This is a genomic window from Streptomyces sp. ST2-7A, from assembly GCF_021390475.1.
GTDB lineage: Bacteria > Actinomycetota > Actinomycetes > Streptomycetales > Streptomycetaceae > Streptomyces.
The window spans coordinates 1-41758 of record NZ_JAJUWS010000055.1 but is presented as its reverse complement, the minus strand read 5'-3'; the positions used below and the strand labels follow the sequence as shown (position 1 = coordinate 41758).

Sequence of the window (41758 nt, the reverse complement as noted above, 5' to 3'; positions counted from 1 at the left end):
TGGATCCGGGTGATGGCAGTGGTGTGATGGATTGTCCCTTCGTCGTTCGTGAGTCCGATGTCTGTTCGCATGTCTACGATCGGGCGTCGGTGAACGGTACGGCGAGGAACGGGGACGGGCTCGCCGCCCATCCGGCGCGGGCGCGGTTGGTGTACGCCGTCCGTTTCGAGAACAACGGTGCCCCGCTCACCCTGCCCGGTCTGCCGGAGGCGTTGGAGAGTGAGTGGCAGGAGACCCCGGTGCGGGTGACCGAGGTCCAGGCCGTCGTCCGCTGACATATACCCCCGGCGCGCGGGTCCCGGACCGCCGGTGATGTCCTGTTGGACGCCTTCACCGACACCAAGTGGATCTCCGTGCAGCACGGCCGCACGGTCTTCCCCCTCTGACGCCCCCGCCACCGTCGAGGGTTGTCGGGCCAACCGGGAATGTTGGTTCGTCACCGTTCGATGACGGTGTGTCACCCGGCGTGTCGCACAGTCGCTGCTTCTCCTAGGCTGTGGGCCGTGATGAAGAACTCTGCTCCGCGTTTCCGGCTCCTGGCGTTGATCGCTTCCATCGCGCTCCTGTCCGCCTGCTCCGGCGGTGGTGACGAGAGCGAAGAGTTGGTGCTCCCCGTTCCGACGGTGGATGAGACCGCCGAACCGGAGGAGCCCACCGCGGAGGCGGAGCTGGAAAGGGTTTTTCGCTCTTACTGGGCCGCGATAGTAGAAATGGAGGGAGAGTCGGAAATTCCTGCTCCGAGCATGCTTGACGGAATTGCCACCGATGACGTGAAGGAGTTGGAGTTCAATCGCATCGGTAACCTCAAGGAGTCCGGCCATGTGAGGGAGGGGGGAGTGGATGTCGGCGAGGTCACCGTCACCCTCGAAGGAGAAAACGAGGCGTTGGTGCAGGCGTGCGTCGACAGTACGAACTGGGATCTCTTCAGGGAGGGGGAAAAGGTGGAGTTGGGCAATCAGGGGATCGGGCCGTCTGTTGTACGTGCAGAGAACGCGAGTGAAGGCTGGTTGATCGCGCAAGTTCGCTTGTTCGACGAGGTGACCATCTCATGTTGATTGGCCACGGTGCTTCTCGCGTAGCGTCGATTGTGCTGGCTGCTGCTTTGGGAACCTCTCTTCTGGCGTTCCCGTCCGAGGCGGTTGCGCAGCCGAACTGCCCAGATTTCTATTACGTCGAGCATGAAGATGGTGGAATCGACTACATTTGTCGTGGAACAAGTCCGGGGCAAGAGAACGAAAGCGAACCCTCTGACGGTAGCGGTGTAAATTCCCTCTCGTGTGATCTGTCCTTGGTGGAGGGCAGGGGGGATGCGCAGTGGTGTGAGGGGGTGAACGCGTGTTGGGCGGCCATTCCGTCGTATCTGTATCCGACTCCGGATATGTGGCCGGAGGAGCCCCCCACGGAAGACTCCGTCTACACCTTCAAGAAGTGTTACGCCCTTGATGGGGGCGAGCTTCCCGGGGTGTGGGAGTTCATCACGCCGGGGGATTCCGGTCTTTCGTTGGAGGAGTTGGCGTGGGAGGCGTTCGGGGAGTTGGTCGTTCCTGATTTCACGCTCGCGCACAGTCCGCCGGTGCATGCGGTGATCTTCGTGGATACGTGGTGGTGGGTGGAGGGTCCGTCGGATGGTGAGGTGCGGGGGAGTTCGGCCGGTGGGGTGGTGGCGATCGCGGAGCCGGCGCGGTTGGAGGTGGATCCGGGTGATGGCAGTGGTGTGATGGATTGTCCCTTCGTCGTTCGTGAGTCCGATGTCTGTTCGCATGTCTACGATCGGGCGTCGGTGAACGGTACGGCGAGGAACGGGGACGGGCTCGCCGCGCATCCGGCGCGGGCGCGGTTGGTGTACGACGTCCGTTTCGAGAACAACGGTGCCCCGCTCACCCTGCCCGGTCTGCCGGAGGCGTTGGAGAGTGAGTGGCAGGAGACCCCGGTGCGGGTGACCGAGGTCCAAGCCGTCGTCCGCTGAAGCGACTTCCGTCCGACCCGGGGGCGCGGCTCCCCGGCTGCCGGTGGTTGCGCTTGCACCTCACGTGGCGTGAGGCGCCACCGTGGGGTGTCGGAACACGAAGGAGGCGGCCATGGGCTGGTCGGTGGGTGAGGTGGCCCGATTCGCCGGGGTCAGTGTGCGGACCCTGCACCACTACGACGCGATCGGACTGTTGGAGCCGAGCGGGCGCACGTACGCCGGGCACCGCCGGTACGAGGAGAAGGACCTCGATCGGTTGCAGCGGATCCTCTTCCACCGGGAGTTGGGTTTCCCGTTGGAGGAGATCGCGGTCCTGGTGGACGACCCGGACCTCGACCCGACCGACCGGCTCCGTCGGCAGCATCACCTGCTCACCGAGCGGATCGAGAAGCTGCGACGGATGGCCGCCGCCGTGGAGCGAGCCATGGAGGCGAGACGCATGGGAATCAACCTCACCCCCGAGGAGCGGTTCGAGGTTTTCGGCCGCGACCACGACTGGGAGGCGTACGACCGGGAGGCCGAGGAGCGCTGGGGTGACACGGACGCATGGGCCGAGTCCCGGCGTCGTTCGGCCCGGTACACCAAGGAGGACTGGCGGCGGATCAAGGCCGAGGGCGATGACCTCAACGCGCGCGTCGCGGCCCTGGTGGCGGCCGGCACCGCCCCCGACTCCCCCGAGGGAACGGACCTGGCGGAGGAGCACCGCCGGCAGATCTGCCGCTGGTTCTACCCCTGCGACCACGCCCTGCACGTCAACCTGGGCGACATGTACGTGGCGGACGAGCGGTTCACCGCCACGTACGAGCGGGTGCGGGAGGGGATGGCCGGTTGGCTGCGGGACGCCATCCGGGCCAACGCCGCCCGTCGGGGCACCACGGGCGACTGACGGCCTCCGTCGCCCGTGGCGCGGGCGGCCGGCCCGGGGCAACGGTTCCGTCCCCATGAGGGCCCGTCCCGACCCCGGTGACCCGCCGCGCCCCCGCGATGGGCGGGGCTCCGGAGCCGACCCCGTTCGGTGCCCGCTGCCGGTCGCGTGTCGGGAGAGCCGACCGCCCCGGCCACCGCCACCGTCACCACCGGCCCCGGCCACCGCCACCGTCACCGCCACCGTCACCGTCACCACCGGCCCCGGGATCGGGGAGGGGCGTGACCTGACGCGACCGGTTTCCGAGCCGAGACGGCCCGGCGGGCCGAAAGACGAACGCCCCGCCGGACGGGTCCGGCGGGGCGTTCGTCGTCCGGGGGCCGGGCACGTGTCCCGGTCCCCGGACGGGGCGGTTCAGTTCCGGGCGTGCCGGCGCCGGCCGCGCCCCTCGGCGGCGGCGGTGCGCCGGTGTCCGGCGACCAGCACCGCCGTCACCAGGGCGAAACCGATCAGGAAGAGCAGCACCGTCAGCCCCACCCCCTCGTCGGGGGCGTACAGACTGCGGTCGTGCTCGTCGCCCTGCCAGGGCCACAGCGCCCGCAGCGACCCGGCCATCAACCCGGTCAGCACCACCAGCGTGACCCGGTGGTGCCGCTCCAGCAGCATGCGCAGCAGCTTCACGATGCACACCAGGCCGATCACGGCGCCGGTGGCGAAGATCCCGACGTACCCGAGGTCCCGCTCGTTGACGGCCTCGATGGTCGGCTCGTACATGCCCAGGGCCAGCAGCAGGAAGGAGCCCGACAGCCCCGGCAGCACCAGGGCGCACACCGCGATGGCGCCCGACCCGATCACCGCGAGCGGGTTGTCGGCGGCTCCGCCCAGGGAGAGCGAGGTCAGCCAGAACGCCAGGCCGGCCGCCACCACGGCGGTCAGCCATTCGCGTGCCTTCCACCGGCCGCCGGAGCCGGAGAAGGGAATCCACAGCGAGGCGAGCACCAGACCGAAGAAGACGGCGTAGGCGTACTGGCCGTGGTCGGTGACCAGCGGGGCGAGCAGTTTGGCGCTGAGCAGCAGCCCGACGACCATGCCGATGGCCAGCGGAATGAGCAGCCCCCAGTCGGCCCGGCGGTTCTCCTCCAGGGCCCGGCCCGGGCCCCGTCCCGCGGGGAGGTCGGTGACGGCGAACCGCAGGGCCGCCCCCAGGTGCCCGGCCGCGCCGATCAGACGTTCGTAGACGCCGACGATCAGTGCGATGGTGCCGCCGCTGATGCCGGGCAGCGCCTCGGCGACGCCGATCAGCGATCCGCGCAGGCCGTTGGCGACGCGGTTCTCGCGGCGCGCCGGCGGCCGGGTGGGGGAGTGCGGCCCGCCGGCGGCGACGAGCGGGACGGCCGCGAGCGGCGTCGTCGCCTCCGGGTCGACGGAGGCCCCCGGCGCGAGGGGTCCGGCCCCGGTGGGACGGGGGCGCCCGGTGGCCCCGGGAACGTCGGAGTGCATTGCCATGGTCTCCACTCACACGGATCGGGAAGGGCGGGCACGCCCGGTGGTGCTCCGCGTGTCGGATCGCCGCCGGTGACAGGGCTCACGGCCCACCCGGGGGCGCCTGGTCCGGCACACGGCCCCACTCATCCTATGCTTCGCCGGAGAGCCTTTCGGATGGGTCACCCACTTCGTCGGGCGGGGGATGACCGGGACACGCGTGTGATGTGAAGGAGTGCTGCCGACGTGGCCGAGGACGAGCACCACACCTCGGAATTCGCGGTTCCGGAGGGGCTGAGGCTGTCGCCGCCGGAGGAGGAGAACCCCACCTCGGAGTTCGCGGTTCCCGAGGGGCTCCGCCCCCGAACCGCCGTCGAATCCCACAGCGACTTCCGGCCCGTGCGCCCCGACCCGGCGTTCACGCCGGCGGCCGGCATCCCGATGCTGACCCGCACCAACCAGCCGCTGGCGTGGCAGGACCGGATGCGCCACATGGTGCGGTTGCCGTTGGCGGAGCGCCCGGCCCCGGAGCCACCGGCCTCGGCCGAGCGGGAGGAGGGCGGCGGGCCGCCGGTGCCGCGCATCCTGGACCTGACCCTGCGCATCGGTGAGTTGCTGTTGGCCACCGGCGAGGGCGCGGAGGACGTGGAGACGGCGATGTTCGCCATCGCCCACGCCTACGGCCTGGACCGTTGCGAGGCGACGGTCACCTTCACCCTGATCTCGATCACCCACCAGCCCTCGCTGGTGGACGCCCCGGTGTCGTTGAACCGCATCGTGCGGCGGCGCGGTACCGACTACACCCGCCTGGCGTCGGTCTTCCGCCTCGTGGACGACATCACCGCCGGGTCGGTGACCCTGGAGGAGTCCTACGGTCGGCTGGCCGACATACGCCGCAACCGCCACCCCTTCACCAAGTGGCAGATCACGGCCGCCGCCGGCCTGCTGGCGGGCTCGGCGAGCGTGTTGGTGGGCGGGGGGTGGCTGGTGTTCTTCCTGGCGGCGCTCGGCGCCATGATCGGCGATCGCCTGGCCTGGTTGCTGGCCGCCCGGGGGTTGCCGGAGTTCTACCAGTTCGTGGCGGCGGCGACGGGGCCGGCCGCGGTGGGCGTGGCCATCGCGGCCATGCAACCCGGACTGGTGCGGGCCGCCGCGGTGATCACCGGCGGGCTCTTCGCGCTCTTCCCCGGACGGGCCATGGTGGCCAGCGTTCAGGACGGGCTCACCGGCTACTACATCACCGCCGCCGCCCGCATGTTGGAGGTGCTCTACCTGATCGCGGGCATCGTCATCGGGGTGCTGGCGATGCTCTACATCGGGGAGACCACGGGTGTCGTCCTCAACCCGGAGGGTCTGTACACGCAGAACCGCCCCGTGATGCAACTGCTGGCGGCGATGGCGCTGGCCCTGGCGTTCTGCGTGATGCTGCAACAGGACCGGGCGACCCTGCCGGCGGCCGTTCTCAACGGGGGCGTGGCCTGGCTGATGTTCGGTGCCCTGCACGACGTGGGGGGCATCTCCCCGTTCGCGGCGACGTTGGTGGGCGCCGGGATGGTCGGGCTCTTCGGGCAACTGCTGGCCCGCCACCGGCTCACCTCGGCCCTGCCGTACGTGACGGCGGCGATCGGCCCACTGCTGCCGGGAAGCGCCCTGTACTTCGGGCTGCTGGGATTGGCACAGGGCAGCATCGTCACCGGTGGCCAGCACCTGCTGCGCGCGGCGACGCTGTCGCTGGCGATCGCCATCGGAGTGAACCTGGGGAGTGAGATCGCGCGGTTGTTCATCGGTACGCCCGGCCGGCTCAGTCCGATCGCGGGGCGGCGCGGCGCCAAGCGCACCCGCGGGTTCTGAGGTCCGGCCCCCCCACCGGCCGCGACGGGGTCGGCGACCTCAGTGCTTGTCGCCACCGCGATCGGTCAGCCGCTTGTACGAGCGCTCGATCTCGGCCTCGGCGTCGGCACGCCCCACCCAGTCGGCGCCCTCGACGGACTTGCCGGGCTCCAGGTCCTTGTAGACCTCGAAGAAGTGCTGGATCTCCAGGCGGTCGAACTCGCTGACGTCGCCGATGTCGGTCAGGTGCTCCATGCGCGGGTCACCGGCGGGCACGCACAGCAGCTTGTCGTCGCCGCCGGCCTCGTCGGTCATCCGGAACATGCCGATGACGCGGCAGCGGATCAGGCAGCCCGGGAAGGTGGGTTCGTCGAGGATGACCAGGGCGTCCAGCGGATCGCCGTCCTCGCCGAGGGTGTTCTCCACGAAGCCGTAGTCGGCCGGGTACACCGTCGAGGTGAACAGGTGGCGGTCGAGCCGGAGGCGTCCGGTCTCGTGATCCACCTCGTACTTGTTCCGCGAACCCTTCGGAATCTCGATGGTGACGTCGAACTCCACGGGGAGGCTCCTTATGCGTCGTGACCGGCTACGAATGGTTTAGTTTCCCCCGGGCGGTGCCGTGGTCGCGAAAGGGGCTGGTGACAGGTGCGGGATGTGGTGCGGGAGACGGTCCGGCGACACCGGGGGGCCCACCGTCCGGCGGCGTTGGCCGCGGCGGTGGGCGTGGCGGCGGCGATGGGGGCGATCGTCCTGTCGGGGCCGTGGGACGCCGGACAGCGCGAGGCGGAGCGCACCCGCGCAGCCGTCGCGGCCGGGGCGCCCACCGGGGCGTGGGACACCGGAACGGCCGGCGACCGTTCGGGTGGTTCCGAACCGGAGGCCGGGCCCCCGGCCGCCGCGCCGCCGGCGGGGCCGGTGCTGGAAGCGCTCGGACCCCGGGTGATCGACTTCTTCCCCGGCGCCGAGCCGGCCCCCGCCGACCGCGACCGGGGGGTCGTCGGGAACCCGGCACCGCTCGACCCCGCCTCGGTCCTGGATCCGCTGCTCGACGATCCGGCGCTGGGCACCGCGCCGGCCGCCACCGTCATCGACCTGGCCGACGGCCGCCCGCTGTACTCCCGGAACGGGGACCGGTCGATGGCGCCCGCCTCGACGGTGAAGCCCGCCACCGCCGCCGCCGCGCTGCACACCCTGGGCCCCGACCACCGGCTGATCACCCGGGTGGTCCTGGATCCGGACCGCGAGCGGGTGATCCTGGTCGGTGGCGGCGACACCAACCTCGCCCCACGGGACCTGGGCCGACTCGCCGCGCGCACCGCCGAGGTGCTGCGGGAGCGAGGCGTCGACGCGGTCGGTGTCGGCTGGGACGCCGGCTCCGACGGCACGCCGTCGCACCACCCCATCGGCGTCAACCACAACATCGCGCCGTTCACCGCGCTGATGGTCAACGCCGGCCGACTGGACGACAGCACTACCGGCCCCGCCCCGCGTTCGGCGGACCCGGCGGCGGACGCGGCGGGCGCGTTCGTGCGCCTGCTGGAGGCGGAGGGCATCGAGGTGCGCGGCTCCTCCGCCGCCCCCCGCGCGGTGCCGAGGAAGGCGGAGGAGCTGGCCGTCCACCGCTCCGCGCCGCTCTCGGTACTGACCGAGGAGATGCTCACCGACAGCGACAACGACATGGCCGAGTCACTGGCCCGGGCGGTGGGGGAGGCGCGCGGCCACGGCTCCGGCCTGACCGGCGCGGCCCGGGGCGTCACCGAGTCACTCGCCGAACTCGGGCTGCCCATGGAGGGCCTCCGGGTGACCGACGGCAGTGGACTGGACCGCTCGGGACGGATGACCACCGACGCGCTGGTCGGACTGCTCGCCCTGGCCGCCGACCCCGCCCGGCCGGAACTGCGGTCGGTGCTCACCGGCCTGCCGGTGGCGGGTTTCACCGGAACCCTGGACTCCCGTTACCCGGACGTGGGGGCGGGCGTGGTGCGGGCCAAGACCGGCACCCTCACCGGCGTGAACGCCCTGGCGGGCACGGTGGTGGACACCGACGGCAGGGTTCTGGCGTTCGCCTTCCTCACCGAGGGCACCACCTCGCCCGACGCGGCGCAGGACGCCCTGGACCGGGCCGCGGCGGCGCTGAGCCGCTGCGGCTGCGGCTGACCCGCCCCGGGGGCCGCCCTCCCGCCCCCGGTTCCGCACCACCCCGACAGCGCCTCCCGCGAGCCCTCCCGCGAGCCCTTCCGCCCCGCCCGGGGACCGGCGCCCGCCGGGTCGGTCCCGCCGGTCCTGTTCGTTCCGTCCGTTCGCCCCGTACCGTGGATGCCATGACACGTCTCGGTGGAACGGATCCGGTGGACTGGAACCTGGCGGTGGCCACCGCCAATCGCATCGTCCGTCCCGGCCCGGAGGTCGGCCGGGACGAGGCCCGCGCGATCGTCGCGGAGCTCCGGCGGCACGCCGGGACCTCGCAACACCACGTCCGTGAGTTCACGGGCCTGGACACCCGGGGGCCGGACACCCCTGTGCTGATCGTGGATCGCCCCGGCTGGGTGCGGGCCAACGTGGCGGGTTTCCGCGAGCTGCTGCGCCCGATGATCGACCGGATGCGGGAACGCCGCGCGGCGGTACCCGGCGGCTCGGCGCTGACCATGGTCGGCGGCAAGGTCACCGGCGTCGAGGTCGGTATGTTGATGGCCTTCCTCTCCTCGCGGGTGCTGGGTCAGTACGAGACCTTCGCGCCGACCACCACACAGCTGCCCGGCGGTGAGCGGGGCGGCGGCCGGCTGTTGCTGGTAGCCCCCAACATCGTCCATGTGGAACGTGAACTGGGCGTGGACCCGCACGATTTCCGACTGTGGGTGTGCCTGCACGAGGAGACCCACCGGACCCAGTTCGGCGCGGTGCCGTGGCTGCGAGACCACCTCGAGGGCGAGATCCAGTCGTTCCTCTCCGAGGCGGACATGGACCCCTCGACGCTGCTCGAGCGCATCCGCGGTGCCGCGCAGTCGTTCTCCGGACGGGGTCCGGAGGGCGGGACGGAGACGACCGGCACCGGCGACCCGGCCGGCGACCCGGCCGCCGCGAAGTCCTCGCCGGCCCCCGGCTCGCCGGCTCCCGGCTCACTGGTGGAGTTGGTGCAGACGCCGCGTCAGCGGGAGATCCTGGACCGGTTGACCGCGGTGATGTCCCTGCTGGAGGGCCACGCCGACTACGTGATGGACGGGGTCGGTCCGCGGGTGGTGCCCTCGGTGGTGGAGATCCGTGAGAAGTTCGCCCAGCGGCGTCGTACCGGCGCCGGCCGTCTGGACCGGGTGCTGCGACGGGCGCTGGGCATGGACGCCAAGCTGCGGCAGTACCGCGACGGCGAGCGTTTCGTCCGGGCGGTGGTGGACGAGGTGGGCATGGCCGGCTTCAACCGGGTGTGGACCTCGCCGAACACGCTGCCCACCCGGTCGGAGATCGCCCGGCCCGAGGAGTGGGTGGCCCGGGTGCGACCCGCGGCCGGCACCGGCGGCTGACGGGACGTCCGGCGAGCGGAATCCGACGGGCGGGCCCCGGGGCGTTCGACCCCCCGGGGCCCGCCCGTCGCACGCCCCGGGTGGCCGTTCGGGTGAGGCGTTCGGTTCCCCCGGGCCAACCACTTCACCCGTACGAGGGAGTCCGGGGCCGGGCGCGGCGTGCGATGCTCGGGACGGTGGCCTTTTCTGTCACCATGTACGCACTGAGAGTGATCGGTTCTGTGACCGTCCGTAGCCCGAGAAAGTGAGTCGGACATGGGTCCCCATCCCGCGGTCGCCGCGATACGCCTGGCGGTTCGCCGCACCCTCCGGGACATCCTCCGCGAGGTGGGGCCCGTGCCCGCCCCGCCCGTTCCCACCCCCGCCGGGACCTCCGTCACGGCCTCGCGGGCGGGATCCCCCGGGCTCCGGGAAGCCCCCGAGCCCTCCGCGCGCGCTTCCCGCCCCGCGTGCCCCGCGCCCCCGGCCGGGTCCCCGCCCCCGGACGCGCCCCTGGTACTCGCCGCCTGCTCCGGCGGCGCCGACTCCATGGCCCTCGCCGCCGCCCTCGCCTTCGAGGCCCCCCGCATGGGACTGCGCGCCGGCGGCATCACCGTCGACCACGGTCTCCAGGCCGGCTCCGCCGAGCGCGCCCGCGAGGTCGTGAACCGCCTGACGGAGCTGGGCCTGACCCCCGTCGAGGCCGTCACCGTCGGCGTCGGACGCGACGGCGGCCCCGAGGCGGCGGCCCGCACCGCCCGCTACCGGGCCCTGGACGCCGCCGCCGAACGCCACGGCGCCATCGCCGTCCTCCTCGGCCACACCCGCGACGACCAGGCCGAGACGGTCCTGCTGGGCCTCGCCCGGGGATCCGGCACCCGGTCGCTGGCCGGGATGCCCGCCGTCTGCGGCAGTCCGCTGCACCGTCGGTCCACCGGGGCCCCCGCGCCCGTTCCCGCCCCCACCGGTGCCCGTGCCGGTACCCGGCCCGGCCGACCGGACGACCCCGGGGAGCACCGCCGCTACCGGCGCCCCTTCCTGGAGACCGACCGCCGCACCACCCGGCTGGCCTGCGAGCGCCAACGCCTGCCGGTCTGGGACGACCCGCACAACGCCGACCCCGCCTTCACCCGCTCCCGGGTCCGCCACGAGGCGCTGCCCGCCCTGGAGAAGGCGCTGGGTCGGGGCGTCACCGAGGCGCTCTCCCGCACCGCCCGGCTCTTCCGGGACGACGCGGACGCCCTCGACGCCTGGGCCGAGCGGGCCGCTCGCACCGCCACCGCCCCCGACGGCACCCTCGATGTCGCCGTCCTCGGCGAGCTGCCGCCCGCCGTGCGGCGTCGGGTGCTGCGCCGGGCCGCCATCGCCGCCGGAGCCCCCGCCGGTTCGCTGTTCGCCCGTCACATCGAGGAGACCGACCGTCTGATCACCGCCTGGCGGGGCCAACGCCCCCTCAACCTGCCGGGCCGGGTCGAGGCGCGCAGGCAGGGTGGCAGACTGGTCCTGCAGCAGGCGATCCGATAGAGAGTGGCGACGGTGCGAGAGAAAGACCTGGGCGCGGACCTTCGGGCGGTGCTCATCACCAAGGACGAGATCGATTCCAGGCTCGCCGAGCTGGCAGCGGAGATCGACGCCCGGTACGACGGCAGGGACGTCCTCATCGTGGGGGTCCTCAAGGGCGCGGTGATGGTCATGGCCGACCTGGCCCGGGCCCTGGCCACCCCGGTGACCATGGACTGGATGGCGATCTCCTCCTACGGGGCCGGTACCCAGTCCTCCGGCGTGGTCCGGATCCTCAAGGACCTGGACACCGACATCAAGGACAAGCACGTTCTGATCGTCGAGGACATCATCGACTCCGGGCTGACGCTCTCCTGGCTGCTGGCCAACCTCGGCTCCCGCGAGCCGGCCTCCCTGGAGATCGTCACCCTCCTGCGCAAGCCCGACGCGGCGAAGGTCGACATCGACGTCCGCTGGGTCGGTTTCGACATCCCCAACGAGTTCGTCGTCGGCTACGGCCTGGACTACGGGGAGAAGTACCGCAACCTGCCGTTCGTGGGCACCCTCGCCCCGCACGTCTACGGGGGCTGACCGGCGGAGGCCGACCGGCGCGACCGGGCCGGTCGGGCGCCCCCGGCGCGCGACCGGCCCGGGGGTGACCCGGCCGGGCCCGGGGCGATCGAACCGGTGTGAGCGGGAATACTCCGCTCCGTCCGGCTCCGTCCGGCGGGGCCGGAACCCCGGGTCGGTCCGCCGCGTTGAACCGGTGGACTCCCCGCCGTCCGGCCCCGGACCCCGGGGCCCCGGCCGCTCCGCGCGGCCGGCCGGAAGGGTTCCACCGCGGTCCGCCGTGACGAACCGTTCCCGGTGCCCCGGCAGCGCCGAACGGTTCCCCCGGGGTACCGTCGCGAGGAGTCAGCTTGTTCTGTGCCGGGAGCGCGCCGGCCGAATCAGGACACCGCACGCACAGCGGATCCCGTCCGGGGGCTGTGCCTCGATGTGGCAGGAGGGACGGGGCTGCGCGGCCCCGTGTGGAGAGACGTGAAGCGCTACTTCCGTGGGCCGGTCATGTGGATCATGCTGGCCGTCCTCGCCGTGATCCTGTTGATGAACGTGTTCCGCACCTCCGAGGGTTACACGACGGTCGACACCGCCGAGGTCGTGCAGGCGATCAACCAGAACAAGGTCCGATCCGCCGAGCTGACCACCGGTGACGAACAGCGGATCAAGATCGAGCTGAAGGACGGCGAGGAGATCCAGGGGGTCACCACCGTCCAGGCCAGCTACATCGGTGAGCAGGGCAGCGAACTGGCCAAGCTCCTCCAGGCCAAGTACCAGGACGAGGAGGGGCTGCTCCCCGACGGCTACACCGTCAGCCCGCAGTCGCAGAACGCCTTCGTCGGCATCCTGTTCTCCTTCCTGCCCATCCTGCTGATCCTGCTGGTCTTCCTGTTCCTGATGAGCCAGATGCAGGGCGGTGGCTCGCGGGTGATGAACTTCGGCAAGTCCAAGGCCAAGCTCATCACCAAGGACACCCCCAAGACCACCTTCTCCGACGTCGCCGGTTCCGACGAGGCCGTCGAGGAGCTCCACGAGATCAAGGAGTTCCTCCAGGAGCCCGGCAAGTTCCAGGCCGTCGGCGCCAAGATCCCCAAGGGCGTGCTGCTGTACGGCCCGCCCGGCACCGGCAAGACCCTGCTCGCCCGGGCGGTCGCCGGTGAGGCCGGGGTGCCGTTCTACTCCATCTCCGGTTCCGACTTCGTCGAGATGTTCGTCGGTGTCGGCGCCTCCCGGGTCCGCGACCTGTTCGAGCAGGCCAAGGCGAACGCCCCGGCGATCGTCTTCGTCGACGAGATCGACGCCGTCGGCCGGCACCGCGGCGCCGGCATGGGCGGCGGTCACGACGAGCGAGAGCAGACCCTCAACCAGCTGCTGGTCGAGATGGACGGCTTCGACGTCAAGGGCGGCGTCATCCTCATCGCCGCCACCAACCGTCCCGACATCCTGGACCCCGCGCTGCTGCGGCCGGGTCGCTTCGACCGGCAGATCGCCGTCGACCGCCCCGACATGCAGGGCCGGCTGGAGATCCTCAAGGTCCACAAGAAGGGAAAGCCGGTCGCCCCGGACGTGGACCTGGGCGCCGTCGCCCGTCGCACCCCCGGCTTCACCGGCGCCGACCTCAACAACGTGCTCAACGAGGCCGCGCTGCTCGCCGCCCGCGCCGACGCCAAGCTGATCGACAACAAGTTCCTGGAAGAAGCGATCGACCGGGTGGTGGCCGGCCCGCAGAAGCGGACCCGGATCATGAGCGACAAGGAAAAGCTCATCACCGCCTACCACGAGGGCGGTCACGCCCTGGTGGCCGCGGCCGGCTCCAACAGCGACCCCGTGCACAAGGTCACGATCCTCTCGCGCGGCCGGGCCCTGGGCTACACCATGGTGCTGCCGGAGGAGGACAAGTACTCCACCACCCGCAACGAGATGCTGGACCAGTTGGCCTACATGCTCGGCGGGCGGGCCGCCGAGGAGCTGGTCTTCCACGACCCGACCACCGGCGCCGGCAACGACATCGAGAAGGCCACCGCCACCGCCCGGGCCATGGTCACCCAGTACGGCATGAGCGAGCGGCTGGGCGCGATCAAGTTCGGCGCCGACTCCTCCGAGCCCTTCCTGGGCAAGGACATGGGTCACCAGCGCGACTACTCCGAGGAGATCGCCGGGGTGGTGGACGAGGAGGTCAAGCGCCTCATCGAAACCGCCCACAACGAGGCCTGGGAGATCCTGGTCGAGAACCGGGACGTCCTGGACAACCTGGTCCTGGAACTGCTGGAGAAGGAGACGCTGAACAAGGAGCAGTTGGCGGAGATCTTCCGATCGATCGTCAAGCGTCCGGCGCGGCCGGCGTGGACCGGCTCCACGCAGCGCACCCCCTCCACCCGCCCGCCGGTGGCGGTGCCGGCCAAGCCGGTCAAGCCGGTCGAGTTGGCCAAGGCCAACGGCAGCGCCGGCTCGGAGGCCGTGAGCGGGGCCTCGCTCGAGAAGCGGGAGATCACCGGGTCCACCGGATCCACCGGGCTCGGTACCGGACCGACGTCCGACTGAGCCCGGGCCCGGCGGGCCCGGCGGGAATGTCACACGCGCCCCCCGCGTTGCCGTGGGGGGCGCGTTGTCATCTCATCGCGCCCCGGGGCCGCCCCGGCGCGCGGCCCGGCCGGCGGACGCGCCGGATCGGAAAGACGGAAGAGGACATGATGACCGACCCGGTGACCCGGGCCACCGACGGTGCGCCCATCGGCGAGTTCGACGAGAAGCGCGCCGAGAACGCCGTCCGCGAACTGCTCATCGCCGTCGGCGAGGACCCCGACCGCGAGGGCCTGCGCGACACCCCCGCCCGGGTGGCCCGTTCCTACCGGGAGATCTTCGCCGGACTGTGGCAGACCCCGGAGGACGTCCTCACCACCACCTTCGACCTCGGCCACGACGAGATGGTGCTGGTCAAGGACATCGAGGTGTTCTCCAGCTGTGAGCACCACCTGGTGCCCTTCACCGGCGTCGCGCACATCGGGTACATCCCCTCGTCCAGCGGCAAGATCACCGGCCTGTCGAAACTGGCCCGCCTGGTCGACGTCTTCGCCCGCCGTCCGCAGGTGCAGGAGCGGCTGACCACGCAGGTCGCCGACTCGCTGATGCGGATCCTGGAGCCGCGCGGGGTGATCGTGGTCATCGAGTGCGAGCACATGTGCATGACGATGCGGGGGGTGCGCAAGCCCGGGGCCAAGACCACCACCTCGGCGGTGCGCGGACAGTTGCGCGACTCCACCACCCGCGCCGAGGCGATGGCTCTCATCCTCTCCCGCTGACCGGGGCGACCCGGCCCGTCTCCCGGATCGCCGCGTGGGTGACCCGCCCGGGGATCCGGGAATTCCTCGCGTCGCCCCTTGACAGGGACATGATTTTATTGGCTTCATGGGGGCGTCGAATTCACTTCGACACCTCCGGGGATGTCGGGGACGGTCGGTGTCGCGTCCTTGTATGGGAGCGCTCCCACAGGCTTCCGACGCGACCCCTCCCGGCCCCGTACCCCACCGCTCCCGGAGGCGGCGCCGAAACCGCCGCGGAGGCCTCCGGACCCCTCCGCGGCGGGTCACCCCCCACCGCATCGACTCCGGGCCCCGCCGGCGTCCGACGACAGGAGGGGAGGGGTCCGGCGGACCGTGCCGCCGCGTGCCCGGCCACGGCCCGCCGGGCCACCGTCGGCGGGGCGGGGACCGGGCCTCCGGGAGGGGTCGGTCGGCGGCCGACCATTCCCGCCGCCGAAGCCGTTCGGCATCCCCGGGCACGCCCCGGTGGCCGCCCCCGGGGATCCGCGCGGCGCCGAGGTCACCGACGCCCGTACCCGGGATCTCCTTCGCCGGCCAACCCCCGGTCCGCCGGGAGGAGGGCTCGGTGTCCTTCGAGCCGGCCTTCGCCGACCGGCCCCGACTGCGTTGGCACGAGACCGGGTTCCGGTCCGGGCGACGCTCTCCGTCCGCCGGCGCTCCGAGCCACACGTCGCCCGAGCAGCCCCAGTGAGCGGTAGAAGCGGTCGGGCAGGAAGACCGCGTCGGCGACGATCATCGCGGCGGAGAACAGCGGGAGGCCCATGAGCACCGCGATGCCCACGTGCATCCCGAGCATCATGACCAGGACCGGGTACTTGAGCCTGCCGAACAGGACGAAGGGGAAGGCGACCTGCAACAGCACCGTCAGGTAGCAGACGGCGGTGATCAGGACCTCGTGGGAGTCGACCATCCGGGAGAGCGCGGGCCAGGGTTGGAACAGGTGGAGGTTCAGGGCGTAGTGGAGGGCGGTCCCGTTGCCCCAGGTGACGCCCTGCACCTTGTACAACCCCGCCGATCCGTAGAGGAAGCAGACCTGGGCGGCGATGACGAACATCCCGCAGTTGTGCAGGACGGTGACCACGCTCACGCGGGCATCGCGCAGCCGGCTCCGGAGCTCGTCCCCGGCTGTCGACGACGGCCGTGTCCCCGGCCCCGGCCCCGTGGCCGAGCGAGAGCGGGCCCTACGGGCGTCCAGGGACCAGCGTCGGCCGCAGGCGGTGAAGGCGAGGTAGACGCTCATGAGGAGGATGAGGTTGTCCCCGCCGTCCGTCATGAAGATCGCCCTGGAGTGGAATGACGCCACCACCACGGCGAACAGCACGGACATCGCTCTGGTCCGCCAGCCCAGCATGAACAACGCGGAGGTGACGACGGCCAGCACGTAACAGAGCTCGAAGTACGCGCGGCTGTCGGAGAGGGTGAGGAAACTCGCCCATCCCGTCTGGTCGAACAGCTGCCTCGCCAGCGCGGGCGTCCACGGCGAACCGGGCCCCCAGATCGCGTCACGGTGCGGAAACTCGCGCAGCAGGAAGACCAGATAGAGCAGGCCGTAGCCGATGCGCAGCACCGCCGCCGCGTACAGGGAGATCGGTCGCTCGATCAACAGGGCGAAGAACGCGGCGAGGCGGTCGAGCGTTCGGTGCGTCACCGTGTGTGCACCCACTCGTCCGATGTCGGCCTTCGACGGGGTGGGGGTCGGCTCAATCGGTGCCACGCGGAGTCACCTCCCACCAGGGGAGGTGACGGGTCTCCACGGGAGTGGCCGGACGATTGCTCCCGCCGGGGGCGCCGACGGGCACGGCGACGACTCGCAGTTGGATGAAGTCGAAGGAGTCGCCGCGGTACTCGGTCACGCGATCCACCGCGATGTTGCGGAGGTATTGCCGGATCATCGCGGCTCGCTCCGAACGCGGTTCGTCGTCGGTACCGAGTGTTTCGAAGTACGCGTTCCAGGCCCGGCGCAGCATGTTCTGCGTCGTATGGCTCGGGAAGGGATTGTGCTCGGTCGCGGAGTTGTCCACATCGCTCAGGTCGAACCAGTCGCTCACCTGCTCGCTACCGTCCGGATCGATCCGCATGGTCCTCGCCGAGATCTGCCGATTGACCGACTCGGGGTCCGGGGCGAAAAGTCGCCAATTCTGCTCGAACACGGGATAGACCCACGCGTCGATCTGTTTGTTGTACTGCTGCGAGATCGCATTCGCCGGCGCCACATGGAGAAAGACCAGGGTCACGTGGATGAGCGTGACCGCCAGGCACAGGACGACGGCGGCTCCTGTGAAAATGTGCGGTGGGCGACGCGGTGGCCCCGCCCCCCGATGGGACCGGCGGCCTCCGGCGGTCGAACCGCCGTCGGAGTGCCCCGATTCCTTCGATTCCGCCTGCTCGACACCGCTGGGCATGACCCCACCCGGCCTTCCCGTCCCGCTGTTCATTTCCGCTTCTTCCGGTTCCGCGGGTGGCGCGCGGCGGAATCGATCGACCGTCCACCGCGCGCCACGCGTCCTACTCGCGAACTCGAACGGCCGGCTCTGCGCTCAGCCGGCCGCAAGCACTTACCGACTCATGTGACCGTCGGGCTTGTCGTGGCCGTGGCCGTGACCGTGCTCGGGCTTGTCGTGGCCGTGACCGTGCTCGGGCTTGTCGTGACCGTGGCCGTGCTCGGGCTTGTCGTGGCCGTGGCCGTGGCCGGGCTTGCCGTGCTCGGGCTTGTCGTGGCCGTGACCGTGGCCGGGCTTGCCGTGCTCCGGCTTGTCGTGACCGTGACCGGGCTTACCGGGCTTGTCGTGGCCGTGGCCCGGCTTCCCCGGCTTCCCTGGCTTCCCCGGCGGCTTGGGTTCGCCGCCGCCGGTGGTGCCGCCGTTGGTGATGCCACCGTTCGTCGCGCCGGTGGTGCCACCCGTGGTGCCCGCGATGAGGCCACCCGTCGTCACTCCACCCAGCAGCCCCCCGACGGTGCCGCCGGTGGTGCCGCCGTTGGTCACGCCGCCGTTGGTCGCACCGCCATTGGTGATGCCGCCGTTGGTCACGCCGCCGTTGGTCACGCCGCCGTTGGTGGTGGCTCCGTTGGTGCCGCCGTTGGTGGTGGCTCCGTTGGTACCGCCGTTGGTGGTGGCTCCGTTGGTACCGCCGTTGGTGGTGCCGCCGTTGGTGGTGCCGCCGTTACACGCCGGTCGGGTGATCGTGTTGGTGTCCAGCGTCACGGAACCGTTACGGGCCAACGCCCGGCCGACGATGTCCGCGTCCGTGTTGGCCGTGATCGACGTCAGGGCCATGATGGTGCCGACGAAGTCGGAGTTGGTGCCGAGGGTGGCCGAGCTGCCGATCTGCCAGAAGACGTTGCACGGCGAGGCGCCATTGATGAGGCTCACGTTGCTGGCGGAAGCCGTTGTCAGGCCCGAACCGACCTGGAACACCCAGATGGCGTCGGGGTTGTTCTGGCCGTCCAGGGTGAGCGTGCCCGTGAGACCGAGGGTGGACGACGCCGTGTAGACCCCCGGGACCAGCGTCAGACCGCCGGCGTCCGGGGGAAGCGCGGCGTCCGAGGTCTGTCCGGCCGCGTTGTTGTATGCCACGACCAAGTCGCTCTTGGCTTGGGCGGCCACGGCGTCCGCCGAGTGGAAGGTCCCGTTCACCAGCCCCGGGGGGAAACCGGAGATGGCCGTTCCCGGGTGCACACCGACATCGCCGGTGATGACCGAGGGCCCGGTGTTCGTGACCGACTCACCGGCCAGGACCGCGAAACTGTCGGCGGTGCCCAGCGGTACGGGTTGGGCGAGCGCGTTCGCCCTCGTCGGCGTCACCGCCACGACGACGACGGCGATCACCATCGCGAGCAACGCCGCCATCCAGGCCGACGTTCTGCGCCAGTGCGGCGCGGTAGAGGTATTGAGCGTCATCGAGAAGCCAGCTCCTGAAGGGATGGTGGCGTGTTCGGCGGATATCGGATGTCCGAAATCGCCTATTTCTGTCAGCTGACATGTTAGACACGCGACTTTCCGCGACGGCGGTACTTCGGGATGGTTTCGGGAATCCAACCATATGCCTCATTGAATATATGAAGAAATGCTAAATAGTGTGACGGGTCGCTGTTATATGCCTGGAAGCGGTCGATCGAGGGCGTGTCGTCGGCGCAAGGAAAACGGGACACGCGTGTGCTCGGGCTTCACCCGCGACTTTCTCCACCTGCGAGCCCCGTTACCCCGAGCCGATCCCGGGGAACCCGGGCCCCGGTTGGACAGGGGGCCGTGGGCGTGAGCAGGTCGGCGGTCCGGGGCGTGAAAGCCCGCAGCATGCGGCCGGGAGTGGCCGGGCGCCGTGGTCGGTCGCACAGGGGTCGGCGAGCGGGGATTCGGTCGTGGTACCCCCGGGAGGACGGGGACGCGACCGCGGGAGCGGAGGACGTCCGGGCCCGGATGCGGAACGCGGCGGCGGTCGCGACCCTCATCCATCCCGTTCGAGGACCCGGCCCGGACCAACCTCGTGCCCACGACCTCCCCGGACAGAACACCTATGGCGTCGGGGCGTCCCGGGTGACGGTACCCCCGGGGGCCGCGTCCCCGTCCCCGTCGTTCCGACGCGGGGACATCGTGTAGACGCCGACCAGCCGCGCGATCACCGTCGTCAGGAACAGCGTGGCCACCACCGCCTGCATCGCCGCCAGCGACTGCGCCCACGGGGTGAGCGGCACCACGTCCCCGTACCCCACCGTCGCCAACGTCACGAACCCGAAGTACATCAGCAGCGACCAATCGATCGCGGTGTCCGGGGAGGCCAGGTCCGTGAAGCTGCCCGGCGCCGACAACTCCATCGCCGTGAAGCAGGCGGCGAAGAACGCGCCCAGCAGCAGGTAGACCGAGATCGCGGCCAGGATCAGCTCCGGACCCGGGCGGTGGTGTCGGCGGAAGACGAAGAGCACCAGGGAGGCGATCAGCGCCAGCTGGAACAACGCCACGGACAGGTGACGGCCCAGCGCCGCCGCCGTGTCCTGGCGGTCCACCACCGACCACACCGCGAAACAGGAGAAGACGATCGCCACCCCCACCACGGGCCGCACCCAGGGCCCCTCGGTGCGCACGGTGCGCAGGCCGAAGACGATCATCCCGGCGTACAGCACCATGTAGAAGGCGTTCCACACCGGCCCGTACAGGCTGATCGGGTAGCCGAACTGCAACGCCGCCACGACGAGCAGCAGCAGCGCCAGATCACGGAACCGGGCGTTCGGATGGACCGGAGCAGTCCGACCGGGGGATGGCGGGGCCGCGCCCGGGGCGGACCCGGGACCGGGGGAGTCGGGGGAGTCGGAGGAAGGGCCACGGTGGGGGACACGGCGCACGGCCCGCAGTGTAGGAGCGGTTCGTGCGCGGGGGTGGGGAGCCGCACGCGCGAGGCCGGAACACACCCCGTCCGGCGGTACCGGGACGGGTCGGCGCGGGGCCGTGCTGTGCCGTGTGGGAGCGGTGCGGGGGTCAGGCGGTCGTCGGGCCGGGGTTCCGTGTCGGATCGGCGGCCGGGGTGTCCACGGGGTCGGTCACCGGTTCCTCCGCGACGGTGGTCACGCTCTCCCCGCCCTCCCCGGTGTTCCCACCGGGTCGGTCCTCCCCGCCGGACTCGGCCGGCTTCTCCGCGTCGGCTTTCGTCGCCTCCGCTTCCCCTCCCGTTCCCCCGGACTCGTTCGCGGGGGTCTCAACGCCGGCCCCCGGAGCCGACGGCGCGGTGTCCGTGCCGGCCAGCGCGGCGTGATCCGCCGGGTCGACGGGCGAGGCGGACGGCGCGGAGGTGGGCGCCCCGGGAATCCGGCGCGGCCTGCCGGTGGCGCCGAAGAAGTCGAATCCGCCGGGTCGGCTCCCGCCCCGGGAACGCCCGCGCGCGGGACCGGCCGCCCCGCCGATCTTCTCCGCCCCACCGGGCTTCTCCGCGCCGCCGACCTTGCCGGCACCGTCGGGTTTCTCCGCGCCCTCGGGCTTTCCGGTGTCGTCGGCCCCGCCGTGCCGGACGGGTGCCGCCGCAACCGTTCGCGGGGCCAGGGAGTTCAGGGCGGACAGCGCCCGGTGGTACAGCTCGGGGCCCGGCTCCCCGGCCCCCGACGCGGTCTCCTCGGCGGCGGGGTCGGCCGTGGCCCCGGCTCGTTCCTCCAGGGCGGGCGTGGGACGCGCCGCCTCCAGCGCCAGCCGGCGCCGCCCCTCCAACGCGTGCGCGCGGTCGTTCTCGGCCCGGGCGTAGCGGCGCAGCAGAGCGGCATGCTCACCGCGCAGGCGTCCGAGCTCGGTGCGCTTGGCCCGGACCTTCTCCTCCAGGGAGGCCACCAGCTCCTGCGCCTCCTCCAACTCCGCCTGGCGCTCGTCCATCCGCCAGGACAGCGCCGCCGTGGCCGCGCGCTCCTTGGCGACCCGCCGGCCCGCCTCCGAGTCCCACACGCGCAGCAGGAACGCGCCTGTCACCGCGGCCAGGGCGGCCAGCACGACGAGCAGTCGCAGCAGCCAGGTGGGGGCGCCCCCCGCGAACAGGGCCGTTGCGGCGCACAGCACCGCGAAGCCGCCCACACCGGCGGGAACCGCCACCCGGTGCAGCGACGCGTGTCGATGACGTCCACGTGCCATGGCCGAAACCTACCGTGACACCCCGCACAGGGGGAGGGCGTTCGGGGACTGTTCCCCGCCGGTTACCCGGCGGGCGGGGGGCCACACATCCCCCGGTTCCCACACCACCCATCCGTCGGGCAGCCACGCGCCGAGGGCCCCGCGACCGCCCCGCCACCCGCCCCGCCCCCGGACGCCGCCCCGTCGACGGGGGACCGGCCGAAGGGTCACAGCGGGGAGCCGAGCGGCCCCCCGTCGCCGTCCTGCCCCGTCTCGTCCCCTCGCAGCCGGCAGACCCGCTGCAGGAACAGGGCCGCCGCGCACACCGCCACCGCCGCCGCCACCGTCAAACCCGCGTACAGGGCCTGCTCCCGCCGGGCCGGCACATCCATGCGCTCCAGCAGCAGGAAGACCCCCACCCCGCCGTACAGGCCACCGATCAGGGCCGAGACCAGCGCGGCGGCCTGACCCAGCATCACCGAACGGGCGGCGCCCAACGGGTCCACCGGCCGGGCCCCCGGCCGCAGCTCCCGGCGGGCCCGCAACCGGGAGCGCAGCGACAGCGCCACCGCGAACAGGAGTCCCGCGAGCATCGCGAAGACCACCGGCGCCGACCACGGCACGGCGGGCAGCGTGCCGCGGGCGTCCCACAACCCCGATCCGGCCCACGCGAGCCCCGTCGCCGCGACGAAGATCAGCACCAACACGCCCACCCGCAGTTGGTTCACCGCAGCCTCACCGTCACCCGCATCCGTCGTGCCGTCGTCATGGTCGTCCCGCGCCCCTGCCCGGGTGGGGGCACGCCCTCACCTCGGCAGCACCAACTCCAAGTCCTCCCGCCGGGTCACGACCTGATCGTCGACCGACGGCAGCAGCCCGGTCAGCGCCCCGTGCCCCGGCACCTCGCCCTCGGGCTCGATGTCGTGCCACGGCACCAGAACGAAGGCACGCTCATGCGCACGCGGATGCGGCAGCGTCAACACCGGATCGTCGGAGACCACGCCCTGGTAGGCGATGATGTCCACGTCGATGGGGCGCGGACCCCACCGTTCGTCGCGGATGCGCTCGAACGCTTCCTCGATGGCGTGCGCCCGCTCCAACAGCGACGACGGGGGCAGGGTGGTGCGCAGCAGCACCACCGCGTTGAAGTAGGTCTGCTGGGTGCCCGGCTCGACGCCCCACGGCTCGGTCTCGTATACCGGGGAGACCGCCTTGACGCGGAGCCCGGGGGTGTCCTCCAGGGCGTCGATCGCGCCCTGCAGGGTCTCCAGCCGATTGCCCAGGTTGCTGCCCAGGGAGATCACGGCACGTTGCGGGTTGTGGAGGGTGGAGTCCGCCGCGTCCACCCGGCTCACCACGGAACGCGGTACCGGCTGCACGGTCGGGTCGGGAAACGCGCCACTGTCGGGTGTCATGCTCGGCTCCGCTTGATGGTGATGGTCACGTCGTCGAAGGGCACGGGGATGGGGGCCTGCGGCTTGTGGACGGTCACCTCGACCTCCCGCACCGCTCCGTGTTCCAGGCACCGCGCCGCGATCCGCTCGGCCAGGGTCTCGATGAGGGCACAGGGCTCGCCGGAGACGAGCTCCACGACCTCCTGCGCCACGACCCCGTAGTGCACGGTGCGTTCCAGGTCGTCCGCGGCGGCCGCCGGGCGGATGTCGGTGCCCAGCACGACGTCCACCACGAAGGTCTGCCCCAGGCTCCGCTCCTCCGGGAGAGCGCCGTGGAACCCCCGGGCACGCAACCCGCGCAGGGCGATACGGTCCACGCTTGCCTCACTCCCTCCGGCCGGACACGGTCCCGGGACGCGACGAGGCGGCCGGTTTTCACGGGCGGGTCCGGCATGTTGTGCGTGGCAATCTACCGGGGGGCCGTGACACCCCCGGAACGGGCCCACCCCGGCCCGGCCCTTCGCCCGGTGCCGGCCCATACCCGGGTGCGGCGTCGTTCATGCGTGGAGGGAGGCCGGGAACCCGAACGGGTGCCCGGCGGCCCACCGGCGGCTTGCATACGGTGTCGCCCCTGTCGGTCGGTCCGCGACGATTCCTGTCGGCCGCCGACCGTCCGCGCGTCGTCCCCGACACGGTGTGCGGTGTGTGGCGCGTTTCCCATCCGCTGATCCCGCTGATCCCGCTGATCCCGCTGATCCCGCTGATCCCGCCGCCCGCGCCGACCCACCCCGGTCCCGACCCACCCCGCGCCCATCCCGGCGAGAACGACTCCCCGCCGCCCGGCGCACCGTCGGGTGACCTTCGCGCGCACGGGCGACCGGGGTACGGATCATCGGTCCCGGTCGGCCCGGCGACCCCGCGGCAGCCCCGCACCGATCCCGTTCCCCGGACGGGTTCCCGGGGGCGGACGGGCCCGCACCGATCGACAGCATCGGGAAGGCGGGACCCCGACCTCATCGCGCGGCACCCTCTACCCTTTCCCCATGGACTCCTCCGCGCCCGCATCCGCCGCCGCCCCGGCCCCGGGACCGCGCGGTCGGATTCCCGGCCTGTCCCTCCCCGACCGCTGCGCCGTGATGGGCGTGGTCAACGTGACCCCCGACTCCTTCTCGGACGGGGGACGCTGGTTCGACCCGGAGATCGCCGTCAAGCGCGGCCTGGACCTCGTGGCGCAGGGCGCCGATCTGGTGGACGTGGGTGGGGAGTCCACCCGTCCCGGTGCCCGCCGGGTGGACGAGGCCGAGGAGTTGCGCCGGGTCGTGCCCGTGGTGCGGGAACTGGCCGCCGAGGGTGTGGTCGTCAGCGTCGACACCATGCGCGCCTCCGTGGCGCGACGGGCGGTGGAGGCCGGCGCCCGGTTGGTCAACGACGTCAGTGGCGGCCGTGCGGACGACGCGATGGTGCCGTTCGTCGCGGAGGCCCGGGTCCCCTTCGTGGTCATGCACTGGCGGGGGCGGAGCCTCGACATGAACGATCGCGCCGACTACGCCGACCCCGTCGCCGAGGTGATCGTCGAACTCCGCGAGAGCCTGCGCCGTGCCGTCGCGGGTGGCATCGACCCCGAACGCCTGGTGGTCGACCCCGGCCTCGGCTTCGCCAAGCGCGCCGAGCACGACCTGGCGCTCATCGCGGCCCTGGGGCGGCTGCGCGCCGAGCTGCCGCACCCGGTGCTGGTCGCGGCCTCCCGGAAACGGTTCCTGGGACGGATTCTGGCCGGTCCGGACGGTGATCCGCCGCCGGCCCGGGAACGGGACGCGGCCACCGTCGCCGTGACGGCCCTGGCCGCCCGCGCCGGGGCGTGGGCGGTGCGGGTGCACGAGGTGCGGGCCAGTGCCGACGCCGTGCGCGTGGCACGCGCACTGGAGGGGTACGCGGAGTTCCCGGACCGCACCGGTTCGACGGACCGCGAGGGAGGTGAGCCGACGTGAGCAGCGGTGCCCGTACCGACATCGAGGCCGTGCAGGCCGCCAACACCGCCCTCTACGACGCGATCGAGCGCGGTGACCTGGAAGCCATGGCCGAGAGCTGGATGGACGACCGGGTCAGCGTCGTGCACCCCGGTTGGCCGGTGCTCAACGGCCGGGCGGAGGTGCTGCGTTCCTACGCACTGATCATGGCCGGTACCGAGTACATCCAGTTCATCCTCACCGATGTGGAGGTGTCCGTCTCCGGCGACACGGCCCTGGTCACCTGCACCGAGAACATCCTCAGCGGCGGCCCGCGCGAGGAGGACGGTTCCACCGGTCCGCTGGTCGGCGGGGTGGTGGCGGCCACCAACGTGTTCCGCCGCACGCACGACGGGGTGTGGAAGGTGTGGGCGCACCACTCCTCGCCCATCATCGTGGACGAGGAGGACGACGACGAGGAGAACGTCGGCCCCGACGGGCCGATCGAACCCCCCGGCCCCGACGACCCTCTGCCCCCGCCCCCCGTCTGAGCCGGTCCCGACCCGGGGCCCGTTCCAGCCCGGCTCCGTTGCGGAGCCGCACCGAGGCCCGAACGGTTCCCGAAGCCCGAGGAGTCACCGAAAGTGACTGCTCGGGGGGAGAACGCACCCGCCGCGCCCCATCCGATGGGTCCCCGCCCCGAGCGGCACGCCGTCTCCCTCTCCCCCCTGACCTGCCCGGCCGTCATGGGAGACCCACCGGGAGGCACTGTCGGTGGCGGAAGGTAACGTACCGGAATCGTGGGGGAGCGCCACGACCGGCGACCCCCTCCCGGACGTCCCGGGACGCCCGGGTTCCGCTGCCCGTCACGGGCCGTGCGCCACACAGGGGGAAACCATGACATCCGCCCACCCCACAGGTGGAGCCGCCGACACCGGTGGCGGTACCGGTGTCATCGACCCGGACCGACCGGGGGAGGGACCGCCGCCCGTCGGCTACCGACTCATCACCCCCGCCGAGTGGTACCGCATCCCGCTCGAACCGGAGGAGCGCCGTGAACGGTCGGTGCGCGCCCTGGTCGATCGAACCCACCCCCGCCGCGACGAAGCGGCCGGCCCCCGACGCGAACTCCGCGATCTGCTGGACCATCTGACGTCCCGTGCCGCCGCCGGTGGCAGCCTGGAACTCCACCTCTCCACCCAGACCCTCCTCGGCGTCCCCCTCCCGGTCAGCCTGCTCGTCACCGTGGAGAGTCCGGAGCCCGGTGACTCGCTCGCGATCCCCGCCGAACTGCTCGCGCACGGTTTGCGGCGGCGTCACCCGGAGGCCGAGGTCACCGTCGTCCCCCTGCCCGCCGGCGAAGCGGTGCGGGTGCGGCGGGAGGAGAAGCCCCGGGATGCCGAGGACCTCGGCTACCCGGCCGACCGCACCACGGTCGTCCTCACGCATTACCTCGCAGTCCCCGACACCGGCGCCCACCTGCTGCTCACCTTCAGCACACCGTTGGTGGAACTGGCCGATCCACTGCTGGAGATGTGCGACGCCATCGCCGGGTCCCTGATCTGGCAGCGCGAGAGCGACGGAGAGGCCGGGGGACGATGAGCGACGAACACGACCTGAAGCTCTCCCTGACCGACCTGCGGAACCTCTCCAGGATGCTCGGCATCGTGGCCGACGATTTCGAGGACTCCGAGGACCTGGCCGCCGAACAGGGTGAGCACGTCGGCCACGGAGGACTGGCCGAGGCCCTGGAGGAGTTCGCGACCAACTGGTCGAACCGCCGGGAGGACATGGTGGAGGAGATCCGGATGGCCGCCCAACTGGCGGAGGCGGCGGAGGAGTGCTTCGGAGGTCTCGACGTGGCCCTTCGGGACGCCGTGCAGGGGGAGTGCTGAGGTGACGACGGCGACGGCCACGCAGGCGCGACCGCGCGACTGGGCCCCGCTCACGGACGACGGCCGCGACCCGATTCCCGGTGACTGGGAGGAGGTCAAGGCCACCATGGAGTCCCTGCGCGCCACCGCCCGGATGATCAAGCGGTGCCGCGACCTCCTCACCACGGTGGAGGAGGACTCCGAGAGCTGGAAGGGGGAGGCCGGCACCGCCTTCCGCGAGCACACCACCGGGTTGGGCGACCGGGTGCACAAAGCCCATGGCCGGTACGAGGTGGCCGCCGAGGCGCTCGACGACTACTGGCCCGTGCTCCGGGACGCCCAGGAGGAGAGCCTGGAACTGCGGAAGGCCGCCATCGAGGCGCAGGACCAGGCCACGGAGTACGCGGCGAAGGCGGAGGCGGCGGAGGACCCCGACGCGGACTTCCACGACCGGTACGACGAGTTCACGGAGACCGCCGCCGACGCCCGGCAGCGGATTTCCTCACTCAGAGGCCGTCTCGCCGACCTCGTCCGGGAACGGAACGCCGCCGCCGGCGAGGCCGCCGAGGCCATCCGCGACTTCATCGGCGGAGACGACGTCCGCAACCGCTTCTGGGACGGCAAATGGGAAGCAATCCAGGACATCTTGGGTAAAGTCGGCGAATGGGCGGGATTTATCGGGGCCATTGCCGGTATCGCTGCCTTGTTCTTGGGATGGGTCCCGATTTTGGGTCAAGTTCTTGGTGCCATCGCTTTGATCGGCACCGCGATTTCCATGTTGGGGAATCTGGTGAACGGGAACTGGGCGGGGGCGGCTCTTGACCTATTGGGTATCCTCACGGTGGGCATCGGAAGAGCAGCGGGAACGATGGTGAAGGCCGCAGGGGCGGGCGCCAAAGTAAGGGTCTTCAGTCAAGTTCGACTGACTCGTAACATTGGGAATCGTGCGACCAGGAAGAAAAAAGCCCAGGAGGTCCTTGGTGATACGCACAGCAGTCTCAAAAAGCAGGCTGTCGAACTCGATGACCCGATGAGTATTTCAGGATTCTTGAAAAAATCCGTTTCGGGGATCGGCAAAGAAGTCACGGATGTCTGGAAGAACCCTCACGTGAAGTCCCCCTTCGGGGACTTCAGGGCCCTGGCCGGGCCGAGTTTTTCCAGTCCGCATCTGGTGGTTAACAGTCTTCAGGTGCTCAAGGGGAACTTTGACGCGGCCGCAGACTTGGCGAAAATCAGGTACGCCGCCGATCTCACGGGAAGAAAAGACAGTCTGTTGACTCTTGCCAACTATCGCCAAATCGGCACCGAGTTTGGGCTGGGGGGAGGTATTGCAGTCAATACTATCCATGCTTTCGAATTCTAATGCCCTTGATTTTGTGATGATTGTGGAGGTGGCTGGGTGGTGGAATGTTTCCCTCGGTTGAATTCCGAGGAGGGTGATTTTCGGGAGTGGAGAGGAAGGAGGAAGTCTTTCATTGAGTACGACGGTGAAAGCCTGATAATCTCCACTGGCTCCGAGAGGCGTGTTCTCCCGGTGGGAGAGGGAGGGATTTCGTCCGCAGTGCACGTGGTCGGCGGAGTGGGGGAAGTTGCGGGTAAAGCAGGCCATTTCAGCCCTCCTTCAGGCTACCTTTCCACTGGCTGCATTCACTTGTGTGACGAAGAGGGGGCGGGGGTTTGTTGTCTTCCGGTGATGTCGTGGGATCCGGCCGGCAGAAGAAAGGCAAAGCTCGAGAAAGGCGGGATTTTTATTCTCTGGACTTCAGTGTCCGACATCGAGAAGTTGCTTGAGGAGGCGTCGCTGGTAAACTTTCTACGGCATGCGGGAATACATGTCCACTCCAGGAACGAAGAGCCACCCAGGAGTAAGAAATGGATAGGTGTCTGTAGGCCGAGACCCTCTAAGGCAAAGAGGATTTCCGCTCTCCTCTTCCCCATTCTTCTCATCCCTTTCGTGACTTTGGTCGCGCTCGTTATGAAACTTTTCGGGCTCTCTTCGGGGGAAGGGGGTGGCGTGGGGGTGGATTCGATAATCCACTGGGCGATTTTCCTTTCTTTTGTCCTGCCTTTCATTTTCCTTGCTCTCGACTGGGTGGCAAACGCGGAAAGGAAGGGCCGGGGTCCCTCGCTCGTTCCTTCTCCGGGGGTCCCTGTGAGTAGGGCTTTCAAGCAAAGGTCTTTTCTCTGTGTCGACTCGACGGGGAACCTGGTACTCCGGGACGCTGAAAACAGAAAAAGGAGAATGAGGCCGCCGTCGGACTCGTTCACTGGGGTCACGGAATTTTGGGTACTGAAGTATCACGGTAAGCCATGGCATGTTCTTCTGGTGGACCGCAATGGCGCCATCCAGGCAGAACTCCCCTGGGGCTCGTGGTTCTCGGGTGATCCGGCTCTGATTGGCTTGAGAAAGTTTGCGGACGAATTGGGTGCCACTATCTCGACGAAGGAGTGCAAGCCTCTTCCGGGGCAGGAGAAAGATGAGATCGCCGGGAAAAGATCTGTTTCATATTGGCTCTCCGGATCCTCTCATGCTTCCCCTGTCAATTTTATGATCCCGGTCATCTGGTTCTTCCTGTATGTGATTTTTCCGCCTACGGGCACCCACTATCAGTGGCTTGCCTTCATGGGGGTTGCCGTGGCGCTTTCTATTGTTCTTCTGCGGAGTGTTCATCAACTTCTTTGGCTGCGGGGCATGGTGAAGGTGCCGCCGGTGTCGGAGGTGGAGTACCGGTGGGAGCGAGAACAGAAGGAGCGGGAGTCGGGGGTCGGCAATGGGTGAATCCGAGTGGGAGGGTGGTTTCGACCTCCCCGACGACACGTGGGTGCTGCTGAGCGTCCGCGATGACGAGGCCCCCGCCCGGGCGGCCCGGGAGGTGGCCGAACGGGAAGGGGAGAGCGCCTCCCTGTACGCCGAGGCGCTGCTTCCCGAACTGGAGTCACTGCACGCCGCCGGACGCCGGCAGGGCGCCGCGCCCTTCGCGGCGTGGGTGCCGGAGGTGCCGAGACAGGCCGACCCGCTCATCCCCCTTGTCGCTTACATGGTGCGACAGGAGAGCCCCGAGGCGGGCCGCACGGTGGAGGCCGTGGCGGCGGTCTGCCGTGAGTCCCATCCGGCCCGCCTCGGCGAGGTCGAGATCCGCGAGGTGGATTTGCCGTTGGGCCCTGCCTGCCGGGTCCGGGAGATCAACCTCGCCGCCGAGACGGACGACGGGCGGTACACGGTCGCCGAACACGTCACCTTCTACGTCCTCGCCGAGCCCTGGCCGGAGGGCATCCTCCAGTTCAGCGTCACCTGGACCATCCCCGGACTCGGGGATGCCTTCGCCGAGGAGGCCGACGCCATGGCCCACACCCTGTGGATGACCCGGCGGAGTACTGACGCGATGGCCCTATGAGTCGGTCACCCGCTCCTGTGCACGAGGATGAAGATGTCGAGGACGAAGTGGGGGAGGTCGCACCCGCCTCGCGGCGTTCCGAACCGGATTCGCCTCGTCTCTTCGTGCTCTCCTGCGTGACGCTCATGGCCGCCTTCCTCGCCGCCATCGGATACATCCTGGTCTCCGGTTCCCCGAGAGGAGTCTTCACGCCCGAACGGGAGACGGGGTTGTGGATCATGATGGTCGGTGTTGTGGCGGTCATGACGTTGGTGATGGGCAGGGCCTTCTTCCTGGCCGCTCTCGGATGGTGCGCTCTGCGTTCGCGCGAAGCAGGGCGGGGCGGGCACCCGGGGGCCGTACTCCGACCCGCCTCCGGGCTTCCGATCAGTCGTGCCTTTCGACGCCGTGCCCGGGTGGTGTGGGACGGGAAGGACGTGTGGCAGCAGACACGGCGGCCTTGGTCCGACGCCGGGCGTGGGGCCTGCGGATCCGGTGTTCGGGGTACGGCGGGCGCTCGTCCTGCGCCAATACGGAAGGCCTCGGGGCGTCGCCCTGGTGGACGGACGTGATGCCGTCCTGGTCTTCATGTAGTGGGACACCTGGTTCGCGGGGGATCCCGGCCTGAAGGGGTTGCGTGACTTCTGCGTTGCGCTCGGGGTGCCACTCGAGAACGTGAGGCGTTCCGTCTTCCCCGAGCGGAAAACCAACGCACCGATCCCGATACTCGTCGTAGACGCTCGGCAGAGTACATCGGGCCCGCCCCCGACCACGCCGGCGGCCTCCGGGTTGCGGCGATCGATCGACCACACGCCCTGGCGTTCCTGGCGGCTCCACTGGTCTTCGCCCTGCAAGGGGTCGTCGGTTTCGCCACCATGCTCCACGTCACGGTGATAACGGTCGTGTCGGCGGTGGTTGCCGGGACGATCGGCGTGAACGGGACGTTGCGATACATCCGGTGGGCGGAACGGGGAAGGGACGGGAACCGAGCTGATGGGCGCGGCGCTCTCTCCGACGCCATGTGCGGTTGGCGACGGTCTTCCCGAGGTCAATTCGGGCCGGGGCCGTTTCACGGGGAACGCCGCGAACCCGCCCACCGTGGTTGGCCGGTGACGAACCCGCAGGTCCGGCGTCATACCCGGGATTCCTGTCCACCCCTTCGCACATACATCGGGATGAAATGTGTGCCGAAGCCCCGGAACGGGGCAGGCGAGGGGCGGGGGAAGGCGAAGGGATGACGACATGACCGATTGGACGGCCGGCTTCGAGCTGCCGGACGAGCAGTGGGTGTTCCTCGACGCGCACGCCGTGGACGGGCCGGAGACCGCCGCCCGCCGGGTGGCGGAGAGGGGCGGCGAATTGGACCCCGCCTACGCGGCCTCGGTCCTGCCCGAACTGCGGATGCTGTGCGAGCAGGCGGTGCAGTTGGGTGCCGCGCCCGTGGCGGCCCTGGTGCCGATGGTGCCGCGAGTGACCCGTCCGCTCGTCCCGGCGACCGCCCGGGTGGTGCCCCAACTGCCGCCGGAGGCCGGGCGGACCACGGCGGCGATCGCCGAGGTCGTGGGCGCGCGGCAGCCCTATCATTACCTTCCGCCGGAGGTGACGGAGGTGGCGCTGCCGATGGGTCCCGGTTGTCGGACCTACGAGGTGGTGCTGGAGGGCGAAGGCGTGGACGGGCGGCCGGCGCTGCGCGAGAGTGTCCGCTGGTTCGCGTTGCCGGACAACTACCCGGACGGCGTCCTCGAGTTCACCGTCACCTGGCCGGGTGAGGCCGCCGGGCCGGAGATGCTGGAGATCGCCGCGAGCATGGTGGCGACGCTCGCTCTCCGTCCCGCCGGGGCCCTGGCCTGATCGACCGCTCCCGGTCACCGGCCGCCGGGAGAAGGAACCGGTCGGGAACCGTCCGCGCGGCGGCCCGGCCGATGGAGCCGAAGAGGCCGGAGAGGAATCGCATGACCACGGGCCCGGAGACGGTGCAATTCGACGAGACGCAGATCGGCCGGGGTCTCAAGCCGGTGGCCCAGCACGGCCGCGTCGTCGTCGCCAACGGTGTGGTGGAGCTGTACGGGGACGCGGGTGAGCCGGTGGACCGGGCGCCGGCCGCCGAGGTGGTGGCCAAGCCGATGGCCGTGACCTTCGGTCAGAACCTCTCGCTGACGATGAACGGCACCCGCTGGAACGTCTCGCCCGGCTGGGGCCGGCACGTGGGACGGCCCTCGGCGATGTGGGCGATGCTCGGGATCCGTCGGCAGGTGAAGGCGCTGCACGCGGCCATCGAGGCGCAGGCGGGCCGCACGCCCGCCGGCTGATCGACGGGTCCGCCGCCCGTGCCGGGCTGCCGCGAGGGAACGCGCGGGACGGCGGGGAGGGGGCTCCGGGCGTGCCCGGAGCCCCCGAACCACTTGGTCGCCGGGAACCTCGGCACCGGACCACCAGGGGTTTTCGCCCCCGTCCGACCGCCGGGGATTCCGGCCCCCGGCCGTACGCGACCGATCGACCCCGGGGCCTGCCACCTACCCGACCGCCGGGCCGCCGGTCACCGGGAGAGGAACGCCCCGGGGCCCCGGGGCCCCGGGGCCACGGCGGCCACGGCGGCCACCGTTCCGGGGCACCCGCCCCGGCCGGCGAGCGGAACGCGACCGACCTGCCGGGCCCGGTGGCCGAAACCGGGAACCGGGCCCCGGCCCGGTCCCCGGTTTCGGCCGGAGGTCAGGCGTTGGGCGCCACGTCGGTGCCTGCGCCCCGTCGCCGCACCGCCACCAGCTCCGGACGCCCCTCGGTCCGGTGCCCCGGCAGGGTCTCGGTCCCGGCGCCCTCCACCTCGAACCCGGCGTCCGCGATCATCTCCAGATCCGCCTTCCCGGCCTGGCCCTCGCTGGTGAGGTAGTCGCCGAGGAAGATGGAGTTGGCCACGTGCAGGGCCAGCGGCTGGAGGCCCCGCAGGTGCACCTCGCGCCCGCCGGCCAGCCGCACCTCCGCGTCCGGGCACACGAAGCGCACCATCGCCAGGATGCGCAGCGCCCGCAGCGGCGTCAGCTCCCACCGTTCGGCCAGCGGCGTGCCCTCGAACGGGATGAGGAAGTTCACCGGCACGGAGTCCGGGTCCAGGGCCCGCAGCTCCAGGGCGACGTCCACCAGGTCCGCGTCGCTCTCGCCCATGCCCGCGATCAGACCGGAGCAGGCGGACAGCCCGGCGCCCCGGGCCATGCCCACGGTCTCCTTGCGGTCCTCGTAGCCGTGGGTGGTGCAGATCTCCCCGTACATCTCCTCCGAGGTGTTCAGGTTGTGGTTGTAGGCGTCGGCGCCGGCCTCGCGCAGCCGTTCGGCCTGGCCGGTGGAGAGCAGGCCGAGGCAGGCGCATACCTCGACCTCCGGGTGCTGCTCCTTGATGGCCTCGACGGTGCCGGATACGCGATCGATGTCCCGGTCGGTGGGGCCGCGTCCACTGGCCACCAGGCAGACCCGCTTGGCGCCGCCCGTCACCCCGGCGCCCGCGGCCCGGGCGGCCTCCTCGGGTTTGAGCCAGGTGTACTTGAGGATCTCCGCCTTGGAGCCGAGCCGTTGGGAGCAGTAGCCGCAGTCCTCGGGACACAGGCCGGACTTGAGGTTCACCAGGTAGTTGAGCTTGACCCGCCGGCCGAACCACTGGCGCCGCACCCGGCCTGCCGCCGCGACCAGGTCGAGGGTGTCCGCGTCGTCGATCGCGAGGACGGCCAACGCCTCCTCGCGGGTCGCCGACTCGCCCCGGCGGCCCTTGGCCACCAGGGTCTCCAGCAGGGCGTGCGGGTCGGTGGACACGGGGGTGGCGGCACCGTCGGTGGGCGCGGGGTTCTCCGGATGCATGGGAACGATCCTGTCCCGGGGCGGGCACCCGGCGGAAGACCACCCGGGGGTGATCCCCGCGACCCGTTCGGCGACGACGGCGCCGTGCGTCGTGGGGAGCGCCGTGCGACGGGCGGTCGTGCCCGTCGCACGAGGACGGGCACCGGCCGTCGGAGGACCGGGGCCGGTCCGGCGGGTACGGGCGTCCGGGGGTCGCGCCGGTGGACCACCGGACGCGGCCGGTGCCCCGAAGCGGGGCGGGCCGGGTCACGGATCCGGCGGGTACGACCCCGACCGCCCCGCTTCGGCCGGTCTCCGCCCGACGTCCGGGGCCGGCGGGACCGACGCCCGGGCGGCCGCTCGTCGCCGTATCGGGCCGTACCGGGCCGTACCGGCACAATCGGGAACATGCTCGGGCCGGTGGTCGGTGGCCGGGGACCGGCCCGACCCGGGCCCGCGGTGGGAATTCGGCCGACGCCCGGGCGGCCTCCGGGCCGCCCGGGCGGCCTCCGGCGGGTGGGGGCTCGCCGGGGATCGCTGTCCGACGCTCAGGTCAGCCAGCGCTCCGGGCGGGCGGCGCGCCGCCCCAGCCGGGACCGGTCCGCCTGCGCGCCCAACTCGGTCATGGCCCGTTCGGCGTCCTGCAACCGCGCGACGACGCTGCCGTTGGCGCCGTGCTCCACGTGGATGTCGGTGAGCCGCAGGCGGTGCGTCCACGGCCCCTGCGTGATCCGCGCGCTCTGCACCTTGGCGTGCGGCACCAGCGTGTGGGTCCGGCTCAGCCGGCCCCGCCGGGCGACGAAGACGGTGTCGGTCACGCCGTGGCCGTAGCCCTTGTGCCAGACCGGCACGGCCCACCGGGCGCGCGCGGGGGACGGCCGCACCGAGGCGATCGCGGCATCGATGTCGACCTCCGGGAGGATGCGGCCGATCAGCGCCGCGCACATCGGACGATCGGCCACCGGCACCAACAGCCCGGCCTCGTGGCCGCCGCCGGCGACCTCCAACTCCACCCGGGCCCAGCCGCGCCGCCGCCACAACAGGGGCTCCACGATGCGCACCGACTGCACCCGGCCCGGCGGCACGGTGGCGTGGTCGCGCTGGAGCAGGCCGTGGTCCAGCCGCAGGCCGTCGGCGGACTCGGCGACGGTCCAGCCGTATTGGGTGAGGAAACCGCCGACGGTGCTGCGCCAAATGGTCGCCAGGATCGGCACGGCGACCGCGATGGTGATGAAGATGCTGGCCGTGCCCCACCACATGAGGGGGATGAGGAGGGCGAGTGGCAACACCAGGCCCCAGCCGGTGCCGAGCAGGGCGAGCGCCGTGGCGAGGGTGCGGCCGTCCACCCGGTACAGCTCGGTGGCGGGTGCCTCGCCGGCCTCCGGGGCGGCGTCGGGTGAGATCCCGGCGGCGCGGGCCAGGAGTTCGGCGCGCAGCTTGCGGGCCTCGGCCTCGCCGAGGAAGGCCAGTTCGTCGTTGTCACCGGAGCCGACGACATCCATCTTCAGCTTCGCCACGCCCAGCGCGCGGGCCAGCAGGGGACGGGTCACGTCGATGGACTGGATGCGGTCCAGCCGCAGGTGGGCGCTGCGCCGGAAGAGCAGGCCGGTGCGGATGCGCAGTTCGGTGTCGGTGACCAGGTAACGGGTGACCCGCCACGACAGCCAGCCGTAGAGGGCGGCCAGCGCCAGCACGGTGGCCAGGATGACCAGGACCCAGGTCACGCCGAGTTCGGCGGCCGCGCGCATCCGTTCGGGGTCCTGGACGAGGAGGGCGCCCAGGCCGGCCAGCGGGGCCCAGGCGCGTCGCCAGGGGGTGACGGGGTGCAGGCGTTTGCCCAGGCCTGCCGGGATGCCGCCGGGTTCGGCGGTCCGCGCCTCGACCTCGGCGGCGGAGGCGAGGGGAAGCTCGGGGCCGGGGGCGACCGCTGGGGCGGGGTCGGCCCCCACCGCGCTGTCGGCGTCGGCGTGGGCGTCGGCGTGGGCGTCGGTGGGGCCGGCGGTCGCGGTCGGTTCGCCCTCGCCGGCACGGTCGCTTCCCGGTGCCGCCCCGTTCTCCCGGGCCGGGCCGGTGCCGCCCGGCGGGGTTCCCGGCGCGGCGTCGGACGCGGGGCGTGGGGGGGTGTCGGGGTGCGGCACGGCCTCGTGGTCCCCGCTCCCGGGCGGCCGGTCGGCGCTCACAGTCCGGCCGACCGGGCTTCGCCCAGCTCGGTGAGCCGGTCCCGCAGCCGCTCGGCCTCCGCCGGGTCCAGGCCCGGGATGGTGGCGTCCGTCGCGGCGGCGGCGGTGTGCAACTGCAGCCGGGCGAGCCCGAACTTGCGATCCAGCGGTCCGGAGGTGACCTCCACCAGCTGCATCCGGCCGTAGGGCACGACGGTCAGCCGGCGCCACAGCACGCCCCGCCCGATCAGCAGGTCGTCCTGACGTTCGCGGTAACGCCAGGAACGGAAGTGTCGGCCGAGCACCCACCACAGCCAGCCGGTGAGGGCGAGCGGGGCGAGGGCGAACGTCGACCAGACGGGTGCGCCGAGGGCGGCGGGCAGTACGGCGGCGAGCAGGACGAACGGCGCCATCCAGACGACGAGCAGCAGCCGCCACACGGTCAGCAGGCCGGGGCGGACGCGGCGCCACTCGCCGGTGTCCAGCGGCTCGGGCTCGCCGAGGGGAGGGGGAGCCGGCGCGGGCGGGGTATCGGCCGGCGGGGTGTCGGCCGGCGGGGTGTCGGCCGCCGGGGCCGGCGGGGCGGCCGGGGTCTTCGGGATGCGGTGCGCGGCGTCGTGAACGGTGTCGGTGCCGGGGGCGGCGGCGGTCTCCGCCGGAGTCACGGGGGAGGCGGGCGTCTCGCTCCCCGGTTCGACGGCGCCGGCGGCCCGGGTCCGGGCGCCCCCCGGCACGGATTCCACCGGTGTGTCCGGTTCTCCCGGCGCGTCCGGTCCCTCCCGTCCGGAATCGGGGCGCGGCTCCTCCGGCGCGGGGCGTCGGCCGGGAGGGGCGAAGACCTCGAACACCTCGTCCCGGTCGCCGGACTCGCGGCGTCCGCGTCCGTCGCCCGCGCCGTTTCGGTCCTCCGGGTCGCCCCCGTGTCCCGGGCGCCCTGCCGTTGGGTTCATACCGCAGAAGCTTAGGCGCGCACTCCCCGTTGGCGCGTATCGGTTGTCCCGGCGAGCTGCCAGACTGGGCGCATGGAGGACTCGACGGCCCCCGACGGGGGCACGGGCACGGCCGGGACCGCGACGGTGGTGGGGGTCGGAGGCGCGGCCGAGGCCACCGACATGGTGTTGAACATCGGTCCGCAGCACCCCTCGACCCACGGTGTGCTGCGGCTGCGGCTGGTGTTGGACGGTGAGCGGATCTCCCGGGCGGAGCCGATCGTCGGCTACATGCACCGGGGGGCGGAGAAGCTCTTCGAGGCCCGTGACTACCGACAGATCATCGTGCTGGCGAACCGTCACGACTGGCTCTCCGCCTTCTCCAACGAGCTGGGCGTGGTCATGGCCGTGGAGCGGATGCTCGGCATGGAGGTGCCCGAGCGGGCGGTGTGGCTGCGCACCCTGCTCGCCGAGCTGAACCGCGCGCTCAACCACCTGATGTTCCTCGGCTCCTACCCGCTGGAGTTGGGCGGCATCACGCCCATGTTCTACGCCTTCACCGAGCGGGAGGACCTCCAGGCGGTGTTGGAGGAGGTCTCCGGTGGTCGCGTCCACTACATGTTCAACCGGGTGGGCGGGCTGAAGGAGGACCTGCCGGCCGGGTGGCCGGGCCGGACCCGGGCGGCCGTCGCGGGGGTGCGCGAGCGGCTGGGGCGGTTCGACGACCTGGTGCTCGGCAACGAGATCTTCCGCGCCCGCACCCGGGGCGTCGGGGTCCTCTCCCCGGAGGCGGTGCACGCCTACGGTGTCTCCGGCCCGATCGCCCGCGCCTCCGGTGTCGACTTCGACCTGCGCCGCGACGAGCCCTACCTGGCCTACGGGGAACTGGCGGATACCCTGCGGGTGGTCACCCGGTCCGAGGGCGACTGCCTGGCCCGCTTCGAGGTGTTGCTGGAACAGACCCGCAACGCCCTGGAGTTGGCCGACGTCTGCCTGGACCGCCTCGCCGACCTGCCGCCCGGACCGGTGAACCAGCGGCTGCCCAAGGTGCTCAAGGCCCCGGAGGGCGAGACCTACGCCTGGACGGAGAACCCGCTGGGTCTGAACGGCTACTACCTGGTGTCCAAGGGGGAGAAGACGCCCTACCGGCTCAAGCTGCGCTCGGCGTCGTTCAACAACATCCAGGCGTTGGAGCACCTGCTGCCGGGCACCCTGGTGGCCGACATGGTGGCGATCCTCGGATCGTTCTTCTTCGTGGTCGGGGACATCGACAAGTAGCCCGTCGTCCCGCCGCCCCCGGCACCCCGGCGGCCTCCCCCTCCCGGCCTCCCCGCCCGGTTCAGCCCGCCAGGGGGTCCGTGATGCCCACCGGGTGGAGCAGCCAGCCGAAGCCGCCCAGCCCGGCCGGATCGGTCAGTTCGGCCGCCTCCCCGGCGCGCACCAGGCCCCGCAGGTAGCCCGCCGGGTCCCGGGCAGCCGCCTCCAGCGGCGGGCGCCGCCCGGAGACGCCCAGTCGGCGCAGGGCGGTGCTCTGGTCGAGCAGGATCCCGGCCGCCGCGTCCGGGGGGCCGCCGGCCGCCGCCCGGGCCGGGGCGCCCGCCGCGACCCCCGCCGCCGCGCAGGCGTCGAGAGCGACGTGCGCGGTCAGGTCGGCGGACCCGTCGGGCACCGGGGGGACCGACCGGCCGTCCCGGTGGCCGGTGAGGGTGCCCGGCGCCGGGCGGGTGTCACGGGTGTGGGCGTAGTCCACGGCCACCGCCAGGCCGCGCCGCAGCCGGCCGACGGCCTCCGCCCAGGCGGCGTCCCGGGGACCGCCCGGTTCGGCGCGGTCACCGGCCGCGCAGCCGATCGCCCCGTCGGTCACCTCACCGTTCGTGCCGCGTGCCACCTCCCCGGCGGGGTGACCGGGGCCGGGCAGTGGCCACCAGCGCCGCAGCCACGCCGCGTCGGTCCCGTCCACCGGCGGCCCCGGGTGTTCCCGGCCGGCCCGGTCCACCAGCAGCAGACGGGGTGGGCCGGGTGGGTCGGCCACGACCACGTCCACCGGGACGTTGTCCAGCCACTCGTTGGCGAACAGCAGGCCGGTCACGGACTCCGGCGGGTCGGCCGACCATCCGATCCGGGCGTCGAGCCCGGCGGGGCGCGCGGCGCGTTCCACCACCCGGGCGCGCACCCGGCGCGCGACGGATTCCGGCAGCGCGGCCAGCACGCCGGTGACCAGTTCCCCGCGTCCGCCGCCGATGTCCACCAGGTCCAGCGGATCGGGGGAACCCAGGGCACGGTCCACCCGCAGCAGCAGCTCGGCGACGGCCTCCGCGAAGAGCGGGGAGGCGTGCACGGAGGTGCGGAAGTGCGCGGCGGGTGCCTCGCGGAGGAAGAAGCCGTCGGGCCCGTACAGGGCACGCGCCATCGCCTCCCGCCACCGCACGGGCCGCTCCACCCCGTCGGTGCCCGCCTCCGGGCCACTGCTCGCGGCGTCATCAATCACGGAAGGTGACGATTCGGGAACTCCCCGCTCGGCGTCCCGATCCCCGCCCCCGCGCCTGCCGGCCGTCGTCGGGCGCCCGGGAGCGGAAGCCGGCGGGCGGCCCGGACCCGCGGAATCGTCGTGAAGGGAAGCCGGGAGGTCGTCGGGGGCGCGATCGGCGGGACACACCGGGTCACCGTACGGCTCCCCGCTCCGGTGTTCCCGCGGGGGTCGGTCGGATCCACCCTGAGGAGTAGCCCGGCGAAGCGGGGATCGCCCCTCCGGTTGACCCGGTGCGTCCATCGGATGCCTACGCTGGGTGACGTGAACCGGATGTACGACTTTCTGCGCCGACACCCGCTGTGGGCGGACGGCTTCTGGGGGTTCGTGCTGCTGGTGCCGGGCCTGCTGTGGACGCTGGAGAGCCCGGCGGAATACGTGGGGCCGCCCGCCGTCGCGGTGGGTGTCACGCTCGCGATGGGCACCGTGGTGATCCTGCGGCGGGTGGTGCCCACCGTCGTGCTGGGCCTGGCCGTGGTGACCGGGGCCGTCCAGGTGGTGGCCGACGTGCCGCCGATGCCGGCGAACTTCGCCCTGCTCGTGATCATCTTCACCGTCGCCGGCAGTCCCCACCGGCGGGCCTCGGCGGTGGCCCTCGCGGCGGCGGTGCTGGCCCCGGCGATCGCCATGGCACGGTGGTGGGCGAGACCCGAGGTGTCGGTGGTGGCCATCGCCTTCGAACTGCTCCTCCTCACGGTCTGCTTCCTGCTCGCCTGGGTGTTGGGCGACTCGCTGCGCACCCGCCGCGCCTACTACGCGGAACTGGAGCAGCGCGCCGTCCGACTCGAACGGGAGCGCGCGGCGCGCGAGCGGGTCGCGGTGGCGGCCGAACGCGCCCGTATCGCGCGGGAACTGCACGACGTGGTCGCCCACAACGTCTCGGTGATGGTGGTGCAGGCGGACGGCGCGGCCTATGCCCTGGACGTCGCCCCCGAACAGGCCAGGGACGCCCTGCGCACGATCTCGGGCACCGGCCGGCAGGCCCTCGGGGAGATGCGCCGGCTGATCGGGGTGTTGGGAGAGGGCGCGGGTGACCGCGGGGAGCTCCTGCCGCAGCCGGGCGTGGAGCAGGTCGCCGACCTCGTCCAGCAGGTGCGGGACGCGGGCCTGCCGGTGGACTTCCGGATCGAGGGCACCCCCCGCCCGCTGCCCGGTGGAGTGGAACTGACCGCCTACCGCATCGTGCAGGAGGCGCTGACCAACACCCGCAAGCACGCCGGCCCCACGCCGGGGGCCCTGGTGCGACTGCGGTACACCGGCGGCGAACTGCGGGTCCTGGTCGAGGACGACGGGCGCGGACCGGCCGGCACCGATCCGGCCCCCGCCGGGGCCCCGCGCCCGGGACCGGCCAGGCCCTCCGCCGGACGGGTGGGACCGACCGGTCGATCCGGGGCCGCCGCGCGCCGGGGCCCGGACCCCGAACCCGGACCGCCGGGCTCCGGTCTGATCGGGATGCGGGAGCGGGTGGGCATGGTCGGCGGCACGCTGGAGGCCGGCCCCCGCCCCGGTGGCGGCTACCGGATCAGCGCCGTGCTGCCGCTCCCCGACGGAGGTGCGCGGGAGCGGGCGTCCGCCGGTGATCCCGGCGGGGGCGACACGTCCGGGGGGCCGGCGGGAAAGCCCACCGACGACGGCCCGTCCGCCGGGAACCCTCCCGCGGACACCCCGCGCCCCGGCGGCCGGTGCGCCGCCGACCGGCGTCCGGGGACGTCCTCGGACGCGGTCGCGCGTACCGGGGACCCGCCCCTCGCCGGCCCCGCGCGCGCCGGGGGGCCGGCCGCCGGGACGGGCGCCCCGGGCGCCGGTGGGTCGGTTCCCCCGGTCGCCACCGCCGGCGAGCCGTCCACCCCGACCGCCGGTGGTGGGTCGTCCACCCCGACCGCCGGTGGTGGGTCGTCCACCCCGTCTCCCGCCCCGTCTCCCGCGGGTGAGCCGGGCCACCCGCCCGTCGCCGGACCTTCCACCGTCACGGATGAGCCGTCCGCCCCGGCCGTCGCCGACTCCGGCGGGGGGCCCACCGCCGTCACCCCCGCCGGCGAGCCGGCCCGGGTCCCCGGCCCGTGCCGGCCGGCCCCCCCCCCGAGTCGGCCCGACCGCGCCCCCCCCCCCGCCGGTACACCCCCCCGCCCCCGGCGGC

At 72.0% G+C, this 41758-nt stretch carries 35 protein-coding genes and 1 pseudogene; 22 read left to right on the top strand and 14 right to left on the bottom strand.

What is annotated here, in order from left to right; genetic code table 11:
• The 4 genes from LZF96_RS24350 to LZF96_RS24335 form a co-directional block, all read left to right on the top strand.
• Window positions 1–275, top strand: a 275-nt coding sequence (locus LZF96_RS24350; RefSeq protein WP_233876654.1) for a hypothetical protein, incomplete at its 5' end; no start/stop codon positions are given.
• 228 nt (window positions 276–503) lie between these two features.
• Window positions 504–1055 carry an MCE family protein gene (locus tag LZF96_RS24345; protein WP_233876652.1) on the top strand — a complete coding sequence of 184 codons (552 nt, stop codon included), beginning with the start codon at window positions 504–506 and terminating at the stop codon, window positions 1053–1055.
• Window positions 1049–1966: a hypothetical protein gene (locus LZF96_RS24340; protein WP_233876650.1), complete on the top strand. Its 918-nt coding sequence runs from the start codon at window positions 1049–1051 to the stop codon at window positions 1964–1966. Before LZF96_RS24345 ends, LZF96_RS24340 begins: the two co-directional genes overlap by 7 nt.
• 112 nt (window positions 1967–2078) lie before the next feature.
• Entirely contained in the window at window positions 2079–2852 is a 774-nt protein-coding gene (locus LZF96_RS24335) for a MerR family transcriptional regulator (protein ID WP_233876648.1), read from the top strand.
• A 393-nt stretch (window positions 2853–3245) separates the two neighbouring features.
• On the opposite strand, the gene LZF96_RS24325 is transcribed toward LZF96_RS24335, so the two are convergent.
• Window positions 3246–4337, bottom strand: a complete 1092-nt coding sequence (locus tag LZF96_RS24325; protein ID WP_233876646.1) for a DUF368 domain-containing protein — start codon at window positions 4335–4337, stop codon at window positions 3246–3248.
• A gap of 222 nt (window positions 4338–4559) precedes the next feature.
• Between LZF96_RS24325 and LZF96_RS24320 the strand changes: the two genes are divergently transcribed.
• Window positions 4560–6164, top strand: a complete 1605-nt coding sequence (locus LZF96_RS24320) for a threonine/serine exporter ThrE family protein (RefSeq protein ID WP_233876645.1) — start codon at window positions 4560–4562, stop codon at window positions 6162–6164.
• A gap of 39 nt (window positions 6165–6203) precedes the next feature.
• On the opposite strand, the gene LZF96_RS24315 is transcribed toward LZF96_RS24320, so the two are convergent.
• A complete protein-coding gene (locus LZF96_RS24315; RefSeq protein WP_233876644.1) occupies window positions 6204–6701 on the bottom strand; it encodes an inorganic diphosphatase in 498 nt (165 codons plus the stop codon).
• A gap of 87 nt (window positions 6702–6788) precedes the next feature.
• On the opposite strand from LZF96_RS24315, the gene dacB reads away from it, so the two are divergent.
• The 6 genes from dacB (at window position 6789) to folE (ending at window position 14997) form a co-directional block, all read left to right on the top strand.
• The gene (gene dacB, locus LZF96_RS24310) at window positions 6789–8300 is read left to right on the top strand and encodes a D-alanyl-D-alanine carboxypeptidase/D-alanyl-D-alanine-endopeptidase (protein WP_233876642.1); all 1512 of its coding nucleotides are present in this window, start codon (window positions 6789–6791) and stop codon (window positions 8298–8300) included.
• Between the two features lie 164 nt (window positions 8301–8464).
• Window positions 8465–9658 (top strand): zinc-dependent metalloprotease, encoded by a 1194-nt coding sequence (locus tag LZF96_RS24305; protein ID WP_233876640.1) that lies wholly within the window; start codon window positions 8465–8467, stop codon window positions 9656–9658.
• 255 nt (window positions 9659–9913) lie between these two features.
• On the top strand, window positions 9914–11161 hold the full coding sequence (tilS, locus tag LZF96_RS24300; protein WP_233876638.1) for a tRNA lysidine(34) synthetase TilS: 1248 nt from the start codon (window positions 9914–9916) through the stop codon (window positions 11159–11161).
• 12 nt (window positions 11162–11173) lie between these two features.
• Window positions 11174–11728 carry a hypoxanthine phosphoribosyltransferase gene (gene hpt / locus LZF96_RS24295; protein ID WP_233876636.1) on the top strand — a complete coding sequence of 185 codons (555 nt, stop codon included), beginning with the start codon at window positions 11174–11176 and terminating at the stop codon, window positions 11726–11728.
• A 477-nt stretch (window positions 11729–12205) separates the two neighbouring features.
• Window positions 12206–14239, top strand: coding sequence for an ATP-dependent zinc metalloprotease FtsH (ftsH, locus tag LZF96_RS24290; RefSeq protein ID WP_233876666.1), 2034 nt, complete (start codon window positions 12206–12208; stop codon window positions 14237–14239).
• 149 nt (window positions 14240–14388) lie between these two features.
• On the top strand, window positions 14389–14997 hold the full coding sequence (gene folE / locus LZF96_RS24285; protein WP_233876634.1) for a GTP cyclohydrolase I FolE: 609 nt from the start codon (window positions 14389–14391) through the stop codon (window positions 14995–14997).
• A 520-nt stretch (window positions 14998–15517) separates the two neighbouring features.
• Here the strand turns inward: folE and LZF96_RS24280 are convergent.
• The 8 genes from LZF96_RS24280 to folB all read right to left on the bottom strand — a co-directional run bounded on the left by LZF96_RS24280 (window position 15518) and on the right by folB (window position 23367).
• On the bottom strand, window positions 15518–16666 hold the full coding sequence (locus LZF96_RS24280; RefSeq protein WP_233876632.1) for an HTTM domain-containing protein: 1149 nt from the start codon (window positions 16664–16666) through the stop codon (window positions 15518–15520).
• 52 nt (window positions 16667–16718) lie between these two features.
• Window positions 16719–17420, bottom strand: a complete 702-nt coding sequence (locus LZF96_RS24275) for a DUF5819 family protein (protein WP_233876630.1) — start codon at window positions 17418–17420, stop codon at window positions 16719–16721.
• A 153-nt stretch (window positions 17421–17573) separates the two neighbouring features.
• Complete coding sequence (locus LZF96_RS24270; protein ID WP_233876628.1) at window positions 17574–18917, bottom strand: ice-binding family protein; 1344 nt, start codon at window positions 18915–18917, stop codon at window positions 17574–17576.
• A 611-nt stretch (window positions 18918–19528) separates the two neighbouring features.
• Window positions 19529–20353 (bottom strand): potassium channel family protein, encoded by an 825-nt coding sequence (locus tag LZF96_RS24265; protein WP_233876626.1) that lies wholly within the window; start codon window positions 20351–20353, stop codon window positions 19529–19531.
• 133 nt (window positions 20354–20486) lie between these two features.
• Window positions 20487–21617: a hypothetical protein gene (locus tag LZF96_RS24260; RefSeq protein ID WP_233876624.1), complete on the bottom strand. Its 1131-nt coding sequence runs from the start codon at window positions 21615–21617 to the stop codon at window positions 20487–20489.
• A 206-nt stretch (window positions 21618–21823) separates the two neighbouring features.
• Complete coding sequence (locus LZF96_RS24255; RefSeq protein ID WP_233876622.1) at window positions 21824–22324, bottom strand: DUF3180 domain-containing protein; 501 nt, start codon at window positions 22322–22324, stop codon at window positions 21824–21826.
• Between the two features lie 78 nt (window positions 22325–22402).
• Entirely contained in the window at window positions 22403–23011 is a 609-nt protein-coding gene (gene folK / locus LZF96_RS24250; RefSeq protein WP_233876620.1) for a 2-amino-4-hydroxy-6-hydroxymethyldihydropteridine diphosphokinase, read from the bottom strand.
• Entirely contained in the window at window positions 23008–23367 is a 360-nt protein-coding gene (gene folB / locus LZF96_RS24245) for a dihydroneopterin aldolase (protein WP_233876618.1), read from the bottom strand. Before folB ends, folK begins: the two co-directional genes overlap by 4 nt.
• A 759-nt stretch (window positions 23368–24126) precedes the next feature.
• Here folB and folP point away from each other — a divergent pair.
• From folP to LZF96_RS24200, 9 genes are all read left to right on the top strand, one after another.
• Window positions 24127–24978 carry a dihydropteroate synthase gene (gene folP, locus LZF96_RS24240; RefSeq protein ID WP_233876664.1) on the top strand — a complete coding sequence of 284 codons (852 nt, stop codon included), beginning with the start codon at window positions 24127–24129 and terminating at the stop codon, window positions 24976–24978.
• Window positions 24975–25487 carry a nuclear transport factor 2 family protein gene (locus LZF96_RS24235; RefSeq protein WP_233876616.1) on the top strand — a complete coding sequence of 171 codons (513 nt, stop codon included), beginning with the start codon at window positions 24975–24977 and terminating at the stop codon, window positions 25485–25487. The genes folP and LZF96_RS24235 overlap by 4 nt, the downstream gene beginning before the upstream one ends.
• A 346-nt stretch (window positions 25488–25833) precedes the next feature.
• Complete coding sequence (locus LZF96_RS24230; protein ID WP_233876614.1) at window positions 25834–26538, top strand: hypothetical protein; 705 nt, start codon at window positions 25834–25836, stop codon at window positions 26536–26538.
• Window positions 26535–26831, top strand: a complete 297-nt coding sequence (locus LZF96_RS24225; RefSeq protein WP_233876612.1) for a hypothetical protein — start codon at window positions 26535–26537, stop codon at window positions 26829–26831. Before LZF96_RS24230 ends, LZF96_RS24225 begins: the two co-directional genes overlap by 4 nt.
• A gap of 1 nt (window position 26832) precedes the next feature.
• Window positions 26833–28173 carry a putative T7SS-secreted protein gene (locus tag LZF96_RS24220; protein ID WP_233876610.1) on the top strand — a complete coding sequence of 447 codons (1341 nt, stop codon included), beginning with the start codon at window positions 26833–26835 and terminating at the stop codon, window positions 28171–28173.
• Between the two features lie 57 nt (window positions 28174–28230).
• Entirely contained in the window at window positions 28231–29589 is a 1359-nt protein-coding gene (locus tag LZF96_RS24215) for a hypothetical protein (protein ID WP_233876607.1), read from the top strand.
• Window positions 29582–30205: a hypothetical protein gene (locus tag LZF96_RS24210; RefSeq protein ID WP_233876605.1), complete on the top strand. Its 624-nt coding sequence runs from the start codon at window positions 29582–29584 to the stop codon at window positions 30203–30205. The genes LZF96_RS24215 and LZF96_RS24210 overlap by 8 nt, the downstream gene beginning before the upstream one ends.
• A 1221-nt stretch (window positions 30206–31426) precedes the next feature.
• Window positions 31427–32035: a hypothetical protein gene (locus LZF96_RS24205; RefSeq protein WP_233876603.1), complete on the top strand. Its 609-nt coding sequence runs from the start codon at window positions 31427–31429 to the stop codon at window positions 32033–32035.
• 101 nt (window positions 32036–32136) lie between these two features.
• Window positions 32137–32493, top strand: a complete 357-nt coding sequence (locus LZF96_RS24200; protein WP_233876601.1) for a hypothetical protein — start codon at window positions 32137–32139, stop codon at window positions 32491–32493.
• Window positions 32494–32893: 400 nt separating this feature from the next.
• On the opposite strand, the gene bioB is transcribed toward LZF96_RS24200, so the two are convergent.
• The 3 genes from bioB to LZF96_RS24185 all read right to left on the bottom strand — a co-directional run bounded on the left by bioB (window position 32894) and on the right by LZF96_RS24185 (window position 36578).
• On the bottom strand, window positions 32894–34027 hold the full coding sequence (gene bioB, locus LZF96_RS24195; RefSeq protein ID WP_233876599.1) for a biotin synthase BioB: 1134 nt from the start codon (window positions 34025–34027) through the stop codon (window positions 32894–32896).
• Between the two features lie 527 nt (window positions 34028–34554).
• The gene (locus LZF96_RS24190; protein WP_308294278.1) at window positions 34555–36144 is read right to left on the bottom strand and encodes a PH domain-containing protein; all 1590 of its coding nucleotides are present in this window, start codon (window positions 36142–36144) and stop codon (window positions 34555–34557) included.
• A 38-nt stretch (window positions 36145–36182) separates the two neighbouring features.
• Window positions 36183–36578, bottom strand: coding sequence for a PH domain-containing protein (locus tag LZF96_RS24185; protein ID WP_233876659.1), 396 nt, complete (start codon window positions 36576–36578; stop codon window positions 36183–36185).
• A 609-nt stretch (window positions 36579–37187) separates the two neighbouring features.
• Here LZF96_RS24185 and LZF96_RS24180 point away from each other — a divergent pair.
• Window positions 37188–38372 (top strand): NADH-quinone oxidoreductase subunit D, encoded by a 1185-nt coding sequence (locus LZF96_RS24180; RefSeq protein ID WP_233876597.1) that lies wholly within the window; start codon window positions 37188–37190, stop codon window positions 38370–38372.
• A gap of 61 nt (window positions 38373–38433) precedes the next feature.
• Here the strand turns inward: LZF96_RS24180 and LZF96_RS24175 are convergent, their stop codons facing one another.
• Window positions 38434–39582, bottom strand: a complete 1149-nt coding sequence (locus LZF96_RS24175) for an SAM-dependent methyltransferase (protein WP_374203324.1) — start codon at window positions 39580–39582, stop codon at window positions 38434–38436.
• Between the two features lie 303 nt (window positions 39583–39885).
• On the opposite strand from LZF96_RS24175, the pseudogene LZF96_RS24170 reads away from it, so the two are divergent.
• Window positions 39886–41175: pseudogene (locus LZF96_RS24170) on the top strand (sensor histidine kinase); the annotation flags it as partial.
• Between the last annotated feature and the right edge of the window lie 583 nt (window positions 41176–41758).

What these genes read in the sequence shown, in the direction of transcription:
- LZF96_RS24230 (WP_233876614.1), top strand. Translation starts at nt 25,834, where the DNA reads ATGACATCCGCCCACCCCACAGGTGGAGCCGCCGACACCGGTGGCGGT.
- ftsH (WP_233876666.1), top strand. Translation starts at nt 12,206, where the DNA reads ATGTGGATCATGCTGGCCGTCCTCGCCGTGATCCTGTTGATGAACGTG.
- LZF96_RS24205 (WP_233876603.1), top strand. Translation starts at nt 31,427, where the DNA reads ATGACCGATTGGACGGCCGGCTTCGAGCTGCCGGACGAGCAGTGGGTG.
- bioB (WP_233876599.1), bottom strand. Translation starts at nt 34,027, where the DNA reads ATGCATCCGGAGAACCCCGCGCCCACCGACGGTGCCGCCACCCCCGTG.
- folP (WP_233876664.1), top strand. Translation starts at nt 24,127, where the DNA reads ATGGGCGTGGTCAACGTGACCCCCGACTCCTTCTCGGACGGGGGACGC.
- LZF96_RS24275 (WP_233876630.1), bottom strand. Translation starts at nt 17,420, where the DNA reads ATGCCCAGCGGTGTCGAGCAGGCGGAATCGAAGGAATCGGGGCACTCC.
- LZF96_RS24210 (WP_233876605.1), top strand. Translation starts at nt 29,582, where the DNA reads ATGGGTGAATCCGAGTGGGAGGGTGGTTTCGACCTCCCCGACGACACG.
- LZF96_RS24340 (WP_233876650.1), top strand. Translation starts at nt 1,049, where the DNA reads ATGTTGATTGGCCACGGTGCTTCTCGCGTAGCGTCGATTGTGCTGGCT.
- LZF96_RS24305 (WP_233876640.1), top strand. Translation starts at nt 8,465, where the DNA reads ATGACACGTCTCGGTGGAACGGATCCGGTGGACTGGAACCTGGCGGTG.
- LZF96_RS24185 (WP_233876659.1), bottom strand. Translation starts at nt 36,578, where the DNA reads ATGGCGCCGTTCGTCCTGCTCGCCGCCGTACTGCCCGCCGCCCTCGGC.
- LZF96_RS24200 (WP_233876601.1), top strand. Translation starts at nt 32,137, where the DNA reads ATGACCACGGGCCCGGAGACGGTGCAATTCGACGAGACGCAGATCGGC.
- LZF96_RS24335 (WP_233876648.1), top strand. Translation starts at nt 2,079, where the DNA reads ATGGGCTGGTCGGTGGGTGAGGTGGCCCGATTCGCCGGGGTCAGTGTG.
- LZF96_RS24260 (WP_233876624.1), bottom strand. Translation starts at nt 21,617, where the DNA reads ATGGCACGTGGACGTCATCGACACGCGTCGCTGCACCGGGTGGCGGTT.
- folK (WP_233876620.1), bottom strand. Translation starts at nt 23,011, where the DNA reads ATGACACCCGACAGTGGCGCGTTTCCCGACCCGACCGTGCAGCCGGTA.
- tilS (WP_233876638.1), top strand. Translation starts at nt 9,914, where the DNA reads ATGGGTCCCCATCCCGCGGTCGCCGCGATACGCCTGGCGGTTCGCCGC.
- LZF96_RS24180 (WP_233876597.1), top strand. Translation starts at nt 37,188, where the DNA reads ATGGAGGACTCGACGGCCCCCGACGGGGGCACGGGCACGGCCGGGACC.
- folE (WP_233876634.1), top strand. Translation starts at nt 14,389, where the DNA reads ATGACCGACCCGGTGACCCGGGCCACCGACGGTGCGCCCATCGGCGAG.
- LZF96_RS24325 (WP_233876646.1), bottom strand. Translation starts at nt 4,337, where the DNA reads ATGGCAATGCACTCCGACGTTCCCGGGGCCACCGGGCGCCCCCGTCCC.
- LZF96_RS24225 (WP_233876612.1), top strand. Translation starts at nt 26,535, where the DNA reads ATGAGCGACGAACACGACCTGAAGCTCTCCCTGACCGACCTGCGGAAC.
- LZF96_RS24270 (WP_233876628.1), bottom strand. Translation starts at nt 18,917, where the DNA reads ATGACGCTCAATACCTCTACCGCGCCGCACTGGCGCAGAACGTCGGCC.